Here is a 56,396-nt window from a genome sequence, read left to right as displayed (position 1 = left end):
CCTCGGTGAACGACTCGCCGTAGGCGAAGTCCATGTTGACGTCGCGGATCTCCATCGAGGTGCCGGGCACCTTCGAGCCGAACCGGACCGTGATGCCCTCGTCCGGCTGCACCCGCATCACCAGGGCGTTCTGCCCGAGCTCCTCGGTGTCGGTGTGCGAGAACGGCAGGTGCGGCGCCTGCTGGAACACCATCGCCACCTCCGTCACCCGGCGGCTCAGCCGCTTGCCGGTGCGCAGGTAGAACGGGACGCCCGCCCAGCGGCGGTTGTCGATCTCCAGCTTGACCGCCGCGTAGGTCTCGGTGCGCGAGTCGGCGGGGATGCCCTCCTCCTCCAGGTACCCCTGGACGCTCACGCCGCCCTGCCAGCCCGCCGCGTACTGCCCGCGGGCGGTCGACTGGGCCAGGTCGCCCCGCACCCGCACCGCGGAAAGGATCTTGGCCTTCTCGGCGCGGACGGCGTCGGCGCTGAACGACGTCGGCTCCTCCATCGCCGTGAGCGCCAGCAGCTGCAGCAGGTGGTTCTGGATGACGTCGCGGGCGGCGCCGATGCCGTCGTAGTATCCGGCCCGGCCGCCGATCCCGATGTCCTCGGCCATCGTGATCTGCACGTGGTCGACGAACGAGCGGTTCCAGATCGGCTCGAACATCGTGTTGGCGAACCGCAGCGCCAGGATGTTCTGCACCGTCTCCTTGCCGAGGTAGTGGTCGATCCGGAAGATCGCCTCCTCGGGGAACACGCGGTGCACGGTGTCGTTCAGCTCCACCGCGGTCTTCAGGTCGCGGCCGAAGGGCTTCTCGATGACGACCCGGCGCCACGAGCCCTCCTCGCGGTCGGCCAGGCCGCTGCGCTGCAGCTGCTCGACCACCTGCGGGAAGAACTTCGGGGGGATCGACAGGTAGAAGGCGTAGTTGCCGCCCGTGCCGCGGCTCTCGTCCAGCTCCTTGACCGCCATCGCCAGCGCGTCGAACGCGCCCGGGTCGCTGAACTCGCCGGGGACGAAGTGCATGCCCTCCATCAGGTGCGTCCACACGTCCTCGCGGAACGGGGTCCGCGCGTGGGCCTTCACCGACTCGTACGCGATCTGGCGGAAGTCCTCGTTCTCCCAGTCGCGCCGCGCGAATCCCACCAGGGAGAAGCCCGGCGGCAGCAGCCCTCGGTTCGCCAGGTCGTAGATCGCCGGGAGGAGCTTCTTGCGCGACAGGTCCCCGGTGACCCCGAACAGCACGAGCACGCACGGCCCGGCCACCCGCGGCAGGCGCTTGTCCCGCGGGTCGCGGAGCGGATTGGCTGTGTTGGTCACGTGGCCCCCTCTGATCGCACTGCGCCTTCTTCGACTACTGCTGCAAGCATCCTGCCCCAACTCGTATCGCGGGCCCCAACTCGGAACCGCCCCCTGACCGGCCAGAGTCTCCGGTGGTCCCCGGTGTGTGAGCGCTCATATGTCCCCTCTGGCGGCGTCGAGCAGCCGGGTCAGCCCCGCCCAGCGGTTCTGCAAGTGGAGCCGGACCACCGGGCGCCCCGCCGCGCGCGCGTCGCGGGCGTCTCCGAGCGCCCGCGCGAGCTGCAGCATGCCGAGCCTGTGGTGCCGGCCGGGGACCGGGACGTCGCGGACGACGTTCCCGGTCACCAGAAGGTAAACGCATCCGTCCGGGTGATCATTTCCGCTCGCGGGCGGCCGCGCGCCCCAGTCCACCCGCACCGGCCGCCCGCAGCGGGCGGCGAGCAGCGCGGCGAGCCGCCGCACCTGCGCGCCCTGCCCGCGGGCCTCGTCCGGGTCGAGGTAGGCGACGAGCGCGAGGTGCTCGCCGGGCCCGACCCGGCCGGCCAGCGCGTCCAGCAGCGCGGCGAGCCCGGACGTTCCGGCCAGCGCCGGGACGGTCGTGTGGGCCTCGACCGCGCGCCCGGGGTCGCCGTCGGCGAACAGCGGCTCGCCGGTCCCGTCGTCCAGCGTCATCGGGGCGGGCCGCTCCGCCGCCGCCAGGGGGTCGGCCTCCAGCAGGTAGGACGCCACGGCGGCGGCGTACTCCCACACGACGAGCTGCGCGGCGAGCGGCCCGGCGATCGTGGCGTCGTCCTGGTGCGGGCGGCCGTCGAACGTCAGCAGGAACAGGTCGTCGTCGGGCTGCAGCGGCATGCCCCCGTCCTGGACGACCGGCGCCAGCCGGCCGCGGGCCGCCTCCCGCAGGAGCCGCGCCGCCCATCCGGCGACGCCCGGCAGCGCCGCCGGGTAGCCGCCGAGCACGGCCGTCCGCCGCCCGGCCCGGGCCGCGCCGCCGAGGATGGCGCCGAGCACGAGCCCCGGGTTGTTCTCCGGCCGCGTCAGCGACGGCAGGACGGCGGTGGCCTCTTCCAGCAGCGTGGCGATGTCGGCGCCCGCGAGCGCGGCGGGCACCAGCGCGTAGGGGGACAGCGCGCCGAACGCGGTGGGCGCCGGAGCCTCCACCAGCGGGAGGCCCGCCTCCGTCGCGTGCTTGGCCGCGGCCGCGCCCGGCTCGGCGACCGTGACGAACCGGCGCGCGATCCCGTCGGGGGACAGGCCCTCCTCCCGCAGCGCCTCCGCGAACACCTCGCGCAGCGCCTCGGTCGCCGGGTCGTCGCCGGTCACCACGAACGCCGTCCGGTTCAGCCGCTCCGGGTCCTCCCGGATGCGCAGGGGCGCCCCCGGGTCCGGGCCGTCCAGCACCGTCAGCGAACCGCGGCCGCCCTCCGCGGCGGCGCCGGCGCGGACGATCAGCTCGGCGGCGCGGGCGGGGGCGCCGGCGCCGAGCAGCACCACGTCGGTCAGCCCGTCCTCGCGGGCCCGCGCGCGCAGCAGTTCGGCACGGTCCAAAACCGCGCGGCCGGGACCGGGCTGCCCCGGCCAGCACAGCGGGCGGCCCTCCACCCCGGCGGTGGCGGCCGACGGCCACAGCGACGCGTCCTCCGAGGCGAGCCGGACCGGCACCTGGTCGATCCACAACCGGCCCATGACCCGCTCGGCGGCCTCCTTCAGCGGGCCGCGCGCGGTGATGGCCGTCTCCCCCGAGACGACGGCGGTGAAGCTCACGGTCTGCGCGCCCCCGCCACCGCGCGGACCGCCTCGATCAGCCGTCCCGCGCCGTCCACCGGGTTGCGCAGGTGCAGCCGGATGACCGGCAGCCGCCGGGCGCGCAGCGCCCGCAGCTCGCCGAGGGCGCGCGCGGTCTGCAGCTGCGCCAGGCTGTAGGGGCGCCCGGGGACGGGGTGCGCGGCCAGCGCGTCCCCCGGCGCGGGGTCGCCGGTGATGATCAGGAACGCGCCGTTGCCCGGACCGTCCTTGTGCACCGGGCCCGTCGCGTGCGGGTAGCCGGGCCCCGGCCCGTAGGCGACCGGGCGGCCGGACGCGCGGGCCAGCGACGGCGCGAGGTAGCGCCCGGAGAAGTCGCCCGACAGGTACGTCATGACCGCCAGGTAGCCGTCGGACGGCACCGAGGCGACCAGCCCGCCGAGGACGGTCTGCAGCTCGGCGCCGGGCGGCCACGGGAAGTCGGCGTGCACCTCGATGTCGTCCTCGACGTACACGGGCCGCTCCGCCGTGAGCGACCCGCCCGCGACCGTGCGCAGCAGCGTGGCGGCGTCGTCCTCGGCCTCCTGGACGACCGTGCTGCCCGCCTCGAAGGGGTTGACGCCGAGCAGCCACCCGGCGACCGCCGTCGCGTACTCCCACAGCAGGAACTGCGCGCCGAGCGGCGCCCACACCGAGGTGTCGGACTCGTCCTGCGCCGCCGAGCGCGGATTGATCGACACGCCGTGCACGTCGGGGAAGTCGCCCCGCCCGCCCGGCGGCTCGAAGGCCAGTACCCCGCGCCCCCGCTTGCCGGTGCCGACCGCGAGCAGCTGGGAGATCCACGCGCTCAGCGCGCCCGGCCCGCCCGGCTCGCGCAGCAGGACCTTGTCGCGGGCGAGGCCGCCCGGCCCCTGCTGGGCGCAGCCGCCGATGACGGCGCCGAGCAGCAGACCCGGGTTGTCCTCGTCCTTGGACAGCGACGGCACCAGCGACGCCGCCTCCTCCAGCAGCCGGTCGGCGTCCGCGCCCGCGAGCACGGCGGGGACCAGCCCGTAGGCGGACAGGGCGCCGTAGTGCCCGGGGAGGTAGGGGTCGGTCAGCCCGATCCGGTAGCCGCACTGGCGGGCGAAGTCGTGCAGCGGGCTGCCGTGGTCGGTGATGACGAGGAACCGGCCGGCGATCTCCCGTTCCGACAGCCCCCGCTCCCGGAACGCGGCCGCGAAGATCCGGCGGTAGGCGTCGCCCTCCAGGGACACGCCCGCCTTGCTGGCGAGCACGACCAGCGTGCGGTCGAGCCGCTCCATCGCGAACGCGAGCGCGGCGGTGTCGCCGCCGTCCAGGACGGTCAGCTCCCCGGACGGCCGCTCGGCGCCGCCGGCGCCCGCCAGCGCGGGCGCGTGCGCCTCCATGACGGCCTGCGCGGCGAGGCTCTCCGCGCCGACGCCGATCAGCACGATGTGGTCGAGGCCCGAGTACCGTGCCTCCGACACCAGGCCGCCCACCTGGTTCAGCAGGCCGCGGGAGGCGAACGGCAGGTCGAGCCAGCCCAGCCGGCTGTGGTCGACCGCCCGCCGCCCCCACAGCTGGGGGTCCTTGGCGGCCAGTGCGCCGGGGACGCCGCAGCTCACGAGGTAGTCCCGCGCCTGCAGCGCCGAGTCCAGCACGTCGCCGCGCGTGAGTACGTCGAATCCTGACACCGTTTTCCTCCCGGCCCCCATCGTTTCAGGAGAGAAAGGGCATCCGCGACCATCTCCGTTGATCTTCTTGGTCGCTTCCCGGATCCGGCCGGTCACCTCGCGCCGACGCGGCCGGACCCGGTGGGTCAGCCGAGCGCCGCGGCGAGGCCGCCGAGGCCCTCCGCGCGGTCGCGCAGGTGGATCCGGAAGGCGGGGCGGCCGAGCGAGCGCAGCACCCGCAGGTCGCCGAACGCCTGGGCGAGCTGCAGCTCGCCCAGGCTGTAGGGCTTGCCCGGCACCGCGACGTCGTCGGTGACCGCACCGGTGACCTGCAGGAACGCGCCGTTCGCCGGGCCGCCCTTGTGGTACTGCCCGGCCGTGTGCAGGCAGCGGGGTCCCCACCCGAACGTGACGGGGGCCGGATTCCTGCGGACCTTGGCGGCCCGCGCGGCCAGCAGGGGCCGCAGCTCCGCCGCCGCGGCGTCCCCGGACCGGTCCAGGTAGGCCAGGAGCGCCAGGTAGCCGCCCTCCGGGACGTCCTCCAGGAGGACGTCCAGCGCCTCGCCGAGGGTCTGCGCGCCGCGCAGCGCGTCCTCGGGGGCGTGCACCTCGACGGCGCCCTCGACCAGCTCGGGAGGCCGGTGCACCACCGTCGGCGCGGCGCCCTCCTCCGAGCGCAGCAGCGCCGCCGTGCTCTCCCGCGACTCGACGACGTCGGGCTCGGCGAACGGGTCGACCCCGGTCACCCGGCACGCCACCGCGACCGCGTACTCCCACAGCAGGAACTGCGCGCCGAGCGGCCCGGCGACGCTGACGCCCGCCTCGCGCCCGGGGCCCGGCTCGTCCGGGCGGCGGCCGAGGATGACGCGCCGCAGCTCCCCGGTCAGCTCGAAGCCGGGCGCGTCGACGCCCTCCACCACGACCGGGAGCAGGCCCTTGCCGTCCTTGCCCATCGCTCCGGCGACCAGCTGCTCCGCCCACGCGGCGAAGCCCTCCAGGCCGGAGCCGAGGTCGGCGATCACCAGCTTGTCGCGGGCGCCGAGCGCCGAGGAGCCGAGCGCCGCGCCGAGCGCCAGCGCCGGATTGTCGTAGGGCTGCCGCAGCACCGCCGCGAACCTGGCCGCCTCGTCCAGCAGGGCCTCGACGTCCGCGCCCGCGAGCGCCGCGGGGACCAGCGACCTCGCGCCGAGCGCGCCGAAGCGGCCGTCGACGTCGGGCTCGGCCAGGACGAGATGGTGCCCGACGTCGCCCGCCGCCCGCTGGAGGCCGGAGCCCTCCTCGGCCACGACGACGAACCGGCGCGCCAGCTCGGCGCCCTTCAGCCCGGCCTCGGAGAAGGCGCGCCCGAAGACGCGCCGGAGCGACTCGGCCTCGACGCTCTCGTCGGCCACGACGACGAGCGTCCGGTCCACGCCGCCGGCCAGGACCGCGGACACCTCGTGCGGATCGGTGGTGTCGAGGACCGTCAGGTCCGCGCCCGCCGTCCGGCAGATCGCGTCCGCGGCCAGCGCCGCGCCCCCGGACGCGGCCAGCACGACCCGGTCGAGCCCGGCGGAGCGGACCTCGCCCACCAGGCCCGACAGCCGGTCGCTCAGGTACCGCGAGGTCTCCGGCAGGCCCAGCCAGCCGAGCCGGCGGGCGGCGAGCGGAGCCGCGTCCGGCCCCCACAGCTTGGCGTTGCGGGACACCAGCGAGCCCGGCACGCCGTCGGAGACGAGACGGTCCAGGACCGTCTCGCTCTCGTCGACGACGGCGCCGCGGATGGTGACCGAGATCCCCCCGGCGGTCACCACCGAGGTCACGCGCCGGCCTTCTTGGACTCCAGCTCGCCGGTGATGGTGTCGAGGAGTTCCTTCCAGGACGCCTCGAACTTCTCGACGCCCTCCTCCTCCAGCACGCGCACGACGTCGTCGTAATCGACGCCGGCGTCCTTCAGCGCGGCCATGTGCGCGCGGGCGTCGTCGTAGGCGCCCCGGACGGTGTCGCCGCGGACCTGGCCGTGGTCGGCCTCCGCCACCAGCGTCGCCTCAGGCATCGTGTTGACCGTGCCCGGTGCGACCAGCTCGTCCACGTACAGCGTGTCGCTGAGGTCGGGGTCCTTCACGCCGGTCGAGGCCCACAGCGGCCGCTGGGGACGGGCCCCGGCGTCCTTGAGCGCCTTCCACCGGTCGGTGCCCGACTTCTCCTCGTAGAGGGCGTAGGCGAGCCGGGCGTTGGCGAGGCCCGCCTTCGAGCGCAGCGCCTTCGCCTCGTCCGAGCCGATCTTGTCGAGACGCTTGTCGATCTCGGTGTCCACCCGGCTGACGAAGAACGAGGCCACCGAGGCGATCTTCGACAGGTCGTGGCCGTTCTCCCGGGCCTTCTCCAGGCCGGCGAAGAACGCGTCGATGACCTTGCCGTAGCGCTCCAGCGAGAAGATCAGCGTCACGTTCACGCTGATGCCCTCGGCCAGCGCCGCGGTGATCGCCGGCAGGCCCTGCTCCGTCGCCGGGATCTTGATGAGCAGGTTGGGCCGGTCGACCATCCACCACAGGGCACGCGCCTCGGCGATCGTGCGGCGGGTGTCGCGGGCCACCCGCGGGTCGACCTCGATCGACACGCGGCCGTCCAGGCCCTCCGTCCGGTCGTAGACCGGGCGCAGCACGTCGCAGCCCCACCGGATGTCGTAGGTGGTGATCGCGCGGGACGCCTCCTCGACGTCCACGCCGCGCACCGCGAGGTCGCGGACCTGCTCGTCGTAGGCGTCGCCCTTGCTCAGCGCCTTCGCGAAGATCGTCGGGTTGGACGTGACGCCGACGACGTGCCTGTCCTTGACCAGCTCCGCCAGATTGCCCGAACGCAGCCGCTCCCGGCTGATGTCGTCCAGCCAGATCGACACGCCCTCGCCGGAGAGCTCTTTCAGATTGTCGCTCATCGTTTTCTCCTCGTCGTCTTCGTCGTCCGCCGGGGGAGGGCGGCGGCGCCCGGGGTGCCCGGGCGCCGCCCGCCTCGCGGGCTCCCGCTCAGTTGCCGGTCGTCTCGCCCTGCCCGGCGTTCCGCACGCCGGCCTTGATGAGACTGGCCTTGGCCGCCGCCACCACGCGCTCGGGCGTGATGCCGAACTGCAGGAACAGGGTCTTGTAGTCGGCCGAGGCGCCGAAGTGCTCCAGGCTCACCGACTCGCCGGCGTCGCCGACGTAGCCGCGCCAGCCGAGCGCCACGCCGGCCTCGACCGAGACCCGGGCGCGCACGCCCGGCGGCAGGACCTCCTGCCGGTAGGCGTCGGTCTGCTCCTCGAACCACTCCACGCACGGCATCGACACCACGCGGGTCGGGGTGCCCTCGGACTGCAGCGTCGCGCGCGCCTGCAGCGCCAGCTCCACCTCGCTGCCGGTCGCGATGATGATCACCTCGGGCCGCCCGCCCTCGGCGTCGGCCAGCACGTAGCCGCCCTTGGCGGCGCCCTCCGCGGACGCGATCTCGCCGCCGCGCTCCAGCGTCGCCAGCTTCTGCCGGGTCAGCGCCAGCCCCGCCGGGCGGTCGGTGTGCCGCAGGACGGTCCGCCACGCCACCGCCGTCTCGTTGGCGTCGGCAGGGCGGACGACGTCCAGCCCGGGGATCGCCCGCAGCGCCCACAGGTGCTCGACGGGCTGGTGGGTCGGCCCGTCCTCGCCGAGGCCGATCGAGTCGTGCGTCCAGACGAAGGTGACCGGCAGCTTCATCAGCGCCGCCAGCCGGACCGCCGGGCGCATGTAGTCACTGAAGATCAGGAACGTGCCGCCGTAGGGGCGGGTGCCGCCGTGCAGCGCGATGCCGTTGCAGATCGCGGCCATCGCGTGCTCGCGGACGCCGAAGTGCAGCGTGCGGCCGTAGCGGTGCCCGGGGAACTCCTTGGTCTGGAACTCCTCCGGGATGAAGGACGGCTCGCCCTTCATCGTCGTGTTGTTGCTCTCCGCGAGGTCGGCCGAGCCGCCCCACAGCTCCGGCAGCGCCGGCGCCAGCGACGCCAGCACCTCCCCGGACGCCGCGCGGGTCGCGATGGACTTGCCCGCCTCGAACCGCGGGAGCGCGTCCTCCCAGCCGGCCGGAAGCGTCCGGGACGAGATCCGCTCGAACTCCGCGGCCCGCTCGGGGTTCGCGGAGCGCCACGCCTCGAACGCCTTGGCCCACTCGGCGTGGTCGGCGCGGCCCCGGTCGGACACGGCGCGGGCGTGGGCCAGCACGTCCTCGGGGACATGGAAGCTCTCGGCCGGGTCCATGCCGAGGACCTGCTTGGTCGCGGCGACCTCGTCGGCGCCGAGCGCCGAACCGTGGATCTTGCCGGTGTTCTTCTTGTTCGGCGCCGGCCAGCCGATGATCGTGCGCAGCGCGATGAAGGACGGGCGGGACGTGTCGGCCTTGGCCGCCGCGAACGCCTTGGCCAGCGCGGCGACGTTCTCCGCGTAGTCGCCGTCCTGCGTCCAGTCGACGTGGTGGACGTCCCAGCCGTAGGCCGCGTACCGGGCGCGCACGTCCTCCGACAGCGCGATCGCCGTGTCGTCCTCGATCGAGATGTGGTTGTCGTCGTAGAGCAGGACCAGGTTGCCCAGCCGCTGGTGCGCCGCCAGGGCGCTCGCCTCGTGGCTGATGCCCTCCTCGATGTCGCCGTCGGACGCGAACGCCCAGATGGTGTGGTCGAAGGGGGACTCGCCCTCCGGCGCGTCCGGGTCGAACAGGCCGCGCTCGCGGCGGGCCGCCATCGCCATGCCCACGGCGTTGGCGACGCCCTGCCCGAGGGGCCCGGTGGTGGTCTCCACGCCCGCGGTGTGCCCGTACTCGGGGTGGCCGGGGGTGAGGCTGCCCCACTTGCGCAGCGACTTCAGGTCGTCCAGCGTCATCGGGTAGCCCGACAGGTACAGCTGGATGTAGAGGGTCAGGCTGGAGTGTCCGCAGGACAACACGAACCTGTCCCGCCCGGCCCAGTCCGGGTCCGTCGGGTCGTGCCGCAGGAACCGCTGGAAGAGAAGGTAGGCGGCCGGCGCGAGGCTCATCGCCGTCCCTGGGTGACCGGAGCCCGCCTCCTCGACCGCGTCCATGGCGAGGGCGCGGATCACGTCCACCGCGCGCCGGTCCTGGTCGGACCACTCAAACGTGCTGTTGTCCCTGCTCACGGAAACGCCAGGCTCCTCTCGAACCGGTGTCAAAATAACCACTCTGTAATGTTGTGCGCCGGAGGTGCTGTGCGCGGGCTGCCCCGCGGACGACCCCCACACAGGACAACGCCCGGCGGTGCGGCGCCTCTTCCCCCCGCCCCGCACGGCCGCACGGGCGCGGTCGCGAAGATCATGCCCGCGCCCAGCCGCGAGCCTATCGCGCGGGAGGGCCGCCGCAGGCGGGTCGGGGGACCGCTGCGCCGCGCGCCGGGCATCGGGCCGCGACGCTCATGCACCCTTGCCCGAACGCCTCGCGGACTAACCCCCCGCACGGGTGATCCGGCGGGTGATCCGGGGTCCGGGCGGGCCGGCCGGCATCGCGCCCGGCGCGTCCGGCGACCCGGTGCGCGCCCCCCGGAGGGGGCGGACTACAGTGATTGCGCGGCTGACGCCAGCGGCCGCGGCAAGACGACCAAGCCGAAGTCGCACCCAGCCGAGGCCGGCCCGATCGCGGGGCACCGCCAGGGTGGTATCGATTTCCCATCCCTAGTCAGACGTGGACCCGATTGTGACGGTGCTCAGTAACAAGCGCGGGATCGACCTGGACGAGCAGGTGCCGGAGGCGCCCGCGTCCAGGCTCGCGCCGCCCCCCGCCGAGCGGGCCGCCCGGCGCGCGCCCCTCGCGAGCGTGCGCGCCTACGTGGCGCTGACCAAGCCGCGCGTGATCGAGCTGCTCTTGATCACGACCATCCCGGTGATGTTCCTGGCGGACCGGGGCGTGCCGCCGCTGTCCACCGTGCTGCTGACGCTGGCGTTCGGCACCATGTCCGCCGGCGCCGCCAACGCGGTCAACTGCTACATCGACCGCGACATCGACGCCAAGATGCGCCGCACCCGGCGCCGCCCGCTGGCCCGCCACCAGGTCACCCCGGCCCGCGCCCTGATCTTCGGGGTGACGCTGGCGGTGCTGTCCACCGCCGGGTTCCTGCTCGCGGTCAACCCGGTCGCCGCCGCCGGGTCGCTGTTCGCGATCCTGTTCTACGTCTTCGTCTACTCGCTGCTGCTCAAGCGGCGCACCTCGCAGAACGTCGTCTGGGGCGGCATCGCAGGGTGCATGCCCGTCCTCATCGGCTGGGCCGCCGTCACCGGGAGCGTCGCCTGGACGCCGCTCGTCCTGTTCGGCGTGGTGTTCTTCTGGACGCCGCCGCACACCTGGACGCTCGCGATGCGCTACCGCGAGGACTACGCCGTCGCCAAGGTCCCGATGCTGCCGGTCGTCGCGTCCGAGCGGCGCGTCGTGGTCGAGAGCCTCGTCTACACCTACGCGACCGTCGCGTGCTCGCTGCTGCTGTGGCCCGTCGCCGGGATGGGCCCGGTCTACGGGGCCGTCGCCGTCGTGCTCGGCCTGGTCTTCCTGGCCGAGGGCCACCGGCTGCTGAAGGCCGTGCGCGCCGGGGTCACCGGCGTCCACCTGCGGCCGATGCGCTTCTTCCACCTGTCGAACGTCTACCTGGCGCTGCTGTTCACCGCCGTGGCGGTCGACCCGCTCCTGCACTGACCGGCGCGCTCCCGCCCCGGGCCGGCGCGGGAGGCGGCCGCCGGCGCTTGCGCGATCGGTGCGACCTGCCGTTACGCTTCGACGTTATGGCGAGCATGGATCCCAAGGCGGTGCTCGAAGGCCGTGTCCCCGGGCGGCCTCCGGTCGGCCTGATCCTCGGCATGACCGTGTCCGGGCTGTGCGCCGTCGTCGCGCTCGGCACCGAGGCCGCGCTCGGCGGGGCCGGCTTCTGGGTCGGGGTGCTCCTCGCCATCCTGCCGATCCCGGTGCTGATCGCCCTCGCCCTCACCCTCGACCGGCTGGAGCCCGAGCCGCCGCGCGCCCTCGCCTTCGCCTTCATGTGGGGCGCGGGCGTCGCCGTGCTGGGCGCCCTCGTGCTCAACACCGCCGGGATGCTGTACGTGACCGTGCCCATCTTCGGCGAGACGGAGGGCCACTTCGTCAGCGCCGCGATCGGCGCGCCGATCATCGAGGAGACGCTGAAGGGCGCCGTCCTGTTCGGCATGCTGTGGTTCCGCCGCAACGAGATCGACGGGTTCGCCGACGGGATCATCTACGCCGCCATGGTCGGGCTCGGCTTCGCCATGCTGGAGAACGTCACCTACTACATGCGGGCGTTCGAGGACGGCGGCGCGCAGCAGCTCCAGGCGGTGTTCGTCCTGCGCGGCCTGATCGCGCCGCTCAGCCACCCGCTGTTCACCTCGATGACGGGCCTCGGCGTCGCCTACGCCGCCACGCACCGGCGCGGCCAGATCCTCGCGCCGCTCGCCGGGCTGCTCGGCGCGATGGTGCTGCACGGGCTGTGGAACGGCGCGGCCGCGTTCGGGCTCGGCGGCCTCGGCATCGTCTACGTGCTGGACTTCTGCGTCCTGGTCGCGCTGATCGTCATCGTGTTCGTCGAGCGGCGCGGCACCGTGCGCCGGATCGAGGCCTACCTGCCGATGTACGCGGGGACGGGCCTGGTGACGCCGCAGGACGTGCGGATGCTGCGCTCCATCCCCTCCCGCCGCGCCGCCCGCCGCTGGGCCCGCTCGGTCGGCGGCGCGCCCGCCGGGCGCGCCATGGTCGACTACCAGCTCGCCGCGACGGAGCTGGCGTTGCTGCACAAGCGCGCCGACCGCGGCGTCGCGGACCAGCGCTGGTTCGTGGCCCGCCGCGACTCGCTGCTCGCACTGATGTCGATGGCCAGGCAGGCGTTCCTGCGCACCCCGCCGCGCCCGGGAGCGGGCCTTCAGGCCGGACCGCCGTGGGCGCGGCAGGGGCCGTCGGGGTTCCTGCCGCCGCGGCCGCCCGGCCCGTACGGCGCCTGACCCGACGCCGCGCGCGGAGCGGGGCGGGGGAGGGCGGGGGCCGGGTCACGGTCACGGGGACCCGGCCATACGATTGGTGCCGTGGCAGAGCGAGAGTCGTCCAACCTCCTGATCCGGACCTGGAACGCCGTGTGGCGCCCGACGCCCGGGTCCCTGCGGCTGCTCGCGCTGATCGGCGTCATCGGCAACGTGGTGATCGTCGTCAGCGGCGGCGCCGTCCGCGTCACCAAGTCCGGCCTCGGCTGCCCCGACTGGCCGCGCTGCTCCGGCGACAGCCTGGTGCCGACCCACAATCCCGAGCACCACGTGCTCAACATGTCGATCGAGTTCGGCAACCGCCTGATCACCTTCGTGGTGCTGGGCGTCGGCGTGCTGGTGTTCGTCGCCGCGCTGCGGCTGCGCCCGCGCCGCCGGAGCCTGGTGCGGTGGGCGCTGGCCCAGCCGATGAGCGTGGTCGCCCAGGCGGTGATCGGCGGCATCGTCGTGCTGACCAAGCTGCACCCGGCGGCCGTCTCGCTGCACTTCCTGGTCTCACCGGCCCTGCTGGTGTTCTGCGTCGCGCTGTGGATCCGCGCGGGGGAGGGCGACGAGCCGCCCCGGCCGCTCGCCGGGCCCTGGACGCGCCGCCTCGCCGCCGCGCTGCTGGTCTCCTGCGCGGCGGTGCTCGTCGCGGGCACCGTCGTCACCGGCACCGGCCCGCACGCGGGCGACGCCGAGTCGCGCCGGTACGGCTTCGACATCACCGACGTCGCCCGCATCCACGGCGAACTGGCGTGGCTCGCCATCGCGCTGACGGTGCTCGCCATCGTCGTCCTGCACCGCACGGGAGCGCCCGCCGCCGCGCGCCGCCGCGCCCACGAGCTGGCCGGGCTGATCGTCGCGCAGGGCGCCGTCGGCTACGTCCAGTACTTCCTCGGCGTCCCCGCCGGCCTGGTGCTGCTGCACATGCTCGGCGCGGTGCTGATGTGGATCGCGGCGTTCCGCCTGTTCTTCGCCCTGCGCGACCGGGGCCCCGTCCCCGCCGCCGCGGGACCCGCCCCGGTGGCCCCGCGGCCCGCCGAGGCCCCCCAGCCCGCCTGAGCCGCGCTCAGGCCTTGCGCAGGAACGCGCGCAGACGCTCCAGCGGCCAGGTGTTGATGACGTCGTCGGGGGTCAGCCAGCCCCGCTGGGCGGTGCCGACGCCGTAGCGGATGTTGCGGTGGTGGCCGACCGAGTGGGCGTCGGTGTCGATGGAGAACTTCACGCCGAACCGCTTCGCGCGGCGGACCAGGTCGGCGGGCAGGTCGAGGCGGTCGGGGAAGGAGTCGACCTCCATCGCGGTGCCGGTGCGGGCGGCGGCGCGGAACACCTCGTCCCAGTCGGCGTTCACCGGCGCCCGGCGGCCGATGCTGCGGGCGGTGGGGTGGCCGATCACGTGGACGTGGGGGTTCTCGCACGCGCGGACGAGCCGCCGGGTCATGCTCGCCTCGTCCTGCGTGAAGTGGGAGTGGACGGAGGCGACGCACACGTCGAAGCCGGACAGGAAGTCGGCGTCCCAGTCGACGCCGCCGTCGGGGTCGATGTTGAGCTCGGTGCCGTGCAGGAGCGTGAGGCCGGGGAACCGGTCCCGCAGTTCGGCGATCCGCGCGCGCTGGGCGAGCATCTTCTCGTCGGTCATGCGCTGCATGACCAGGTTCGGCGCGTGGTCGGTGATCGCGTAGTACTCCAGGCCGCGGTCCAGCGCGGCGGCGGCCATGTCCTCCAGGGAGGCGACGCCGTCGGTCAGGTCGGTATGGCTGTGCAGGTCGCCGCGCAGGTCCTCGACGGTCACAAGGCGGGGCAGCTCGTCCTCGAGCGCCGCCTCGATCTCCCCGGCGTCCTCGCGGAGGGTGGGGTGGATCCAGGGCAGGCCGAGGCGCTCGTAGACCTCCTCCTCGGTCTTGGACACGATCAGCTCGTCGGTCCCGGCGTGGAACAGCCCGTACTCCGACAGCCTGAGCCCCGCCTTCACGGCGATCTCGCGGGTGCGGATGTTGTGGGCCTGCGAGCCGGTGAAGTACTGGAGCGCGGCGCCCCACGACTCGGGCGGGACGACCCTCAGGTCGACCTGCAGGCCCCGGGAGGTGCGGATCGAGGTCTTCTTGTCGCCGCCCGCGATCACCTCCGCGACGAACGGGAGCGCGGTGAACGCCTCCATGACCGGGCGCGGGTCGAGCGAGGCGGCCAGCACGTCCACGTCGCCGATCGTCTCGCGCATCCGGCGCAGCGAGCCGGCGTGCGCGCAGCGCTCCACCTGGGGCAGCGCGGAGAGGACGGCGACGATCTCGTCGGCGACGCCCGCCGCGGCGTCGACCAGCACGCGCTCGCCGGAGCCGCGCATCAGCTCGATGCCGTGGAGGATGTTCTCCTCGGTCTTGGCGCCGAAGCCCTTGAGCCCGCGGAGCCGGCCCTCCTCGACGGCGGCGGCCAGCTCGTCCACCGAGGAGATGCCGAGCGCCTCGTAGACGGCGAGGGCCTTCTTCGGGCCGAGCGTGGGGATGGCGGTGAGCGTGCGGACCCCGGCGGGGATCTGCGCGCGCAGCTCCTCCACCTGCCGGATCGTGCCGGTGGTGTTGTAGTCGAGGAGCTTCTTGGCGATCGCGTCGCCCACCCCCGAGATCTCGCGCAGCCCGGCCAGGTCGAGGCCGGCGATGTCGCCCGGGTGCCCCGCGACCGCCCGCGCCGCCTTCTCGTACGCCCTGATCTTGAACGCGTCGCCGCCCGTGATGGACAGCAGATCGGCCAGTTCCTGGATGAGGGCCGCAGCCTCGTCGTTCGCCCGTGCCATGGGCCGAGTCTAGAAGCCGGGTACGACGGTTCCGGCGCTCAGCGCAGGGGCGCGACGGGGCCGCCGGGCCGCTCGGTCCGGCCGCGCACGACGTCCTCGCTGATCGCCGCCACCTGCTCGTCGGGCAGCCGCCGGTAGCCGTCGGCGGTGACGACCGCGATCGTCGGGTAGATGCGCCGGGCCGGGTCGGGGCCGCCGGTGGCGGTGTCGTCGTCGGCCGCGTCGTAGAGGGCCTGGACGCACACGGTGGCGGCGTCCTCCAGGGACAGGTCGTCGCGGTAGAGCTTCTTCAGCGCGCCGGTCGCGTACGGGGAGCCGGAGCCGTCCGCGTGGAAGCCGCGGGCCTCCTGCGGGGCGCCGGTGATGTCGTAGGTGTAGATCCGCGCGTCGCCGGAGCCGGGGTCGAGGCCGGCGAACAGCGGGACGACCGCGAGCCCCTGGAGGGCCTGCGCGAGGTTGGCCTGGATCACGGCGCCGAGGCGGCGGGCCTTGCCCGGCAGCGACAGCGGGACGGTCTCCATCTTCTCGTAGTGCTCCAGCTCCACCTGGAACAGCCGGACCATCTCCAGCGCAAGCCCGACGGTCCCCGCGAAGGCGACGGCGGAGTACTCGTCGGCGCGCTGCACCTTGTCGAGCTCGCGGTAGGCGATGCGGTGGCCCTGCGTGGCGCGCCGGTCGCCGGCCATCATGACGCCGCCCGGGAACGTCAGCGCCAGGACCGTCGTCCCGTGCGGCAGCTCGGGCGCGTCCCCCTTGGGCACCCGGTTGACGGGCAGCAGCTCAGGGGAGTGCAGGCGCAGGAAGTCGACGAACGACGCCGACCCCGCCTCGAAGAACTCGGGCGGAATCCCCTGGTCCTCGCTCCGGCCGATCACGGCGGCTCCTCTCCGGCTTGATGATCGCGACGTCCCGATCCTTCCACGCTGCCACACGGGGCCGCCACCGCTCAGGCCTCGGGCGCCTCGGGAGGCTCCTTCTGGCTCCGGGTCGCGCCCGCGCAGGCGACGATGACGCAGCAGATCGCGATCCACTGGCGGCCCGTGAGGATCTCGCCGAGCAGCGCCACGCCGACGAGCGCCGCCACGGCGGGCTCCAGGCTCATGAGGATCCCGAAGACACGGGCGGGCATCCGCCGCAGCGCCTCCAGTTCGAGCGAGTACGGGATCACCGACGACAGCAGCCCGACGCCGAGGCCGATCAGCACCAGCCGCGGGTCCAGCAGGGCGGAGCCCGCGGACGCCACCCCGAGCGGGAGGATGGCGACGGTCCCGACGACGCTGGCGAGCGCCAGGCCGGTGGAGCCGGGGAAGCGCCGGCCGGTCGCGGCGGTGAGCACGATGTAGCCCGCCCAGCACGCCCCCGCCAGCAGCGCGAACGCGATGCCGACCGGGTCGAGCGCGCCGGCGCCGCCCCGGGCCAGCAGGACGACGCCGGCCCCCGCCAGCACGACCCACAGCGCGTCGCGGGGGCGCCGGGAGGCGACGATCGAGACCAGGAGCGGCCCGAGGAACTCGATCGTGACCGCGACGCCCAGCGGGATCCGCGAGAACGACTGGTAGATCGAGAAGTTCATCAGCGCCAGCGCCAGGCCGAAGACGGCGGCGATCGCGAGGCTGGAGCGCGAGTGGTCGCGCAGGACGGTCCGCAGCGCCTTGCGGGTGAGGAACCCCAGCACGATCGCCGAGGTCAGCAGCCGCATCGTCACGACGGCGCTCGGCGGCAGCCGGTCGAACAGGTGCTTGGCGAGGCCCGCCCCGACCTGGAGGGAGATGATGCCCATCAGGATCAGCGCGGGCGGCGGCACCGACCCGAGCGACAGCTGCCGCGACGGCAGCGCCCGCGCCCGGGAAGGCCGGGAGGCGCGTGACGCGCCGCCGAACGAGCCGGGTGCGTCAGACAGGGCCATGTGCTACTCCCACCTGAAGAAGCGGGCGGCCAGGACGAGGCCCGCGACGGCCCACACGGCGAGGACCGCCAGCGGCTTGCCCGGGAACGCGGAGCCGTGCTGGAGGACCTGGCGCAGCCCGTCGGAGAGCGCCGAGATCGGCAGCAGCTCCAGGGCGGACCGCACCCCGCCGGGGAACCGGTCCAGAGGGAAGACGACGCCGCCGAGGGCGAGCAGCAGGACGTAGACGAGGTTGGCGGCGGCGAGGGTGGCCTCGGCGCGCAGCGTCCCGGCCATGAGCAGCCCGAACCCGCTGAACGCGGCGGTGCCGAGCAGCAGCAGGACGACCACCGAGGCGGGGTCGCCGTGCGGGTGCCAGCCGAGGGCCAGCGCCACCGCGCAGACCACGGCGGCCTGCACGGCCTCGACCGCGACCACGCTGAGCGTCTTGGCGGCGATGAGCCCGCCGCGCGGCAGCGGGGTCGCGCCGAGCCGCTTGAGGACGCCGTAGCGCCGCTCGAACCCGGTGCCGATGGCCTGGCCGGTGAAGGCGGTGGACATCACCGCGAGGGCGAGGATGCCGGGCGCGAGGAAGTCGACGCGGCGGCCCGCGCCGAGGTCGACCAGGGACGTGGCGCTGAACAGCGCGAGCAGCACCACCGGGATGATCAGCGTGAGCAGCAGCTGCTCGCCGTTGCGCAGCACGGCGCGGAACTCGTAGCCGGCCTGGGAGAGGATCATCCGCGGCAGCGGCGCGGCACCCGGCGCGGGGGCGAGGTCCAGCGGGGTCGTCACGAGCGCAGCTCCCGTCCGGTGAGTTCCAGGAAGACGTCCTCCAGCGTGCGCCGCTCGATCCGCAGGTCCTCGGTCATGACGCCGTGCGAGGCGCACCAGGCGGTGACCGTGGCCAGCAGCTCGGGCCGGACGTCGGCCTCGATCAGGTAGTGCCCGGCGGGCGACTCCTTGGCGGCGCTCCCGGCGGGCAGCGCCGCGAGCAGCTCCTCCAGGCCGAGGCCGGGGCGGGCGCGGAACCGCAGCTGCCGCTCGGCGCCGGTCAGCTCCTCGGGGGTGCCCTGGGCCACGACCCTGCCGCCGTCGACGATCACGACGTGGTCGGAGAGGCGCTCGGCCTCCTCCATGTTGTGCGTGGTGAGCACGACCGACACCCCCGCGGCGCGCAGCTCGCCGATCAGCTCCCAGGTGGCGTGCCTGGCCTGGGGGTCGAGCCCGGTGGTGGGCTCGTCGAGGAAGACCAGCTCGGGCCGCCCGACCACGGCGACGGCGAGGGAGAGCCGCTGCTGCTGCCCGCCCGACATCCGCCGGAACGGGGTGCGGGCGTGCCCGCTGAGGCCGAGCCGCTCCAGCAGGGCGGAGGCGTCGAGCGGCGCGGTGTGGAACGAGGCGACGAGCCGCAGGAACTCGCCGGCCCGGGCGGTGCCCGGCACGCCGCCGGACTGCGGCATGACCCCGACCCGCGGGCGCAGGGCGCGCCCGTCGGCGGCGGGGTCGAGTCCGAGGACGCGGACGGTGCCCGCGTCGGCCCGCCGGAACCCCTCGCAGATCTCGATCGTGGTGGTCTTGCCGGCTCCGTTCGGGCCGAGCAGCGCGGTGACCTCGCCCCGGGCGGCGCTGAGCGACAGGCCGTCCACGGCCGTCACCGCGCCGTAGCGCTTGGCGAGCGAGTGCAGTTCGACCGCGCCGTCTCCGGGGGGTGTCATGGTGTCGAGTTTAGGTCCGGGGCAGGACAGCTCCGCGCCCGGTCCCGGCGGTCTCCGCGCGAGGCCGCGGTCGAGCCCTCCGGTGGAAGTCGATCTAGTTTCGCCGCCGCGCCCGGGGGAATCCGCGATCTGGGGGAGCCGCGGCGCCGTGGCCGGGCTCCGGGGAGGTGGGGATGGCGTTCCGCGTCGATTCGGAGGTCGGCCGGCTCCGGGAGGTGCTGCTGCACCGGCCCGAGCTGTCGCTGAAGCGGCTCACCCCCTCCAACGCCGCCGGGCTGCTGTTCGACGACGTGCTGTGGGTCAGGCGGGCGGTGGAGGAGCACGAGGAGTTCGAGGACGTGCTGCGCGCCCAGGGCGTGCGGACGCACCTGCTGATCGACCTGCTGGGCGAGACCGTGAGCATCCCCGAGGCGCGGCGGCACATCCTCGACAGGGTGGTCGACCCGCACTGGTTCGGCCCGCTGGCCACCGACGCGATCCGCAACTGCTTCGACGCCATGGACGTGGCGGAGCTGGCCGCGTTCCTGATCGGCGGCATCACCAAGCGGGAGATGCTGGAGCGGATGCCCGAGCCGGCGTCCATCGCGTTCCACTCCATCGGGATGGACGGGTTCGTCCTGCCGCCGCTGCCCAACCACCTGTTCACCCGCGACACGTCCTGCTGGATCTACGACGGCGTGTCGATCAACACGATGCGCATGAAGGCCCGGATGCGCGAGACGGTGAACATGGAGGCGGTGTACCGCTGGCACCCGCTGTTCGCGACCGGCTACGACCGGCCCTCCGAGGGCGGGTACCACGTGTGGAACCGCGGCACCGCGATGGCGCCGGCGACGCTGGAGGGCGGCGACGTGCTGATCCTCGGGAACGGCGCCGTGCTGGTCGGGATGAGCGAGCGCACGCAGCCGCAGGCCGTGGAGATGCTGGCGCAGTCGCTGTTCGCCGCGGGCTCCTGCGACCGGATCGTCGCCCTGCGGATGCCGCGCAAGCGGGCGTTCATGCACCTGGACACGGTCATGACGATGGTCGACCACGGGGTGTTCACCAAGTACGCGGGGATGGGCATGCTGCCGTCCCACACCGTGGAGCCCGGCGACACCGAGAAGGAGCTCAAGATCACCGACCATCCGGCGGAGGACATGCACCGGGCGGTCGCCGCGGCGCTCGGGCTGGACGACATCAGGGTCCTCACCCCCACCCAGGACGTGTTCGCCGCGGAGCGCGAGCAGTGGGACGACGGCGCGAACGTGCTGGCCGTCTCGCCCGGCGTGGTCATCGCCTACGAGCGCAACGCCACGAGCAACCACCACCTGGACCGCGCCGGCGTCGAGGTGATCACGATCCGCGGCAGCGAGCTCGGCCGGGGCCGCGGCGGCCCGCGCTGCATGAGCTGCCCGCTCGTCCGGGACGCCTGATGGCGGCCGGCCTGCGCGGGCGCAGCCTCCTGAAGGAGCTCGACCTCACGCCCGGCGAGTTCGGGTACCTCCTCGACCTGGCGGCCGACCTGAAGGCCGCCAAGCGCGGCGGGACGGAGACGCAGGCGCTGACGGGCAGGAACATCGCGCTCATCTTCGAGAAGACCTCCACCCGCACCCGCTGCGCGTTCGAGGTCGCCGCGCACGATCAGGGCGCCCACGTCACCTACCTCGACCCAACCGGGACGCAGATCGGCCACAAGGAGTCGATGAAGGACACGGCGCGCGTCCTCGGGCGGATGTACGACGGCATCGAGTACCGGGGGTCCAGCCAGAGGCGCATCGAGGAACTGGCCGAGCACGCGGGCGTCCCCGTGTGGAACGGCCTGACCGACGAGTGGCACCCGACGCAGATGCTCGCCGACATGCTCACCATGCGCGAGCACGGCGGCAGGCCGCTGCGTGAGGTCACGTACGCCTACCTGGGCGACGCGCGCAACAACATGGGGCATTCCTACGTGGCGGCCGGGGCGCTGCTCGGGATGGACGTCCGCATCGTCGCCCCGCGCGGCCTCTGGCCCGACGAGGAGACGGTCCTCGGGCCGTCCCGCGCGGTCGCGGCCGGGACGGGCGCGAGCGTCACCGTCACCGAGGACGTCGCGGACGGCGTGCGCGGCGCCGACTTCGTCATCACCGACGTGTGGGTGTCGATGGGCGAGCCGGCCGAGGTGTGGGACGAGCGGATCGCGCTGCTCCGGCCCTACCAGGTCAACGCCGAGGTCATGCGGGCGACGGGCAACCCGGCCGCCAGGTTCATGCACTGCCTGCCGGCGTTCCACGACCGGGGGACGGCCGTGGGGGAGGAGATCTACCGCAGGACCGGCCTGGACGCTCTGGAGGTCACCGACGAGGTGTTCGAGTCCGAGGCGTCGATCGTCTTCGACGAGGCCGAGAACCGGATGCACACGATCAAGGCGGTCATGGTGGCGACGCTCGGCTGAGCGGGGGCCGCCGGGGAGGGGGAGAACGCATGCGCGTGGTCGTCGCGCTCGGAGGGAACGCGCTGGTCAAGCGGGGGCAGACGCCCGACGCCGAGCTCCAGCGCGCAAACGTCGACCGGGCCGTGCGGTCGCTGGCGCCGCTCGCCGAGCGGCACGAGCTGATCATCACGCACGGGAACGGCCCGCAGGTCGGGGTGCTGGCGCTGGAGAGCGTCAACGACCCGAACCTGACCCGGCCCTACCCGCTGGACACGATCGGCGCCGAGACCCAGGGCATGATCGGCTACTGGATGCTCCAGGCGCTGCAGAACGCGCTGCCCGGCCGCCAGGTGATGGCGATGATCAACCAGACGCTGGTGTCGGCGGTGGACCCGGCGTTCCAGAAGCCCACCAAGTTCGTCGGCCAGGTCTACGAGCGGGAGGAGGCGGAGAAGCTCGCCGCCGAGTACGGCTGGACCGTCCGGCCCGACGGCGACCGCTGGCGCCGCGTGGTGCCGTCCCCGCGGCCGCAGCGGGTGATCGAGACGCGGCTGATCAGGGAGCTGGTCCGGCTCGGCACGGTGGTGGTGTGCGCGGGCGGCGGAGGAGTCCCGGTCTTCCGCAACGACGTGGGGCGGCTGGAGGGCGTCGAGGCGGTGGTCGACAAGGACCTCACCGCGGCCGTCCTCGCCGAGAGCATGGACGCCGACGCGCTGCTCATCCTCACCGACGTGCCCCGCGTGATGCGCGGCTTCGGCACGCCGCGGCAGGAGGAGATCACCCACACGACGCCGTACGAGCTGCGCGGCGAGGAGTTCCCCGCCGGGTCGATGGGCCCGAAGGTCGAGGCGGCGGTGGGCTTCGTCGAGCGGACGGGCGACATGGCCGCGATCGGGATGCTCGACCAGTGCGAGCGCATCCTGGAGGGGACCGCGGGGACGATCGTCACCCCGAACGCCACCTGGCCGCTGGCGAGCACCCTGTGACCGCGGGGAGCGCGCCGGAGGGCTTCGCGCGCAGCCTGCTGCGGACCAAGCCCGTCGACCTCATCGTCGCCGAGGGCGGGCACGGCGAGGGCGGCGAGCTGAGGCGCACGATGAGCCTGCTCCAGCTCACCCTGTTCAGCGTCGGCGCGACCCTCGGCACCGGCATCTTCGTCGTCCTCGGCGAGGCGGTCCCGCTGGCGGGGCCCGCCGTGGTGCTGTCGTTCGTCCTCGCCGCCGTCACCGCCCTGTTCTCGGCGCTGTCGTACGCCGAGCTGGCCGGCACCATCCCCGTGTCGGGCTCGTCCTACTCCTACGCCTACGCGACGCTGGGCGAGCTGGTCGCGTGGGTCTGCGGCTGGTGCCTGCTGCTGGAGTACGCCGTGTCGGTGTCGGCCGTGGCGGTCGGCTGGGGCTCCTACCTCAACGCCTTCCTCGACGGCGCGGCGGGCTTCACGATCCCGGCGCAGGTCAGCAACCCGCCGGGGGAGGGCGGCCTGGTCAACGTCCCCGCGGTGATCGTGGTGCTGTTCGCCACGGTGCTGCTGCTGCGCGGCACGTCCGAGAGCGCCGCCGCGAACACGGTCATGGTGTTCCTCAAGATCGGAGTGCTGCTGTTCTTCTGCGCGATCGCCTTCACGGCGTTCCGGGCGGGGAACATGGCCCCGTTCGCGCCGATGGGGTGGGCGGGCATCAGTGCGGCGGGCTCCAAGGTGTTCTTCTCCTACATCGGCTTCGACGCCGCCTCCACCGCCGGCGAGGAGGCCCGGAACCCGCGCCGGGACCTGCCCCTGGCGATCATCTTCTCGCTGGCCATCGTGACCGCCCTCTACGTCCTGGTCGGGCTCGCCGCGGTCGGCGCCATGCACTGGACGCGGTTCTCGCTCAGCGGCTCCGAGGCCTCCCTGGCGCAGGTGCTGGACTCGGTGAGCGGGCGGGCGTGGCCGTCGGTGGTCCTGTCGCTGGGCGCCGTGATCGCCATCGCCAGCGTCGTGCTCACCGTCATGTACGGGCAGACCCGCATCCTGTTCGCGATGTCGAGGGACGGGCTCGTCCCGCACGTCTTCCAGAAGGTGAGCCCGCGGCGCCGCGTGCCGGTCGCCAACACCGTCATCGTGGCGGCGTTCATCGCGCTCCTCGCCGCGGTGATCCCGCTCGGCCGGCTGGTCGACGCCACCAGCATCGGGACGCTGTTCGCGTTCGCCCTGGTCAGCGTCGGCGTGATCATCCTGCGCCGCACCCGGCCGGAGCTTCCGCGCAGCTTCCGCGCGCCGCTGTACCCGGTGACGCCGCTGCTCGGCATCGCACTGTGCGTGTACCTGATGGTCGGTCTCGGCGGTGTCACCTGGACCGTCTTCGCGATCTGGACCGCCGTGGGCCTGGCCGCCTACTTCCTTTACGGCCGCCGCCATTCGCGCCTGGCCGCCCGCAACGCAGGGCCCATCGGAGGGAGCCCGCATGAGTGAACCGAACGGCACCGAAGCGAACGGCACCGAACCGCGCGGCGGCGAGCCGGGGGGCGGGGGACCGAACGGGCTGCGCGTGGTCGTCGGGTACTCGCCCGACGAGCGCGGCGACGACGCCCTGGCCCTGGCCGCGCTGATCCGGTCGGCGGACCGGTCGAGCCGGCTCGCGCCGCTGACGGTCGTCAACGTCCATCCGCCCGCCTGGCCCGCGCGCAGCCCCGCCTCGGTGGACGCCGAATGGGTCGCCTACCTCAGGGGGCAGGCGGAGGAGGCACTGGCCGGGGCCGCCGCGCGGCTCGGCGAGCTCCAGGTGCCGCGCTCGGAGCTGGACCTGCGGGTGCGCGCCCACCGGGGCAGCGGGCGCGGCCTCATCGAGGCCGCGCGGGAGGTGGGCGCCGACCTCGTCGTCATCGGCTCGGCGCCGGGAGGCCGCCGCGGCCGGATCGCCATCGGCAGCACCGCCGACCAGCTCCTGCACGACTCGCCCGTGCCGGTCATGCTGGCGCCGCGCGGGTACGCCGAGGAGTCGCTGCACCACCACCGGATGCTGGGGCCCGACCGGTCGGCGCGGCGGCTGGAGCGGATGACGGTGGCGTTCTGGCCGCGCCGCGACGTCGAGGGTCCGCTGCTGGCCGCCGCCGCGCTCGCGCAGACGCTGGGCCTGCCGATGCGGCTGCTGACGCTGGTGGTGCGCCCGGCGGCCCTCGCGGCCAGGCTCGGCGGGGTCGCCGGCGCGCTGGAACGCCAGGTCGCCCAGGCCGACGAGGACCTGCGGGACGCCGCGGGCCTGCTCGGGGCGCGCCTGGGGGACGGGATGCCGGTGGAGCGGCTCGCGGAGGTCGGGACCGGGGTCGCGGGGACCCTGGACGCCGTCGATATGCTGCCGGGCGAGATCGTCGCCTGCCTGCCCGGCCGTCACGGGCCGCTGCGCAAGGTGTTCCTCGGGGAGGGGTCCGGCAAGATCGTCCGGGCCGCGCCGTGTCCGGTGCTGGTGCTTCCGCGCGGGACCGGTGCGGGGCAGGGCGAGTCCCCCGCCGGCGAGGAAGCCCAGCTTAGGTAAGGCTTACCTGCGTGAGCTACGACATCGGCGAACCGGTGTTTCGCGGGAAGTAATTACGGCACACTGATGTTGTGAAAAACGTGGGCGAGGATCAGACGAGCACCGGGGGCGCCACCGTGCGCCCCGTCGGCGTGCCGTCCGGCCAGCCCGAGCGCGACACCCGCGCCCGGGTGGCCAGGCTGATCCTCGAGCACGGCCCCGTCACCGCGTCCACGCTCGGGGAGCGCGTCGGCCTCACGCCGGCCGCGATCCGGCGGCACCTGGACGCGCTGCTGGCCGAGGGCATGATCGAGGTCCGCAAGGCGCGGGTGCCGCAGTCCCGGCGCGGCCGGGGCCGTCCCGCCAAGTGGTTCGCCATCACCGACGCCGGGCGCAGCGCCTTCGTGCACGCCTACGACGATCTGGCGACCAGCGCCCTGCGGTTCCTCGCCGAGACGGCCGGCGACCACGCGGTCGCCGAGTTCGCCCGGCGGCAGATCGCCGACCTGGAGCGCCGGTACCGGCCCGTCGTGCAGGACGCACCGCCCCACCAGCGGGTCCGCACGCTCGCCGAGGCCCTGTCGGGGGACGGCTACGCGGCCGCCGCCGCCAAGGCGCCCCAGCCGGGCGGCGGCGAGCAGCTGTGCCAGCACCACTGCCCTGTCGCGCACGTCGCGGCGGAGTTCCCCCAGCTGTGCGAGGCCGAGACCGAGGCGTTCAGCCGCCTGCTGGGCACTCCCGTTCAGCGGCTCGCCACGATCGCGCACGGCGACGGCATCTGCACCACCCACGTCAGCTCCCGCTCGCTGTGCGGGGCCGGCGACACCGGCGAGGGCGGCGCCCGCGCCGCGCACGCCGCCCCTGGCGGGGACACGGCGGACGCGGGGGCGTCCGCCGGAACGCATCTGACCAGTGACGAGGAGTCCGGAGGGACCTCCCTATGACTACGGCAGCCCACCCGGAGCTCGAAGGGCTCGACAGGTACAAGTTCGGCTGGGCCGACTCGGACGCGGCCGGCGCCTCGGCGCGCCGAGGCCTGAACGAGGACGTCGTCCGCGACATCTCGGGCAAGAAGAACGAGCCCGAGTGGATGCTCGACCTGCGCCTCAAGGGGCTGCGGCTGTTCAGCAAGAAGCCGATGCCCACCTGGGGCTCGGACCTGACGGGCATCGACTTCGAGAACATCAAGTACTTCGTGCGCTCCACGGAGCAGCAGGCCACGTCCTGGGAGGAACTCCCCGAGGACATCAAGAACACCTACGACAAGCTCGGCATCCCCGAGGCGGAGAAGCAGCGCCTCATCGCCGGCGTCGCCGCCCAGTACGAGTCGGAGGTCGTCTACCACAAGATCCGCGAGGACCTTGAGGAGAAGGGCGTCATCTTCGTTGACACCGACACCGGCCTGCGCGAGCACCCGGAGATCTTCCAGGAGTACTTCGGCTCGGTGATCCCGGTCGGCGACAACAAGTTCGCCGCGCTCAACACCGCCGTGTGGTCGGGCGGCTCGTTCATCTACGTCCCGCCGGGCGTGCACGTGGAGATCCCGCTCCAGGCCTACTTCCGGATCAACACCGAGAACATGGGCCAGTTCGAGCGGACGCTGATCATCGCCGACGAGGGCTCCTACGTCCACTACGTCGAGGGCTGCACCGCCCCGATCTACAAGTCCGACTCGCTGCACTCGGCCGTCGTGGAGATCGTCGTGAAGAAGGACGCCCGCGTCCGCTACACGACGATCCAGAACTGGTCCAACAACGTCTACAACCTGGTGACCAAGCGCGCCGTCGCCTACGAGGGCGCCACCATGGAGTGGGTCGACGGCAACATCGGCTCCAAGGTCACCATGAAGTACCCGGCGATCTACCTGCTCGGCGAGCACGCCAAGGGCGAGACCCTGTCGATCGCGTTCGCGGGCGAGGACCAGCACCAGGACGCCGGCGCGAAGATGGTGCACGCCGCGCCGAACACCTCCAGCAGCATCATCTCCAAGTCGGTGGCGCGCGGCGGAGGCCGCACGTCCTACCGCGGCCTGGTGCAGATCCAGGAGGGGGCCGAGCACAGCAAGTCCACGGTCAAGTGCGACGCGCTGCTGGTCGACCAGATCAGCCGCTCCGACACCTACCCCTACGTCGACGTCCGCGAGGACGACGTGGAGATGGGCCACGAGGCCACCGTCTCCAAGGTGTCCGAGCAGCAGCTGTTCTACCTGATGAGCCGCGGCCTCACCGAGGACGAGGCGATGGCGATGATCGTGCGCGGGTTCGTCGAGCCGATCGCGCGCGAGCTGCCGATGGAGTACGCCCTGGAGCTGAACCGGCTCATCGAGCTGCAGATGGAAGGAGCCGTCGGCTGATGGGGCTGGAGCAGAAGCCTCTCTCGACGCTGCACGAGAAGGCGTCCTACGAGGTCGCCGACTTCGACGTGCCCACGGGCCGCGAGGAGGAGTGGCGGTTCACCCCGCTGCGGCGCCTGCGCGGCCTGCACAACGGCACGGCGGAGGACGGCGGCAAGGTCCTGCTGGAGGTCGAGGCGGCGCCCGAGGTGACCGTCGAGACCGTCGGCCGCGACGACGAGCGCCTCGGCAGGGCCTACGTCCCCGCCGACCGGGTCAGCGCCCAGGCGTGGACCTCCTTCACCCAGGCCACGGTCGTGACCGTCCCGAAGGAGACCGCCGCCTCGGCGCCGACGGTGCTGCGGCTGCGCGGCGAGGACGCCTCGGCCGCCGCCTACGGGCACACCACCGTCGTCCTGGAGCCCTTCGCCGAGGCCACCGTCGTGCTGGCGCACCACGGGTCGGCGACCTACGCCGACAACGTCGAGTTCGTCGTCGGCGACGGCGCCCGCCTCTCGGTGATCAGCCTGCAGGACTGGGCGGACGACGGCGTCCACGTCTCCCACCAGCACGCCCGGCTCGGCCGCGACGCCCGGTTCGTCTCGCACAACGTCTCGCTCGGCGGCGACGTCGTGCGGATCTCCCCGTCCGTCGCCTACGAGGGGCCCGGCGGCGACGCCGAGCTGTACGGGGTGTACTTCGTCGACGGCGGCCAGCACCTGGAGCACCGCCTCCTGGTCGACCACGCCGTCCCGCACTGCCGCAGCCGCGTCGACTACCGCGGCGCCCTGCAGGACCGGGACGCGCACGCCGTCTGGATCGGCGACGTGATCATCCGTGCGGAGGCCGAGGGCACCGACACCTACGAGCTGAACCGCAACCTCGTGCTCACCGACGGGACGCGGGTCGACTCGGTGCCGAACCTGGAGATCCTCACCGGCGAGGTCGCCGGCGCCGGGCACGCCTCGGCGTCCGGGCGGCTCGACGACGAGCACCTGTTCTACCTCCAGGCGCGCGGCATCACCTTCGACCAGGCGCGCCGCATGGTGGTCCGGGGCTTCCTCGGCCAGCTCATCGAGCGCATCGAGGTCGCCGAGGTGCGCGAGAAGGTGCGCGAGGCGATCGAGGCGGAACTGGACCAGGGAGCGGCCACGTGACCTACGTGAAGGTCTGCGCCCTGGACGAGGTCCCCGCCGACGGGGCGCTCGGCGTCGAGGTCGACGACACGCCCGTCGTCATCGCGCGGAGCGGCGGCGACGTGTTCGCGCTGAACGACATCTGCTCGCACGCCGAGGTCTCGCTCTCCGAGGGCGAGGTCTACAACGGCACCATCGAGTGCTGGCTGCACGGGTCCTGCTTCGACCTGCGCAGCGGCAAGCCCACCAACCCGCCGGCCACGCAGCCGGTCGCCACCTACAAGGTCAGGGTCGAGGACGGCGAGGTCTACGTCTCGCTCGCCGGCGACGACTGACCGCACGACGAAGGACTACACGCAATGGCCACGCTTGAGATCCGCGACCTCCACGTCTCCGTCGGCGACGGCTCCGACGGAGCGAAGGAGATCCTGCGCGGGGTCGACCTGACCGTGAAGGCCGGCGAGACCCACGCGATCATGGGGCCGAACGGCTCCGGCAAGTCCACCCTCGCCTACGCGGTCGCCGGCCACCCGAAGTACGCGGTGACGTCCGGCTCCGTCACGCTGGACGGCGAGGACGTCCTGGCCATGACGGTCGACGAGCGCGCCCGCGCCGGGCTGTTCCTGGCGATGCAGTACCCGGTCGAGGTGCCCGGCGTCTCGGTGTCCAACTTCCTGCGCTCGGCCGTGACCGCCGTGCGCGGCGAGGCCCCGAAGCTGCGCGAGTTCTCCAAGGAGATGAAGGCCGCGATGGACGCCCTGTCCATCGACCCGGCGTTCGCGCAGCGCAGCCTGAACGAGGGCTTCTCCGGCGGTGAGAAGAAGCGGCACGAGATCCTGCAGCTGGAGATGCTGAAGCCGAAGGTCGCCGTGCTGGACGAGACCGACTCCGGTCTCGACGTCGACGCGCTCAAGGTCGTCTCCGAGGGCGTCAACCGGTTCGCCTCCGGTGACACCGGCGTCCTGCTCATCACCCACTACACGCGCATCCTGCGCTACGTGAAGCCCGACTTCGTGCACGTGTTCGCCGGCGGCCGCGTCGTGGCCGAGGGCGGGCCCGAGCTGGCCGACGAGCTGGAGAACGAGGGCTACGAGAAGTACGTGAAGGCGGGCGCTTCCCTATGAGCGGATCAGGGAGCCTTCTGCCCGAGGAGCTGAAGAAGGACTTCCCGCTGCTGCGGCGCACGGTCCGCGGCGGGCGCCCGCTGGTGTACCTCGACTCGGGGGCGACCTCGCAGAAGCCCGTCCGGGTGCTGGACGCCGAGCGGGAGTTCTACGAGCGGCACAACGCGGCGCCGCACCGCGGGGCGCACCTGCTCGCCGAGGAGGCGACGGAGGCCTACGAGAACGCCCGCGCCTCCATCGCCCGGTTCGTCGGCGCGACGCCCGGCGAGATCGTGTTCACGAAGAACGCCACCGAGGGCATCAACCTGGTCGCCTACGCGATGAGCAACGCGGCCACCGCCGGCCCCGAGGCCGAGCGGTTCGCCGTCGGGCCCGGCGACGAGATCGTGGTGTCGGAGATGGAGCACCACGCCAACCTCGTCCCGTGGCAGCAGCTCTGCCGGCGGACGGGCGCCACCCTGCGCTGGTTCGGCATCACCGACGAGGGCCGCCTCGACCTGGACGACCTCGACGGCATCGTCAACGAGCGCACGAAGATCGTCGCGCTGACGCACCAGTCGAACGTGCTCGGCACCGTCCCGCCCGTCGAACGGATCGTGGAGCGTGCCCACGCCGTCGGAGCGCTCGTCCTGCTGGACGCCGCGCAGTCGGTGCCGCACCAGCCCGTGGACGTGGCCCGGCTCGGCGCCGACTTCCTGGTGTTCTCCGGCCACAAGATGCTCGGCCCGACCGGCATCGGCGTGCTGTGGGGGCGCGGTGAACTGCTGGAGGCCATGCCGCCGTTCATCACCGGCGGCTCCATGATCGAGGTCGTCCGCATGGAGGAGACCACGTTCATGCCGCCGCCGCAGCGGTTCGAGGCGGGCGTCCCGATGACCGCGCAGGCGGTCGGGCTGGGCGTGGCCTGCGACTACCTCGCCGAGATCGGCATGGACCGCGTGCAGGCCCACGAGGAGGCCCTGGTCGGCTACTCGCTGGAGCGGCTCGGCGAGATCCCCGGCGTCCGCGTCATCGGCCCCGGCACCACCGAGGCCCGCGGCGGCGCCGTGTCGTTCACCGTCGACGGCATCCACCCGCACGACGTCGGGCAGGTCCTGGACGAGCTGGGCGTCGAGGTCCGCGTAGGCCACCACTGCGCGTGGCCGATCTGCCGCCGCTTCGGCATCCCGGCGACCACCCGCGCGACGTTCTACCTCTACAACACCCTCGGCGACGTGGACGCGCTCGCCGACGGGGTGAGGCAGGCGCAGAAGTTCTTCGGCACCGCCTGAGGAACACGACGTGCCGCGCCCAGGTTGTAGCGAGAAAGGTTTGGAAGGGACGCCATGCAGCTGGAGGCGATGTACCAGGAGGTCATCCTGGACCACTACCGCAACCCCCTGCACAAGGGGCTGCGGGAGCCGTACGAGGGGGAGGCGCACCACGTCAACCCCACGTGCGGCGACGAGGTGACGCTGCGCGTCCACCTGGAGGGCGAGGGCCAGGACGCCACGGTCGCCGACGTGTCCTATGACGCCATGGGCTGCTCGATCAGCCAGGCCAGCGCCTCGGTGATGTCCGACCTGCTGATCGGCAAGTCCGTCAAGGAGGGGATGGCGGTCGGCGAGGAGTTCCTGGCGCTGATGCAGTCCCGCGGCCAGGACGTCGCGCCCGACGAGGACGTCCTGGAGGACGCCGTCGCCTTCGCCGGGGTCTCGAAGTACCCCGCCCGGATCAAATGCGCCCTGCTCGCCTGGATGGCGTGGAAGGACGCGACCGCCCGCGCACTCGGAGAGGCACCATGACCGACACGCCCGCGACCGAAACGCCCGCCCAGGAGACGCCCGACGCCGAGGCGCCCGCGACCGCCGCCCCCTCCGAGGAGGAGGCGGAGATCCTGGAGGCCCTCAAGGACGTCGTCGACCCCGAGCTCGGCATCAACGTCGTCGATCTCGGCCTGGTGTACGGCGTCGACCTGACGGACGAGGTCGCCACCCTGGACATGACGCTCACCAGCGCGGCCTGCCCGCTCACCGACGTGATCGAGGACCAGGCGCACAGCGCGCTGGAGGGCCTCGCCAAGGACGTCAAGATCAACTGGGTCTGGCTGCCGCCGTGGGGTCCCGACAAGATCACCGACGAGGGCCGCGACCAGCTCCGCGCCCTCGGCTTCAACGTCTGACCCGCACCACGCCGTGAGGCTGACCCGCACCATGCCGTGAGGCCGCGCCCCGCCCGGGCGCGGCCTCACGCGTGCGTGGCCGGCGCGGCCACCGGTCAGGACCGGTTGTGCAGGTCGCGGCCCGCCTGGTAGATCCGGCCGTTCCCGGACGCGGTCGCGTTCTGGGTGATCGTCCGGGCCCGGTCGCGCTCGTCCTCGGGCAGCAGGGGGCCGAGCTCCTCGTCCACGAGCCGCCGCAGTTCGGCGCCGATCCGCGGGTCGGCGGCCAGCAGCCTGCGCAGCCGGCGCTCCCAGTCGGCCACCAGGCCGTCCTCGGCCGCCCGGTCGCCGGACTCACGCGCCGCGAGGACCTCCTCGCGCACGGCCTCCAGCTCGCCCTCGACGGCCGGCGCGTCGGCGGGCCTGGCCCGGCGCCACAGCGCGACCACCGCGGCCCGGCCCTGCTGCCACCCGTCCGTCGCCATCGCCCCGACCACGGCGGTCGCCGCGGCCAGCACCAGTGGGTCCATCCCGGCCCCTTTCCGCTCGATCACCGCCATGGGACACCGCGCCCGTGCGCTCGGGCAAGCGAGGCCGCGAACGTGGCCGCCGTCGGCCGCTTCCAGGACGGGCGGTCGTCACTCCGGCCGGGCCCGCCCGGCGGAGTCGTGGGCGGCGCCGTCCCGCGGTTTGGGCGGCCAGAGGGTGGTCGTGACCGGCCACAGGAACCAGATCGCCAGGACGAATCCGAGGCGCCCCAGCCAGGCGTCGAGGGCCCGCGTGCGGTCGGCGTCGCCGACCAGGGCGATCATCGCCAGGAGCAGGGCGCAGGCGATGGCCGTGGCGAGGGCGGCCTTGCCGAACTCGCGCCACTCGTGGCGGACGCGCGCCGCTCCGTACTTCGGAGCGCGGGTGGGCGGCGGGCCGCCGGCGAAGCGGTGGGCGAAGCGTTCGTCCGCCCAGCGCGTCATGCTGTGGCCGAAGGCGACCGAGTAGCCGAGGTAGGCCGCCGCCAGCCCGTGGGCCGTGCCGGCGGTCGCGCCGCCGCGCAGGTCGACCGCCGTCGCGGCCAGCAGGACCAGGTCGACCAGCGGGACGCACAGCAGGAGCGCCGCGCCGGTGCGGCGCAGGCGCAGCGGGTAGCGGGCGAGGAGGCCCGCGGCCAGCAGGACCCAGAAGCCGATCTCGCATCCGGCGATCACCGCAAGCAGCACGTGGCATCCCCTCTCGACGGCCGGGATCCCATCGTCGGCCCCGGAACGGGGCGGATCGTCGTCTGCGGTGAGGTTCCGCGGGTCGTCCGAAGGATGTACGCGGGCTCCTCACCGGGGCGGACGAGGCATCGCGGGCGGGATGCTGAGATGGACCCGTGCACAGGCTCCGACGTCTCACCACGCGCCAGGACGCGCTGATCGCCGTCGCCGCGCTCGCCGGCGGTCTGGCGGTGCTCGCGGCGCGCGGGCACACCGTCTGGTCCGACGGCTGGAACCCGCCGTTCCCGGTGCGCCTCGTCCCGCTGCTCGGGCTGTGCGCGGCGATGCCGCTGAGGCGGACGGCGCCACTCACCGGGCTGCTGCTGGCGACGCCGTTCAACGTGGCCGACGTCGCGTTCGGGCCGAGCCTCGCCACCGCGATGATCTACGGGGACGCGCTGTACGCGGCGAGCCTGTACGGGCGGCGCCGGACGGCGGAGTGGCTGCTCGGGGCGACGCTCGCGGGGAGCGCGGCGGTGGCGGTCGCGGCGGCGGTGGCGCTGCGCGGCGTCGCCGCCGGCGTGCTCGGCGCGTCGGTCGCCGGGGTGGTGTGGGTGACGCCGGTGCTGACCGCGATGGCCGTCCGGGAGCACCGGTCCCGCGCCGAGGCGGAGCGGGAGCGCGCCGAGCAGGTCGCGCGGCTGGCCGAGATGGACCGGCGGGCCGCGGTGACCGCCGAGCGCGCCCGGATGGCCCGCGAGCTGCACGACGTGATCGCCAACCACCTGAGCGCGGTCGCGCTGCACTCCTCCGCCGTCCTGAAGGTGCGGGGCCTGGACCGGGAGGGGGTGGACCGGGCGATGGAGGTCATCCGGGAGAACAGCGTCCAGGGGCTCGCCGAGATGCGGCGGATGATCGGGCTGCTGCGGGAGGGCGACGGCGCGGACCCGGCGGCCCGGCCGCGGCTGGCGGAGCTGGACCGGCTCGTCCGGCGCACGGGGCGCCCCGACCTGTCGGCGCGGCTGGAGGTCGCCGGGGAGCGGCCCGAGCTGCCGGCGGCGGTCGAGCTGGCCGCCTACCGGATCGTCCAGGAGGCGCTGACGAACGCGCTGAAGCACGCCGGGTCCGGGTGCGCCGACGTGCGGGTGGAGTACGCGGGCGGGCACGTGGTGATCGACGTGCTGAGCCCGCTCGGCCGGGACGGCTCCCGGCTGCCCGGCACCGGCAGCGGCCTGGTCGGGATGCGCGAGCGCGCCGCGATGCTCGCCGGGACGTTCGACGCCGGGCCGGACGCCGGCCGGTGGCGGGTGCACGCCGAGCTGCCGGTCGGCTCGCTGGGCGGCGCGGCGTGAGCGCCGGACCGGGTGGCGTGATCGACGTGCTGGTCGCCGACGACCAGGCGGCGGTGCGGGCGGGGCTGGTGCTGATCCTCGGCGCCGCGCCGGACGTCCGGGTGGTCGGGGAGGCCGCCGACGGGGCCCGGGCGGTGGAGCTGGCCGGCGAGCTGCGGCCCGACGTGGTGCTCATGGACGTCCGCATGCCCGGCCTGGACGGCATCGCCGCCACCCGGCGGATCGCCGGGTTCACCGACGTCCTGGTGCTGACGACGTTCGACATGGACGAGTACGTGTTCGGGGCGCTGCGGGCGGGCGCCGCCGGGTTCCTGCTCAAGGACGTCGACGCCGACGAGCTGGTGCGGGCCGTGCGGACGGTCGCGGCGGGCGAGGGAGTCATCGCCCCCAGGGTCACCCGGCGGCTGATCGGCGCCTTCGCGGCCCGGCCGGCCGCCCCTGCGGAGGTGCCGGGGCTGGCGGAGCTGACCCCGCGCGAGCGCGAGGTGTTCGCCTGCCTGGGGGAGGGGCTGTCCAACGGGCAGATAGCGGCCCGCCTCGCGATGGCCGAGACGACCACCAAGACGCACGTGAGCCGCATCCTCGGCAAGCTCGGGCTCGGCAGCCGCGTCCAGGCGGCCATCCTCGCGCAGGAGGCGGCCGTCACGGGCTTCCCCGGCCTTGATCCACAATAGGGATCATCCGGGACGGGCCAGGCCCGCAGCGGCGATCTCAGCGCGACATGGCCCGGATGAGGTCGGCCACCCGGACGATGCCGAGGCAGCGGCCGACCTCGTCCACCACCACCAGGTCGTCGTAGACGCGCTCGTCCTCGGCGCCCGCGGCCCGCAGCGCGGCGATCGCCGGGACGGTGCGCGGGACCGGCCTCGGCGGGTCGGCGAGCCGCGCGGCGGGCCGTCGCGCGTGCAGGGCGTGCCCGTACGCGCCCGACAGCTGGAGCAGGAAGCGCGTCCGGTCCACGGTGAAGCTCGGGCGCTGCCGCTCGTCCACCAGGACGACGCTGGTGGCGCCGGTCTCGGCGTTGAGCACGGTGAGCACCTCGCCGGCCGTCGCCGTCCGCGGCAGCGTCACCGCGGGGAGGGTGAACTCCGACACCCGCGGCCCGAGCCCGGCGCCGGGACGGGCGGGCGGTTCGCGCTCGCCCGTGACCGGGATGTGCACCGGCATGCCGGGCCGCCAGTCCGGCGGCGCGAGGGCCGGGCCCTGGACGAGCCGGACGCCGGCCTCGCGCAGGTGCAGCACCTGGTCGCGCGTCGTCATGCCCGGAGCGAGGACGTGCGTCTCCAGCCGGTGCGCCAGCTCGACGAGGCTCGCGACGAGCGCCGCGCGGCGCGGGTCGGCGGCCGCCGACCGGGCGAGCCCGGGATCGAGTTTGAGCAGGTAGGAGGCGCCGTCGACCAGCAGGTCGAGCGGGGTGTGCGCGGAGCCGAGGCCGGAGAGCCCGACGAGGTACCCGGCGCGCCGCAGCGCCGACAGCGCGGCGGCGAGGGCCGGGCGCCGCGCGGGCGGGAAGCCCCCGCCGACGCACAGGATGATCTCTTGGGGGCGCCGTCCGGTCTCGCCGAGGCCGCGGTGCAGGCCGTCCAGCAGGTGCCCGCCGCTCGCGAGGGTCTCGGCGCGCAGCCCGATCTGAAGCGGCAGCGGCGTGCGCAGCTCGGCGGCCGCGCGCGCCGCCTCGACCGCGCGCCGCACGTCCCCGGACGCCGGGTCGGGCCGCGCCGGGCCGCCGGACGGGCCGGGCCCCTCGGCCGAACCGGCCGGGGCGGCGTGCGCCTCGACGGCGACGACGGCGCCCGTGCCGAGGTCGACCACGGGGTGGAACACGGCCCGGGCCGGGACGAGCGCGTCGAGGGTGTCGGTGGCGGACACAGGCGCATCATGCCGCGCGCGAGCCCGCGAAACCGCATTTGTCAGGAGAAGTTAACCGACTATTCCCGCAGCTCACACGGCCGGTCGGTGCCCGGTCACAGCCCGCGGCCCCCGGCGACCGCCGACAGCAGGTACGTCACGCCGGCGACGGCCGCCAGCCACACGTAGGCGGTGATGTCGGCGCCGCGCAGCGCCTGCACCACGAGGCCGCCGACGACCGCGACGGTCAGCACGTCGCCCGTCATGGCGGCGGCCCGCAGGTGCGCGCGGGCCCGGGTGCCCGACCCGAACCCCTCACTGAGCGGCAGCGCGGGCTCGTTGCGGCGGTAGGCGAGGTAGGCCGCGTATCCGGCCAGCGCGGCCAGCGTGATGAGGGCCGTCCCGGACCGCCCGTCGGCGGCCAGCACGGCCCCGACCACCACACCGGCGCCCAGGACGAGCCCTGGGACGGCCCACCGGCTGAGACTGCGGCGTTCGGGAGCGATCCACATGTGCTCATCCTTGCCGATCGGCGCACCGGGCGGACCGGCAACGCGCCGGGCTGTATCTTCTCGCTTCGTGGCGCAATTTCGAATGAACGGCTCGAAGATGCTCGCCGTCGACCTGGGCGGCGAGACGATCCGGGCGCTGAACGGCTCGATGGTGGCCTACGAGGGCCAGATGGCGTTCAAGCGGCAGGGCATGACGGGCGGCGAGGGCCTGCGCGGCGCCCTCAAGCGCAGGATCGCCGGCGAGGGCATGACCCTCATGGAGATCACGGGGCAGGGGACGGTCTACCTGGCGAGCGAGGCGACGGAGGTGACGCTCGTCCAGCTCACGGGCGACACCCTGTTCGTGGAGTCGGAGAGCCTCCTCGCGCTCGACGGGAACCTGCAGACGGGCGTGCAGTTCGTCGGCCTGCGGGGGATGGGCACCGGCCAGGGCCTCGCCACCACCAAGGTCGAGGGCCACGGGACGGTGGCGGTCCTGTCGCAGGGCCCGGCCATCGCCCTGGAGGTGACGCCGCAGACGCCGCTGTGCGTCGACCCGCACGCCTACGTCTGCCACCACGGGCGGCTTCAGCAGGACGTGGTCACCGACGTCAACTGGCGGACGGTGATCGGCCAGGGATCGGGGGAGAGCGTGCAGTTCCGGTACCAGGGGCACGGGCTGGTCTACGTCCAGCCGGCCGAGCGCGGCGGGATTCTGGAGATCTGATGCCCGGCTACCAGTCGATCAATTCCAAGATGCTCCAGGTGGCGATCGGGCCGGGGCAGGAGGTCTACAGCAAGCGCGGCGCGATGCTGGCCTACACCGGCCCGGTGTCGTTCGCCCCGAGCACCACGGCGGGGCAGGGCGTCGGCGGCGCCCTCGGACGGGCCGTCGCCGGCGAGCACAGCGCGATGATGCACGTCACCGGCCAGGGCAGCGTCATGTTCGGCCACGGCGGGCTGCATGTGTCCGTCGTCGAGCTGAACGGCGCCGACACCCTGTACGTCGAGGCCGACCGGCTGCTGGTGCACGACGCGACCCTGCAGGTCGGGACCATGTTCATGGGCGAGCAGGGCGGCGTGCGCGGCATCGTGCGCGGCGCGGTCACCGGGCAGGGCCTGTTCACCACGACGCTCACCGGGCACGGCGCGTGCGCGCTGCTGTCGCACGGCGGCGTGATGGAGCTGCCGATCACCCCGCAGCGCCCCGTCCACGTCGACCCGCAGGCGTACGTGGCCCACCGCGGCCAGGTGCAGAACAAGCTCACCACGGCGGTGGGGCTGCGCGACCTCATCGGGCGCGGCTCCGGCGAGGGCTTCCAGCTGGAGCTGAGCGGCTCCGGCGTCGTCTACGTCCAGGCCAGCGAGAGGAAGATCTGACCGTGAGCACGTTCGGGACGCAGACCTGGAACCCCACGACGCTGCCGTCCAACGACAACGTCAACCCCTACGCCTTCAGCGTCGACCTCAACGGGCAGTGGTTCGCGCAGAAGGGCAAGATGATCGCCTACTACGGGCAGATCAGGTTCGAGGCGCTGTCGGCCGGCCCGCTGGACTCCCTCGTCGCGCACACCTTCAACTCCCCGCTGTACGCGCAGGACTGGATCGTCGCGCAGGGGCAGGGCAAGCTCGTCCTCGCCGACCGCGGGTTCGACGTCAACTCCTTCGACCTGGAGGAGGGCAACCTCACCGTCCGGGCGGGGAACCTGCTCGCCTTCGAGCCGGGCCTGGAGCTGAAGCAGTCGATCATCCCCGGGTTCCTGACCCTGATCGGCACGGGGCGGTTCGTCGCCGCCTCCAACGGGCCCGTGCACTTCGTCGAACCGCCGATCCGCGTCGACCCGCAGGCGCTGCTCGGCTGGGCCGACTGCCCGTCGCCGTGCCACCACTACGACCACTCCTACATGCGCGGCGCGTTCGGCGCCGCCCGGATGATCTTCGGGATCGGCGGCTCGTCCGGCGAGGAGCACCAGTTCGACTTCACCGGCCAGGGCACCGTGATGATGCAGTCGTCGGAGGTCGTGATGAACGAGGACGTCCTGCTGCGCGACCTCGAGGGCCAGATCGGGCTGGTCGGCACGTCCGGCCTCCAGCGCCTCCAGCACACGATCACGCAGCGGCTCGCCGCCGAACGCCAGGGCTGACCCCCGGGGCCGGACGGAGCACGTCCGGCCCCGGGCGGCGCCGGCTCAGGACTGCGGCTCCCGCGCGGGCCTCATCACGTTGAACGGGACCCCGAAGGGATCGCGGACGGCGGCCGTCCGCCCGTACGGGGTGTTCTCCGGCTCGGAGTCGGCGGCGCCGCCGCCCGCGCGGACCTTGCGGACCGCCTCGTCGGCGTCGTCGACCGCGAAGTACGTCGCCCAGGACGAGGCGGGGTGCTCGCCTCCGCCGAGGCGGATCTCGGATCCGCCGAAGATGCCGCCGATGTAGCGGCCGTCGCCCGGCCGCTTCAGGAGGGTGTAGTCCATGTCGCCCGGCATCGGCTCCAGCTCGTAGCCGAACACCGCCTTGTAGAACTCCCCGGCCGCCGCCGAGTCGCGTGTGACGAGCTCGTTCCACACGAACGAGCCGGGCTCGTTGACGATCCGCGAGCCCGGGTGGGCGCGGCCCTCCCACAGCCCGAACTGCGCCCCCTGCGGGTCGCGGACGATCGCCATGCGCCCGCGGTCCATGACGTCCATGGCCGGGACGACGATCTCACCGCCGGCGTCGGCGGCGCGCTTCACGAACCCGTCGCAGTCGCCGGCGGCGAAGTAGACCGCCCACCAGTAGACCTCCGCCTCGCCCTCCGGATTGCGCATCATCCCGGCGACGGGCTCGCCGCGCAGGGTGCACAGGTTGTAGTGCCCCGCCTCCGGCCCCGCGTCCTCGAACTGCCAGCCCAAGAGGGTCCCGTAGAACGTCTTGGCGCGGTCGAGGTCGGGGACGCCGATGTCCAGCCAGGCGGGCGTTCCGTCCGGCGCGTTGCTCGTGACGTGCGTCATCTGCCTCACACTCCTCCGTGCCGGGGACCGTGGCCCCGGTGTCGTCCCGCCGCACGCGCCGCCACTTCCCATCCTGGCCCCGCCCTCGGCGTCTACACATCGGCACCGGGCGGGCTCCGCGATGGCCGGGACCGGCCCGGCTTCACGTACACTGGGCGAATGGTTCCGCTCCCGAACTGACAGGCCGCCCAGCGCGCCCCGGTCACAGGACCGCGCGGCGCGCTTCTTCGTGCCTGTCCTCCGAGCCGTCCGTCAGGGGAGCCCTGTCACTGTGATCATCGCGAAAGACATCGAGCTGCGCGCCGGACCCCGGCTGCTGATCGAGGCCGCCAGCTTCCGGGTCAACCCCGGCGACCGGGTCGGCTTCGTCGGCCGCAACGGCGCCGGCAAGACCACCCTCACCAAGGTCCTGGCGGGCGAGGCGCCGCCCGCGCAGGGCGCCGTGACGTCCTCCGGGACCATCGGCTACCTCCCGCAGGACCCCCGCGGCGTCGACCTGGACGAGCTGGCGCGCGACCGGATCCTGTCGGCCCGCGGGCTGGACGAGGTGATCCGCGAGCTGCGCGCCGCCGAGGAGGCGATGGCGACCGCGACGGGCGCCGGGCGCGACAAGGCCGTCCGCCGGTACGGGCGGCTGGAGGAGCGGCTGCACGTCCTCGGCGGCTACAGCGCGGAGGCCGAGGCCGCCTCGATCGCCTCCAGCCTCGGCCTGCCGGACCGTGTCCTGACCCAGCCGCTCGGCACGCTGTCGGGCGGCCAGCGCCGGCGCGTCGAGCTGGCCCGCATCCTGTTCTCCGGCGCCGACACCCTGCTGCTGGACGAGCCCACCAACCACCTGGACGCCGACTCGATCGTCTGGCTGCGCGACTTCCTCAAGGGCCACCAGGGCGGCCTCGTCGTGATCAGCCACGACGTGGAACTGCTGGACGCGGTGGTCAACCGGGTGTTCCACCTGGACGCCAACCGCAGCGTGATCGACATCTACAACGTCGGCTGGAAGAAGTACCTCGACCAGCGCGAGACCGACGAGCGGCGCCGCAAGCGCGAGTCGGCGAACGCGCAGCGGCAGGCGTCGGCGCTGCTGTCGCAGGCCGACAAGATGCGCGCCAAGGCCACCAAGGCCAAGGCGGCCCAGCAGATGGACCGGCGGGCCCGGCAGTTGCTGGCGGGCGTCGAGGGCGAGCGGCAGGCCGACAAGGTGGCCAAAATTCGCTTCCCGGACCCGGCTCCCTGTGGCAAAACTCCCCTCACCGCGGAGGGTTTGTCGAAATCGTACGGATCTTTGGAGATATTCACCGACGTCGACCTGGCCATCGACCGCGGCAGCCGGGTCGTCATTCTGGGCCTGAACGGCGCCGGGAAAACGACGCTTCTGCGGCTGCTGGCGGGGGTCGACAAGGCCGACACCGGAACGGTCGTGGCCGGGCACGGGCTGCGGCTCGGCTACTACGCCCAGGAGCACGAGTTGCTGGAGGTCGAGCGGTCCGTCCTGGAGAACATGCAGTCCGCCGCCCCCGGCATGGCGCCGGTCGAGGTCCGCAAGATCCTCGGCTCGTTCCTGTTCTCCGGCGACGACGTCGACAAGCCCGCCGGGGTGCTGTCCGGCGGCGAGAAGACCAGGCTGGCACTGGCGATGCTCGTGGTCTCCAGCGCCAACGTGCTGCTGCTGGACGAGCCCACGAACAACCTCGACCCGGCGAGCCGCGAGGAGATCCTCGCGGCGCTGCGGACGTTCGCCGGAGCGATCGTCATGGTGACCCACGACGAGGGCGCGGTGGAGGCGCTCGCACCGGAAAGAGTGATTTTGCTCCCCGATGGTGTGGAAGACATCTGGAGTGACGAGTTTGCCGATCTGGTGGCCCTCGCGTGACCTGCGGAGTGACTTCCGCAGATCTTTTCTGGCCGAGTGGGTAGCCGAACCGGCGGGAATGACTGATCATGGCGGGGGATAACGCAGCGGTCACCACATCACTACGGGAGGTACTCGTGGCCGAGACCCTGAAGAAGGGCACCCGCGTGACCGGTGCCGAGCGCGACAAGCTGGCGGCGGACCTGAAGAAGAGGTACGACTCCGGCGAGAGCATCCGCGCCCTGGCAGCCGCCACCGGCCGCTCGTACGGTTTCATCCACCGGATTCTGACCGAGTCCGGCGTCAACCTGCGCGGTCGCGGTGGCGCGACCCGGGGCAAGAAGTCCTGACCGGACACCGGCCCCCGGATGAGCGCACCGCCTGACCCGGCGCCGCGACCGACCGAGTAAGGTTCGGTCGCGGCGGCGGACAGGATTGCGGGTCCCGTCCCGTGGACGGCGGGACGGGACCCGAACGCTCATCGGAAGGAAGACCCATGGGGGACGCGACCACGGCCGGCAGGCCGGAAACGGCCACGGCGCCGGAGAGCTCGGCGCCGGTCCCGCCCGGCCTCGACGAGGCGGGCCTGCGGCTGGACGTGGACGGCGCGGTCGCGACCGTCACCCTGAACCGGCCCGAGCGGCGCAACGCCATGACGTTCGCGACCTGGCGCGGACTCGCCGCGATCGGGCGCTCCCTGCCCGCGGGCGTGCGCGTCGTCGTCCTGCGGGGCGAGGGCCCCTCGTTCTCGGCCGGCATCGACCTCGGCATGTTCTCCGGCGGCGGAGGCGGCGAGGGGTTCACCGACGGCTCCGACGCCGAGGGCACCGACCGCTTCATCGCCGTGCTGCAGGAGGGCTACACCTGGCTGCGGCGCCCCGACATCGTCTCGGTCGCGGCGGTGCACGGGCACGCCATCGGCGCCGGCTTCCAGCTCGCGCTGGCCTGCGACATCCGCGTGATCGCCGAGGACGCCAAGTTCTGCATGAAGGAGCCCGCGCTCGGGCTCGTCCCGGACCTGACCGGCACCAAGCCGCTGGTCGAGCTCGTGGGGGCCGGGCGCGCCCTGGAGCTGTGCCTGACCGCCCGGACGGTGCTCGCCGACGAGGCGGCCCGGATCGGGCTTGCCGAGACCGTCGTCCCGCGCGACGGCCTGGACGGCGCCGTCCGCGACCTGACGGAGGCGCTGCTGGCGGTCAACCCGGGCGCGGCCGCCGCCACCAAGCGGCTGCTGTGGCAGGCCGCGGAGAACACCCTCGACGAGCAGTGCGCCGCCGAGCGCCGCGAGCAGATCGGCCGCCTCCGCGAGGTGTTCGGCTCGTGAGCGGGCGGGCCCGGGGAGGGGCGCCCCTCGCCCCCGGCCCGCCGCGCCGCGTTATCCGAGCGACTCCCGGCCGCCCCGCGCCAGCGGCAGCAGCACCCTGCTGACGCCCGGCCGCACGGCGACCTTCGTCCCCGCCGGGTAGCGGAGCGTGTAGTCGTGGTCGGTGGACAGCAGGATCACGCCGAGCCGGTGGCCGGCCTTCACCGTGTAGTCGGTGGGTTCGAGGTCCCACCGGAAGGTGTAGGCCCGGCCCGCCTCGATCGGCTCGGTCCGGGCGATGTCGTGCCGGTTCCGCGCGTCCAGCCACCCCCGCGTGATGATCTTGTAGGGGGCGGTCTCGGTGTGCAGCGCCTGCCGGATCGTGCAGCCGGAGTCGCCCGGCACGCTCTGGCCGTAGCAGAACTCCTCACCCGTGGTGATCCGCGCGCCCGTCGGACGGGTGTCGGTGCCGTAGTCGACCAGCAGCGCCGTCAGGTACGGCGACCGGCCGTCGAGGGAGGCCCGCAGCGACACCGACGGGATGCCGTCCACCCGGACGGGCCCGGCCAGCGGCCCGGTCAGGTAGGCGAGCCGGTTCGGGTCGGCCTGGTCCTCGTCCGCGAGGAGCTGCTCGGCCGTACGGGTCTTGCCCGCGTCCGTGAACGACTGCTCCCCGCCGGGCCGGGGCCGGAGGCCGAGGACGCCCGGCTGCCCGGACGCGCCGGCGTTGAGGCTGACCGGGACGGTGCGGGTGCCGGGGACGGGCCAGTCCTTCGCCGTCTCCCACGTCCCGTCCGCGTGCTGGACGTCCACTCGCGGCTCGCGCTCGATCCCGTTGCGGATGCCGTACAGGTAGCGGTCGAACCAGTGCAGCGTCTGGCGCAGCCACTCCTCGGCCCGCCAGCGGAACGGGGTGGAGTGGTTGCCCTGGTGGAGCCACAGCTTGCGCGGCACGCCCGCCTCCTTCAGCGCGTTCCACCACTGCACGGAGTTCTTGATCTTGACGTTCCAGTCGTTGAGCCCGTGCACCACCATGACGGCGGCGCGCACCTTCCGCGCCTGCCCGACGTAGTCGCGCGCGGCCCACACCTCGGAGTAGTCGCCGGTCTCGCGGTCCTGCGCCGCCTCGATGCCGTCGATGACCTTCGCGCAGACCTCGGGATGCTCGCGGGTCAGCACGGCCTTGGCCAGCACGTCCAGGTCCTCGCCCTGGTACCCGCCGGGCGCGACCACGCCGCCGCCCGCGCGGTAGTAGTCGTACCAGCTGGAGATCCCCGCGATCGGGACGATGGCCTTCAGGCCCTCGACGCCGGTGGCGGCGGCCATGTTCGGCAGCGTCCCGTCGTAGGACTGGCCGATCATGCCGACGTTCCCGGTGGACCAGGTCGCCTTCACCGGCGCGCCGTCCGGCGTCCAGCCCCGGGCCCGCCCGTTCAGCCAGTCCACGGCGGCCTTCGCGCCCGCCTGCTCGCTGCGGTCGCCGGAGGTCGGGCAGCCGGTCGAGCCGCCCGTCCCGATGCTGTCCAGGTCGGCGACCGCGTAGCCGCGGGGCAGGAAGTAGTTGTCGTAGTAGCCGGGGAAGATCTCGGCGAGGTCGCGGCGCGTGCCGGTGAGCGCGCGGGCCCCGGCGTCGCCGATGTCGACCGGGTGGTTCGGGACGTCCTTGATCCCGGCCCAGTACGGGCTCGGCTCCAGGATCGTCGGAACCCTGAGCCCGGCGGTGTCGGTCTCCCGGGGGCGCATGATCCGCAGCTGCACGCGGTCCCGCACGCCGTCGCGGTCGCTGTCGGCCGTGGTCTCGATGTTCACGGTCTGGGTGACGGCGTCGGCGCGGGAGAACACCGGCTGCGTCTCCCCGTTCCGCACCGTGATCTGGTGGCCGCCCGGCGGCCGGGGCGCGGACCTCGTGGGTCCGGCCGCCGCCGCGGGCGGCACGAGGGCGACGGCGAGCGCGGCGGTGAGGGTGATCACGCCGGCGCCGCCGGTAAGGCGTCGTCTCATGGGGGCTCCTGGGGGGTGTGAGCCTGGAAGTGGTGATCACGGTTACACCCCGGGAGCGGCTTGTCCAGAGGCGTGTTACGCCGTGAGCGGAGCCGGGAAGAGGGGCGGGCGCGGGCGCGTTGTCCACGCCGGATACTGAGATGCTTACTTGATTACGTACTTGATGACGTCGAGGCTCTACCGGAGGCGCTCGTGGGAATGCCTGGAATGCCGGGCAGTGGCTGGCAGGTGATGGCGTCCTTCCGCAAGGACAGCTCCGTCACCCGGCAGAAGCTGGCGCCCGGCACCGTGGGGCGGATCGCGGGCTACGCCCGGCCCTACGTCCGCGAGCTGACGATCTTCCTGACGCTGAACTCGCTGGCCGCGCTGATCGTCGTCGCCAACCCGCTGCTGCTCAAGGGGATCATCGACCGCGGCATCGTGCCGGGCCGGGCGAGCGTCGTGCTCTGGCTCGCCGGCGCGGTCGCCGGGCTCGCCCTGGTCGAGGCCGTGCTCGGCCTCGCGCAGCGCTGGTACTCGGCGCGCATCGGCGAGGGGCTCATCTACGACCTGCGCAGCCAGGTGTTCGCGCACGTCCAGCGGCAGCCCGTCGCGTTCTTCATGCGGGCGCAGACCGGCTCGCTCGTCAGCCGCCTCAACAACGACGTGATCGGCGCGCAGCGCGCCCTCACCACCACCCTGTCGTCGGTGGTGTCCAACGTGATCAGCCTGGTCCTGGTGCTGGTGACGATGCTCATCCTGTCCTGGCAGGTCACGGTGATCGCGCTGCTGCTGCTCCCGATCTTCATCCTGCCGGCCAAGTGGGTCGGCAAGCGGCTGCAGCGGGTCAGCCGGGAGCAGATGGTCCTGGACGCCGAGATGGGCTCGCTGATGACCGAGCGGTTCAACGTCGCCGGGGCCATGCTCGCCAAGCTCTACGGGCGTCCCGCCGAGGAGGAGGGCAACTTCTCCGGCCGCGCCGCCCGCGTCCGCGACGTCGGCGTCGTCGCCGCCATGTACGGGCGGGTCTTCTTCACCGCGCTGACCCTGGTCGCCGCGCTGGCCACCGCCATGGTCTACGGCGTCGGCGGCTACCTGGTGGTGGACGGCACCTTCGAGCTCGGCACGCTCGTCGCGCTCGCCACCCTGCTGACCCGGATGTACGGGCCGCTGACCGCGCTGTCCAACGTGCACGTGGACGTGATGACCGCGCTCGTCAGCTTCGACCGGGTGTTCGAGGTGCTCGACCTGAAGCCGCTGATCCGCGACCGCGAGGACGCCCGGGAGCTGGCCGAGGCCCGCGCCCCGGACGGCGCGGGTCCGGCGCTCTCGAAGGCGCCGTCGGTCGAGTTCGACCACGTCCGGTTCGCCTACCCGTCGGCGGACGAGGTGTCGCTCGCCTCGCTGGAGTCGATCGCGCGCACCGACACCGCGCCCGGCCGGGAGGTGCTGCACGACGTCGACTTCACCGCCGCGCCGGGGCAGCTCGTCGCGCTGGTCGGGCCGTCCGGTGCGGGCAAGTCGACGATCACGCACCTGGTGTCGCGGCTGTACGACGTGTCGTCCGGCGCGATCCGGATCGGCGGCGTCGACGTCCGCGACGTCACGCTCGAATCGCTGCGTGCCGAGATCGGCGTCGTCAGCCAGGACGCGCACCTGTTCCACGACTCGATCCGCGAGAACATGCGCTACGCCCGCCCGGACGCCTCCGACGAGGAGATCCTCGCCGCGCTGGAGGCGGCGCACATCGGCGGCCTCGTCGAGGAGATGGCCGAGGGCCTGGACACCGTCGTCGGCGACCGCGGCTACCGGCTGTCGGGCGGGGAGAAGCAGCGGCTCGCGATCGCGCGGCTGCTGCTCAAGGCCCCGTCGGTGGTCGTGCTGGACGAGGCGACCGCGCACCTGGACTCCGAGTCCGAGGCGGCCGTCCAGCGGGCCCTGCGCACCGCCCTCGCGGGCCGGACGTCGCTGGTGATCGCGCACCGGCTGTCCACGATCCGGGAGGCCGACCAGATCCTGGTGATCGACGGCGGCCGGGTCGCCGAGCGCGGCCGGCACGAGGAGCTGCTGCTGGAGGGCGGCCTGTACGCCGAGCTCTACCGCACGCAGTTCTCGCACCAGCGCGACCAGGACCCCGAGCGGCGCCGGGCCGAGCCGCTGGACGCCGAGCCGCTGGGCGCCGAGTAGCGGCCGCTCAGTCCTCGGAGCCGAGCGGGTAGCCGAGGCGCCGCAGCTCGGTGCCCGCGACCTTCTCGACCTGGGCGGCCTGCCGCGGGGTGAGGCGCTCGCGCCACACCCCGACGCCCGGTTCGGCGGCGTCCCGCGTCCCGGCCCGCACCAGTCCCGACAGCGCCGACTTCGACAGCGGCGCGTCCAGGTACTCCGACAGCTCGGCGCCGACGCGGCGCGGCCGGTCCACCAGCTCCTCGAACCGGACGGTGGCCAGCTGCTCCTCGGGGACCTGGAGGCGCAGCTTCGCGCTCAGCCGCACCGACCCCCGCCACCGCAGGGCGCACTTGACGGCGGCGGCCGCGCGCGGCCACCGGCTCCGGTCGGTGTGGTCCTCGACGCCGAAGAACGGGTTGGGGAACACCGTGTCGAGGTTGGCCAGGCCCGGCTTGAACCAGGCCAGGCAGCGCTCGTCGGCCAGCATGTCGGCGACCACGTCCCGCCCGTCCCGGATCACCTGGACGAGCTGGGCGTCGGGGAAGGCGTCCAGCAGCACGTCGGCGCTGTAGATCAGGTCGGGGGAGGCGTCGGCGTACCGGGCGAGCCCCTGCGCCCGCACGCACGGGCCGGGCAGCTCGGCGGCGGAGGCGGGCCCCTCCGGCCGGCCGGGCGGGCGCGGCGGCAGCCCGCCCATCTCGCGGCACTCGTCCGGACACTCCCCGCAGGCCCGCGCCGACACCTGCCACGCCTGCGCGTAGGCGTCCCGGAGCACGCGGGCGGCGCCCTCCCCGCGCTCGGCGATCGAGGGCTGCCGGGCGAAGGCGTAGGTGACGCGCAGCACGTCGGGCCGCCCGGCGGTCAGGTGGAAGCCGGGGGAGCGCTTGACCGCGCGCGCCAGCAGCTCCGCACCCGAGTGCGGCGCGCCCAGGAAGAACACCGGGCGGCGGACCTTGGTACCGTTGATCACCAGGATGTGCGGCGTCGACCTCATAACCGGGCCAAGTTTGTCACCTTTTGAGGGCCGGTCGGTCCGTGACCCTCCGTAAGGGCCCGCCCGATACCCATCCGTTAACTCGGCGCGGACCGTCCCGTCACCGGGACGCGCCGCGCGGCGCTGGACCTACCATGGTGCGGTGGACGCTCCCATCACGCTGGCCCGCCTCCTGCCGGAGGCCGAGGCGATCACGGTGCTCACCGGCGCCGGCATCTCCACCGACAGCGGGATCCCCGACTTCCGCGGCCCGAACGGCGTCTGGACGCGCGACCCGTCCGCGGAGGCGATGTCCACGATCGGCGCCTACCTCGCCGACCCCGAGGTGCGGCGCCGCGCCTGGCGGGCCCGGCGCGACGCCCCCGTCTGGGAGGCCGAGCCCAACCCCGCGCACGCCGCGCTGGTCGAGCTGGAGCGGGCGGGGCGGCTGCGCGCCCTGATCACCCAGAACATCGACGGCCTGCACCAGCGCGCCGGATCCTCCGACGGCGTCGTCATCGAGATCCACGGGACCGCGCGCGAGGCCGCGTGCCTGTCCTGCGGGCTGCGCACCCCGATGCCGGAGATCATCGCCCGGGTGGAGGCGGGGGAGGCGGACCCGCTGTGCGCCGAGTGCGGCGGCATCCAGAAGTCCGCGACGATCTCCTTCGGCCAGGCCCTCGACCAGGACGTCCTGGACGCGGCGATCGCCGCCGCGCGGTCCTGCGACCTGTTCCTGGCCGTCGGCACCTCGCTCACCGTGCAGCCCGCCGCCGGGCTGTGCCTGGAGGCGGTCGACCACGGCGCCCGCCTAGTGATCATCAACGCGGAGGAGACACCGTACGATGGGCTGGCCGACGCGGTGCTGCGCCGGCCGATCGGCGAGACGCTGCCGCGCCTCGCCGGCCTCGCGCTCGGCACGGGGCGATGATCTGTTGGCGGGTCGTGACCGGTCGCCCCTTCCACTGGGGTCCGGATCCTGACAAGCTCTATCCGTCGCGGTGCGAGGAGGGATCGGGTTGAACAGCGGGGGCGCCCGCGCGGTGGCGGCCGACGGGTCGCCGGACGCGCCCTCCGCCGGCACGCCCGGCGGTGCGGAGCGCGCGCGGAAGGCCCGCAGGTACGCGCGGCTACGGCCCGGCGACCGCGTCGCGGTGGTCGCGCCCAGCGGCCCCGCCGAGCCCTCCCGGCTGGAGGCGGGCTGCGCCGTCCTGCGCGACCTCGGCCTTGACGTCGTGGTCGGCAAGCACGCCCTCGACCGTGTCAACCTGGGCCCCGCGGGGCCGGTGCGCGGCGACTGGCACCGGCTGGCCGGAACCGACGCCGACCGCGCCGCCGACCTCCAGGCCGCCTGGTGCGACCCGCGGGTCCGCGCGGTGGTCTGCGCGCGGGGCGGCTACGGCGCCACCCGCGTCCTGGACCACCTCGACTGGGACGCCCTGCGCGCCGCGACCGAGGCGTCCCTCGCCTCCGGCGGCGGGCCGAAGATCCTGCACGGCTCCAGCGACATCACCGCGCTGCACGGCGCTTTTGGAACGCGCCTGCGGATCACGACGTCCTTCGGTCCCATGCCCGCGGGAGTGGTCGCCGACCTCGACCCGGCGGCGCCGGACGCCTCCCTCGACGCCCTGCGCGCCGCCCTTCTCGGCGGCGCCGCCGCGCCCGCCGTGCTGCCCGGCACGCGCACGCTGCGGCCCGGGCGCGCGGAGGGCCCGCTGACCGGCGGCACCCTCTCGCTCCTGACGGCCGTGCTCGGCACCCCGTACGCCCCGCCGCCCGCCGCGGGCCGCATCGTCTTCCTGGAGGACGTGACCGAGGCGCCCTACCGGATCGACCGGATGCTCGTCCAGCTGCTCCAGGCCGGCTGGTTCGACGGCGCCGCCGGGTTCGCGCTCGGCTCCTGGAAGGACTGCGGCGACCCCGCCGAGCTCGACGCGGTGTTCACCGCGCGGCTCGGCCCGCTCGGCGTCCCGGTCCTCGCCGGCCTCCCCGCCGGGCACGGGTCGCGCCAGCACACCCTGGAACTCGGCGCCCCCGCCGCGCTGCACGCCCCGGCCCCGCCGGGCCACGACCCCGCACATCCGCACCCCGCCGTGCCGGACACCGGCGCGCTCACCCTCGAAGCGCCCCCGGGAGGTGCGCGATGAGCGGCCGCCACGCCCGTCCCGATCCATGGGACGACGGGACCCTCGACTCCCTGCTCGTCCTCGTGGCCGAGAGCCTCGGCTACCGGTGCAGCCGGGTGCCCGGCGAGGTCATGCTGCTGGAGGGCGCCAACAGGCTGCACGTCAGCCTGCGCGACCTGCGGCAGCTCGCGCGGCTCGTGCCGCGCGACGACTGGCCCGCGCTGGTCTCCGACCACGTCACCACGATCGTCACGGCGATCGAGGAGCCGCTGGACCTCAGCGACTTCGACCTAGCCCAGCACCTGCTGCGCACCCGCATCTACCCGGCGGAGGCCGACAACGGGGTGCTCGCGGCCCGGCCGTTCGCGCCCGGCCTGATCGAGGTGGTGGTGGTCGACACGCCCACCACCGTCCGGACGGTCACCACCGAGGAGATGGGCGGCTGGCCGGTGTCGGGCGACGCGCTGTTCATGCTCGGCCGCGCCAACGTCCGCGCCGACGGCCCGCTCCAGATGGACGAGCAGGACCTCGGCGGCGTCCGGGTCTCCGTCCTGCACGGGTGGACGTTCTACGCCGTCACGCACCTGGCGTGGCTGGAGGAGTACCTGCCGATCGGCCCGTACGGCGCGCTGGTCATCGCGCCCAACCGCAGCCTCATCGTCGCCCACCCGCTCCGGATCGCCGACCGCCACCCGAGGGCGCGCTACCGCGAGGCCGTGGCGGCGGCGACCGAGCTGCAGGCGCAGGCGCACCGCGCCTACGAGGAGGGCCCCGGCTCGCTCAGCCCGCACCTGTACTGGTGGCGCGCCGGCGAGCTGACCTGCCTGGAGACGCGCTACGAGGGCGACACGCTGGTCCTGCCGGAGGAGTTCGCCTCCGTGCTCGCGACGCTGGCGGCGGAGCGCTGATGAGGGTCATCGTCGCACCCGACTCGTTCAAGGGGAGCCTGTCCGCCGCGCAGGTGTGCGCCGCCGTCGCGGAGGGCGTCCGGCGTGCCGCGCCCGGCGCCCACGTGGCGACCGTGCCGATGGCCGACGGCGGCGAGGGCACCCTCGACTGCTTCCTCAGCGCCCGCGGCGGCGACGCGGTCGAGGTGGCCGCGACCGACCCGGTGGGACGCCCGGTCAAAGCGCGCTACGCGCTGTCCGGCGACGGGCGCTCGGCGGTGGTGGAGCTGGCCGCGGCGTCTGGGCTGCCGCTCGTCGAGGACGTCCCGCCCGACCCGATGAACGCCGCCACCACCGGCACCGGCGAGCTGATCGCCGACGCGGTGCGGCGCGGCGCCCGCGACGTGCTGGTCTGCATCGGCGGCAGCGCCAGCACCGACGGCGGCGCCGGGCTGCTGCGCGCCCTCGGCGTGCGCTTCCTGGACGCCGCCGGTGTGGAGCTGCCGCCGGGCGGCGCCGCGCTCGCCCGCCTGGCGTCGATCGACGACTCCGGGGTACCGGAGGGGGTCCGCGCGGCCCGGTTCCGGGTGGCCTGCGACGTGACCAACCCGCTCGTCGGGCCGGACGGCGCCGCCGCCGTGTTCGGCCCGCAGAAGGGCGCGTCCCCCGGCCAGGTGGCCGAGCTGGACGCCGCCCTCGCCGTCTTCGCCGACGCGGTCGCCGCGCGCGGCGGCCCCCGCGTGCACGACCTGCCCGGGGCGGGTGCGGCGGGCGGCACCTGCGGCGGGCTCGTCGGCCTGCTCGGCGCCGAGCCGTCCGGCGGAGCACTCCTGGTCGCCGAGGCCGTCGGCCTGCCCGCCGCGCTCGACGGCGCCGACCTCGTCGTCACGGGGGAGGGCCGCGTCGACGGGCAGAGCGCCGGCGGCAAGGTGGTGTCCGCGGTCGCGGCGCTCGCCCGTGACCGCGGCGTCCCGTGCGTCGCCCTGGCGGGCGGCGTCGCCGGTCCGCTGGAGGAGCTGCACGCGCTCGGCCTGACCGCCGCGTTCAGCCTCGCCGACGGCCCCCGCACCCTGGCGGAGCTGAAGGCCGGCGCCGCGCCCCTGCTCACGGCCGTCGCCGAGCAGGCGGTCCGCTTGTTCCGCCGCTAGCGGGCGCCGGCGGGCTCGGGTTCCGGAGCGGGCGCGGGCGTGGGGGCCCGGACGGTCAGCCGGGGCAGCAGGACGTGGGTCAGCGGCCCGATCGCCACGGCGTACAGGACCGTTCCAATCCCGACGGTGCCGCCGAGCAGCCATCCGACGGCCAGCACCGACAGCTCGATCGCCGTCCGGACCACGCGGATCGAGTGCCCGCGCGCCGCGAGCCCGGTCATCAGCCCGTCGCGGGGACCCGGGCCGAGGCCGGCGCCGATGTAGCAGCCGGTGGCGAAGCCGCCCACCAGGACGGCGGCTATCAGGAACGCCCAGCGTCCGGCGAGCGCGTCCGGGGCCGGCAGCAGCCACAGGAACAGGTCGGCGAAGACGCCGACGAGGACGACGTTGCTGACGGTCCCGATGCCGGGCCGCTGCCGCATCGGGATCCAGGCGAGCATCACGACCGCGCCCGTGATGATGATCCAGGCGCCCATCGACAGGCCGAAGCGCCGCGAGAGCCCCTGGTGGAAGACGTCCCAGGGGTCGTTGCCGAGGCCGGACGACACCTGGAGGGCGATGCCGAGCCCGTACAAGGCCAATCCAACGTAGAGCTGCACCAGGCGGCGCACCATCAAGGCCATTTCGAGCTTTCCTTCCACTGCCGGCCAGTATCTCGAACCACTCTGTCGTTAGTGGACTGGTACTGATAGGGCCAATGTGCGAAAGTGGCTCGTATGAGCACGCGCTATGTGAGCGGTCCGAACCTGGCCCGGCTTCTCGGGGACGTGTCGGGGGAGCGCCCGGTCTACGCGGCGGTGGCCCGGTCGCTGCGCGCCCTCGTCCTGGACGGCCGGCTCGCGCTGCGCACGCGGCTGCCCGCCGAACGCGACCTTGCCGCCGCCCTCGGCGTCAGCCGCACCACTGTGACGACGGCCTACGACCGGCTCCGCGACGAGGGCTACGTCCAGAGCAGGCAGGGCGCGGGGAGCTGGACGGCGCTGCCCCCGGTCCGCATGTCGTCGGCCGAGCCGCCCGGCGCGCTCCACGGCCCGCGGGGCGACGCCGTCCCCGCCGGCCACCGGTACGGCATGGCCCACCCCGCGCCGGACGACCCGACGTTCGTCGACCTCGGCTGCGCCGCCCCCGGCGCCCCCGCGATCTTCGAGGAGGCCGTCGCCGCGGCCGTCGACGAGCTGCCCCGCCACAGCTCGGGCCCCGGCTACGAGCCCGCGGGGCTGGCGAGCCTGCGGCAGGTCATCGCGGACGGCTACACCGCGCGCGGCGTCGCGACCCGCGCCGACCAGATCGTCGTCACCACCGGCGCGCAGCACGCGTTCACGCTGCTGACCCAGCTGCTGGTGGAGCCGGGCGACGCCGTGATGGTCGAGCGCCCCACCTACCCGCACGCGCTCGGCGCGCTGCGCCGCCGCGGCGCCCGGCTCGTCCCCGTCGGCGTCAACGAGGGCTGGGACGTCGAGCTCGCCGCGGGCGCCATGCGGCAGGCCGCCGTCCGGACCGCCTACCTGATCCCCGACTTCCAGAACCCGACCGGGTACCTCATGGACGCGGGCGACCGGGCCGGGATCGTCGACGCCGGACGGCGCGCGGACGCGTTCCTCGTCGCCGACGAGACCTTCGCCGAGCTCGCCCACGACCCCGAGGCTCCGCGCGAGCCGCCGCTGGCCTCCTTCGACACCGGCGGCCGGGTCGTCACGATCGGGTCGGCCTCCAAGCTGCTGTGGGGCGGGCTGCGGATCGGGTGGATCCGCGCCACCGCCCCCTTGGCCCGCCGCCTCGTGCTGGCCCGCGAGCCGTTCGACATGGCGAGCCCGGTGCTGGACCAGCTGATCGTCCGGGAGCTGCTGCTGCGGGTCGAGGAGGTCCGCGCCGAACGCGCCGCGAGCCTGCTGCGCGGCCGCGACGCGCTCGCCGCGGCGCTGCGCGAGGAGGTGCCGGGCTGGGAGTTCCGGCTCCCGGACGGGGGGATGTCGCTGTGGGCGAGGATCGGCGCGCCGATCGCCTCCCGGCTGGCCGAGGCGTCCGAGCGGCTCGGCGTCCGCGTGGTCGCCGGCCCGGTGTTCGGGGCGGACGGCGTCCTGGAGGACTACGTGCGGCTCCCGTACGTGCTGCCGCCGGACACGCTGCGCCTGGCCGTGCGGCGGCTGGCCGTCGCCCAGCGTGAGGCCGAGGCGGCGCCTGCCGCCCGGCCTCTGCCCGCCTACGTCTGACGTGGACCTCTGACGGTCCGCCTCACTCGCGGGCGCCGGGTCCGGCGGGCGTCAGGGCGCGCGCTGGATGTAGTCGACCAGGTGCTCGCGCTCGCTCTCCAGCTCGTCGATGGCGCTCTTGACCACGTCGCCGATGCTGACGATCCCGGCGAGCCGGTCGTCCTCGACGACGGGCACGTGCCGGAACCGGTGCTCGGTCATGGCGCGGCGGAGGTCTTCGACCTGGTCGCCCGGCCCGCAGGTGCGGACCTCGGCGGTCATGATCTCCGAGACGGGGCGGTCGAGCAGTGCCGCGCCGTGCTCGTGCAGCCGCCGCACCACGTCCCGCTCGGACACGATGCCGGCGATCGAGGCGCCGTCGGGCGAGACCACCGTCGCCCCGATGTTGTGCTCCGCCAGGACGGAGAGGAGCTGCCGGACGGTGGCGTCGGGCCGCACCGTGGCCACCGCGTCTCCCTTCCTCCGCAGGATGTCGCGTATCCGCATGCCTCACGCTCCGGTGCCGGATTCGGACCCGGGGGACGGCGGCCGTCCGGGGGCGGGGGCCGCTGGCCGGGCTCTTGTTCCTGCCAAAATCGCATGTTCCGGCCTCCAGCGAAACCCCCGGTCCGTGAACCCTCCCGGTCAGGCGACGACATAAAGGCGGCATAAATGCCGTAGATCGGGAACCAAGGGACGCATGGCGATGACGGCGGAGCGCACCATCGAAACGGATGTCCCGGCACGGCTCGACCGGTTGCCGTGGTCACGCTGGCACTGGACGGTCCTGATCGGCCTCGGCGCGGTCTGGATCCTGGACGGCCTGGAGGTGACCGTCGTCGGCGTCATCGGCCCGCGGCTCACCGACGCCTCCGGGGGGCTCGGGCTGACCGACGGGCAGGTCGGGCTGGCGGCGTCCATCTACGTGGTCGGCGCCTGCCTGGGCGCCCTGTTCTTCGGGCATCTGACCGACCGGTTCGGGCGCAAGAAGCTCTTCATCGCCACGCTCGCGCTGTACCTGGCGGCGACCGTGGCGACCGCGTTCTCGTTCAACCCCCTGTGGTTCTACGCCTGCCGGTTCCTCACCGGGGCCGGCATCGGCGGCGAGTACGCCGCGATCAACTCGGCGATCGACGAGCTGATCCCGGCGCGGGTGCGGGGCCGGGTCGACGTGGTGGTGAACGGCTCGTTCTGGATCGGCACGTCCATCGCGGCGGCGCTGTCGATCCCGGTGCTGAACGGCGACCTCGTTCCCGAGGACCTCGGCTGGCGGGCCCTGTTCGCGCTCGGCGCCCTCCTCGGCCTCGGCGTGCTGTTCGTCCGCCGGATGGTGCCCGAGAGCCCGCGCTGGCTGTTCATCCACGGGCGCGAGGACCAGGCCGAGCGCGTGGTGGGCGGCATCGAGCGGCAGATCATCGAGGAGACCGGCGAGCCCCTGGAGGAGCCCCGCGAGAGCATCCGGGTACGGCAGCGCCGCGTCGTGTCGTTCGGGGAGATCGCTTCGACGGCCGTGCGCCGCTACCCGCGCCGGACGGTCCTCGGCCTCTCGCTGTTCATCGGGCAGGCGTTCCTCTACAACGCCGTCTACTTCACCTACGCGCTCGTGCTCAGCACGTTCTTCGACGTCCCCGACGCCAAGGTCGGCTACTACCTGATCCCGATCGGCATCGGGAACTTCCTCGGCGCGCTCTTCCTCGGCAAACTGTTCGACACGGTCGGCCGGAGGACGATGGTCACGGCGTCCTACGTGGTCTCCGGTGTGCTGCTGATCGGGACCGGGCTGCTGTTCCGCGCGGACCTGCTCGACGCCTGGACGCTGACGGCCTGCTGGTGCGCGGTGTTCTTCTTCGCCTCCGCCGGCGCGTCGTCGGCCTACCTCACGGTCAGCGAGATCTTCCCGATGGAGACCCGGGCGATGGCGATCGCCGCGTTCTACGCGGTCGGGACGGGCCTCGGCGGCGTGATCGGGCCCGCGCTGTTCGGCCGCCTGGTGGAGACCGAGAAGGTGGCGAACGTCGTGAACGGCTACTACCTGGGCGCCGGGCTGATGATCGCCGCCGGGCTGGTGGAGCTGGCCATCGGCGTCGAGGCCGCGCAGCGGTCCCTGGAGGACGTGGCGAAGCCGCTGTCGGCGGAGCAGGCCACGGCGGCCTGACCCGTCTCCCGCCCCGTCGCGCTTCCCGCCCCGGTCAGGGGG

Annotated in this window: 51 protein-coding genes (1 of these 51 running past the window's edge); 31 read left to right on the top strand and 20 right to left on the bottom strand. The window is 73.8% G+C overall.

The window, feature by feature from the left end; genetic code table 11:
• The 6 genes from zwf to tkt all read right to left on the bottom strand — a co-directional run.
• Positions 1 to 1,303, bottom strand: the 5' portion of a protein-coding gene (gene zwf, locus AB0C84_RS36510) for a glucose-6-phosphate dehydrogenase (protein ID WP_179841824.1). It extends 224 nt beyond the left edge of the window; 1,303 of the gene's 1,527 nt are visible here — the first part of the coding sequence; the start codon lies at positions 1,301 to 1,303; its stop codon lies off the left edge, out of view.
• Between the two features lie 135 nt (positions 1,304 to 1,438).
• Positions 1,439 to 3,049, bottom strand: a complete 1,611-nt coding sequence (locus AB0C84_RS36505; protein WP_361075160.1) for a hypothetical protein — start codon at positions 3,047 to 3,049, stop codon at positions 1,439 to 1,441.
• A complete protein-coding gene (locus AB0C84_RS36500; RefSeq protein WP_361075158.1) occupies positions 3,046 to 4,725 on the bottom strand; it encodes a phosphoheptose isomerase in 1,680 nt (559 codons plus the stop codon). The genes AB0C84_RS36505 and AB0C84_RS36500 overlap by 4 nt, the downstream gene beginning before the upstream one ends.
• 125 nt (positions 4,726 to 4,850) lie before the next feature.
• Positions 4,851 to 6,506 carry a glucose-6-phosphate isomerase gene (locus tag AB0C84_RS36495; RefSeq protein WP_361075156.1) on the bottom strand — a complete coding sequence of 552 codons (1,656 nt, stop codon included), beginning with the start codon at positions 6,504 to 6,506 and terminating at the stop codon, positions 4,851 to 4,853.
• Positions 6,503 to 7,618 (bottom strand): transaldolase, encoded by a 1,116-nt coding sequence (tal, locus tag AB0C84_RS36490; protein WP_361075154.1) that lies wholly within the window; start codon positions 7,616 to 7,618, stop codon positions 6,503 to 6,505. The genes AB0C84_RS36495 and tal overlap by 4 nt, the downstream gene beginning before the upstream one ends.
• Positions 7,619 to 7,706: 88 nt before the next feature.
• Positions 7,707 to 9,833, bottom strand: coding sequence for a transketolase (gene tkt / locus AB0C84_RS36485; RefSeq protein ID WP_361075152.1), 2,127 nt, complete (start codon positions 9,831 to 9,833; stop codon positions 7,707 to 7,709).
• Between the two features lie 595 nt (positions 9,834 to 10,428).
• Between tkt and AB0C84_RS36480 the strand changes: the two genes are divergently transcribed.
• The 3 genes from AB0C84_RS36480 (at position 10,429) to AB0C84_RS36470 (ending at position 13,763) form a co-directional block, all read left to right on the top strand.
• Complete coding sequence (locus AB0C84_RS36480) at positions 10,429 to 11,373, top strand: heme o synthase (RefSeq protein WP_312879770.1); 945 nt, start codon at positions 10,429 to 10,431, stop codon at positions 11,371 to 11,373.
• Positions 11,374 to 11,459: 86 nt separating this feature from the next.
• A complete protein-coding gene (locus tag AB0C84_RS36475; protein WP_361075150.1) occupies positions 11,460 to 12,683 on the top strand; it encodes a PrsW family intramembrane metalloprotease in 1,224 nt (407 codons plus the stop codon).
• A gap of 81 nt (positions 12,684 to 12,764) precedes the next feature.
• Positions 12,765 to 13,763 carry a COX15/CtaA family protein gene (locus AB0C84_RS36470; protein WP_179841816.1) on the top strand — a complete coding sequence of 333 codons (999 nt, stop codon included), beginning with the start codon at positions 12,765 to 12,767 and terminating at the stop codon, positions 13,761 to 13,763.
• Positions 13,764 to 13,770: 7 nt separating this feature from the next.
• Here AB0C84_RS36470 and polX read toward each other — a convergent pair whose 3' ends face one another.
• From polX to AB0C84_RS36445, 5 genes are all read right to left on the bottom strand, one after another.
• A complete protein-coding gene (gene polX, locus AB0C84_RS36465; protein ID WP_361075148.1) occupies positions 13,771 to 15,489 on the bottom strand; it encodes a DNA polymerase/3'-5' exonuclease PolX in 1,719 nt (572 codons plus the stop codon).
• 38 nt (positions 15,490 to 15,527) lie between these two features.
• Entirely contained in the window at positions 15,528 to 16,364 is an 837-nt protein-coding gene (gene prcB / locus AB0C84_RS36460) for a proteasome subunit beta (protein WP_361075146.1), read from the bottom strand.
• Between the two features lie 71 nt (positions 16,365 to 16,435).
• The gene (locus AB0C84_RS36455) at positions 16,436 to 17,395 is read right to left on the bottom strand and encodes a DMT family transporter (RefSeq protein WP_361075144.1); all 960 of its coding nucleotides are present in this window, start codon (positions 17,393 to 17,395) and stop codon (positions 16,436 to 16,438) included.
• A 3-nt stretch (positions 17,396 to 17,398) separates the two neighbouring features.
• Positions 17,399 to 18,115 (bottom strand): ABC transporter permease, encoded by a 717-nt coding sequence (locus tag AB0C84_RS36450; RefSeq protein ID WP_179849096.1) that lies wholly within the window; start codon positions 18,113 to 18,115, stop codon positions 17,399 to 17,401.
• 50 nt (positions 18,116 to 18,165) lie between these two features.
• Positions 18,166 to 19,092 (bottom strand): ABC transporter ATP-binding protein, encoded by a 927-nt coding sequence (locus tag AB0C84_RS36445; RefSeq protein WP_361075142.1) that lies wholly within the window; start codon positions 19,090 to 19,092, stop codon positions 18,166 to 18,168.
• Positions 19,093 to 19,265: 173 nt separating this feature from the next.
• Between AB0C84_RS36445 and AB0C84_RS36440 the strand changes: the two genes are divergently transcribed.
• From AB0C84_RS36440 to AB0C84_RS36380, 13 genes are all read left to right on the top strand, one after another.
• A complete protein-coding gene (locus AB0C84_RS36440) occupies positions 19,266 to 20,507 on the top strand; it encodes an arginine deiminase (protein ID WP_361075140.1) in 1,242 nt (413 codons plus the stop codon).
• Entirely contained in the window at positions 20,507 to 21,508 is a 1,002-nt protein-coding gene (gene argF, locus AB0C84_RS36435) for an ornithine carbamoyltransferase (RefSeq protein ID WP_361075138.1), read from the top strand. The genes AB0C84_RS36440 and argF overlap by 1 nt, the downstream gene beginning before the upstream one ends.
• A 29-nt stretch (positions 21,509 to 21,537) precedes the next feature.
• Complete coding sequence (gene arcC / locus AB0C84_RS36430) at positions 21,538 to 22,473, top strand: carbamate kinase (protein ID WP_361075136.1); 936 nt, start codon at positions 21,538 to 21,540, stop codon at positions 22,471 to 22,473.
• Positions 22,470 to 23,936, top strand: a complete 1,467-nt coding sequence (locus AB0C84_RS36425; RefSeq protein ID WP_361075134.1) for an amino acid permease — start codon at positions 22,470 to 22,472, stop codon at positions 23,934 to 23,936. Before arcC ends, AB0C84_RS36425 begins: the two co-directional genes overlap by 4 nt.
• Positions 23,929 to 24,996: a universal stress protein gene (locus tag AB0C84_RS36420; protein WP_361075132.1), complete on the top strand. Its 1,068-nt coding sequence runs from the start codon at positions 23,929 to 23,931 to the stop codon at positions 24,994 to 24,996. Before AB0C84_RS36425 ends, AB0C84_RS36420 begins: the two co-directional genes overlap by 8 nt.
• 116 nt (positions 24,997 to 25,112) lie before the next feature.
• Positions 25,113 to 25,919, top strand: a complete 807-nt coding sequence (locus AB0C84_RS36415) for a metalloregulator ArsR/SmtB family transcription factor (RefSeq protein WP_361075168.1) — start codon at positions 25,113 to 25,115, stop codon at positions 25,917 to 25,919.
• Positions 25,916 to 27,328 (top strand): Fe-S cluster assembly protein SufB, encoded by a 1,413-nt coding sequence (gene sufB / locus AB0C84_RS36410; protein ID WP_179841806.1) that lies wholly within the window; start codon positions 25,916 to 25,918, stop codon positions 27,326 to 27,328. Before AB0C84_RS36415 ends, sufB begins: the two co-directional genes overlap by 4 nt.
• On the top strand, positions 27,328 to 28,464 hold the full coding sequence (gene sufD / locus AB0C84_RS36405) for a Fe-S cluster assembly protein SufD (protein WP_361075130.1): 1,137 nt from the start codon (positions 27,328 to 27,330) through the stop codon (positions 28,462 to 28,464). Before sufB ends, sufD begins: the two co-directional genes overlap by 1 nt.
• A complete protein-coding gene (locus AB0C84_RS36400) occupies positions 28,461 to 28,778 on the top strand; it encodes a non-heme iron oxygenase ferredoxin subunit (protein WP_179841804.1) in 318 nt (105 codons plus the stop codon). The genes sufD and AB0C84_RS36400 overlap by 4 nt, the downstream gene beginning before the upstream one ends.
• A 24-nt stretch (positions 28,779 to 28,802) precedes the next feature.
• Positions 28,803 to 29,567: a Fe-S cluster assembly ATPase SufC gene (gene sufC / locus AB0C84_RS36395; protein ID WP_361075128.1), complete on the top strand. Its 765-nt coding sequence runs from the start codon at positions 28,803 to 28,805 to the stop codon at positions 29,565 to 29,567.
• Positions 29,564 to 30,838, top strand: coding sequence for a cysteine desulfurase (locus tag AB0C84_RS36390; RefSeq protein ID WP_179841802.1), 1,275 nt, complete (start codon positions 29,564 to 29,566; stop codon positions 30,836 to 30,838). The genes sufC and AB0C84_RS36390 overlap by 4 nt, the downstream gene beginning before the upstream one ends.
• 54 nt (positions 30,839 to 30,892) lie before the next feature.
• Positions 30,893 to 31,351: a Fe-S cluster assembly sulfur transfer protein SufU gene (gene sufU, locus AB0C84_RS36385; protein WP_179841801.1), complete on the top strand. Its 459-nt coding sequence runs from the start codon at positions 30,893 to 30,895 to the stop codon at positions 31,349 to 31,351.
• Positions 31,348 to 31,728, top strand: coding sequence for a metal-sulfur cluster assembly factor (locus AB0C84_RS36380; RefSeq protein ID WP_361075126.1), 381 nt, complete (start codon positions 31,348 to 31,350; stop codon positions 31,726 to 31,728). The genes sufU and AB0C84_RS36380 overlap by 4 nt, the downstream gene beginning before the upstream one ends.
• A gap of 95 nt (positions 31,729 to 31,823) precedes the next feature.
• Here AB0C84_RS36380 and AB0C84_RS36375 read toward each other — a convergent pair whose 3' ends face one another.
• Complete coding sequence (locus AB0C84_RS36375; RefSeq protein WP_338743471.1) at positions 31,824 to 32,237, bottom strand: hypothetical protein; 414 nt, start codon at positions 32,235 to 32,237, stop codon at positions 31,824 to 31,826.
• Positions 32,238 to 32,345: 108 nt separating this feature from the next.
• A complete protein-coding gene (locus AB0C84_RS36370; protein ID WP_361075124.1) occupies positions 32,346 to 32,921 on the bottom strand; it encodes a hypothetical protein in 576 nt (191 codons plus the stop codon).
• Positions 32,922 to 33,076: 155 nt separating this feature from the next.
• On the opposite strand from AB0C84_RS36370, the gene AB0C84_RS36365 reads away from it, so the two are divergent.
• Positions 33,077 to 34,252, top strand: coding sequence for a histidine kinase (locus AB0C84_RS36365; protein ID WP_361075122.1), 1,176 nt, complete (start codon positions 33,077 to 33,079; stop codon positions 34,250 to 34,252).
• Between the two features lie 17 nt (positions 34,253 to 34,269).
• The gene (locus AB0C84_RS36360; RefSeq protein WP_361075166.1) at positions 34,270 to 34,926 is read left to right on the top strand and encodes a response regulator transcription factor; all 657 of its coding nucleotides are present in this window, start codon (positions 34,270 to 34,272) and stop codon (positions 34,924 to 34,926) included.
• Between the two features lie 37 nt (positions 34,927 to 34,963).
• On the opposite strand, the gene AB0C84_RS36355 is transcribed toward AB0C84_RS36360, so the two are convergent.
• Positions 34,964 to 36,121 carry an EAL domain-containing protein gene (locus AB0C84_RS36355; protein WP_361075120.1) on the bottom strand — a complete coding sequence of 386 codons (1,158 nt, stop codon included), beginning with the start codon at positions 36,119 to 36,121 and terminating at the stop codon, positions 34,964 to 34,966.
• A gap of 95 nt (positions 36,122 to 36,216) precedes the next feature.
• Positions 36,217 to 36,612, bottom strand: coding sequence for an ABC transporter permease (locus tag AB0C84_RS36350; RefSeq protein ID WP_179841796.1), 396 nt, complete (start codon positions 36,610 to 36,612; stop codon positions 36,217 to 36,219).
• A gap of 67 nt (positions 36,613 to 36,679) precedes the next feature.
• Between AB0C84_RS36350 and AB0C84_RS36345 the strand changes: the two genes are divergently transcribed.
• From AB0C84_RS36345 to AB0C84_RS36335, 3 genes are read left to right on the top strand one after another with little or no spacing between them, the layout of a single operon-like run.
• Positions 36,680 to 37,318, top strand: coding sequence for an AIM24 family protein (locus AB0C84_RS36345; protein ID WP_312878891.1), 639 nt, complete (start codon positions 36,680 to 36,682; stop codon positions 37,316 to 37,318).
• Positions 37,318 to 37,971 carry an AIM24 family protein gene (locus tag AB0C84_RS36340; protein WP_258939949.1) on the top strand — a complete coding sequence of 218 codons (654 nt, stop codon included), beginning with the start codon at positions 37,318 to 37,320 and terminating at the stop codon, positions 37,969 to 37,971. The genes AB0C84_RS36345 and AB0C84_RS36340 overlap by 1 nt, the downstream gene beginning before the upstream one ends.
• Before the next feature lie 2 nt (positions 37,972 to 37,973).
• Entirely contained in the window at positions 37,974 to 38,735 is a 762-nt protein-coding gene (locus AB0C84_RS36335; protein WP_149258191.1) for an AIM24 family protein, read from the top strand.
• Between the two features lie 45 nt (positions 38,736 to 38,780).
• Here AB0C84_RS36335 and AB0C84_RS36330 read toward each other — a convergent pair whose 3' ends face one another.
• Positions 38,781 to 39,578, bottom strand: a complete 798-nt coding sequence (locus AB0C84_RS36330; RefSeq protein ID WP_361075117.1) for a VOC family protein — start codon at positions 39,576 to 39,578, stop codon at positions 38,781 to 38,783.
• Between the two features lie 271 nt (positions 39,579 to 39,849).
• Here AB0C84_RS36330 and AB0C84_RS36325 point away from each other — a divergent pair, with 271 nt between their 5' ends.
• The 3 genes from AB0C84_RS36325 to AB0C84_RS36315 all read left to right on the top strand — a co-directional run bounded on the left by AB0C84_RS36325 (position 39,850) and on the right by AB0C84_RS36315 (position 42,751).
• Positions 39,850 to 41,448: an ABC-F family ATP-binding cassette domain-containing protein gene (locus AB0C84_RS36325; protein ID WP_179841792.1), complete on the top strand. Its 1,599-nt coding sequence runs from the start codon at positions 39,850 to 39,852 to the stop codon at positions 41,446 to 41,448.
• Positions 41,449 to 41,564: 116 nt separating this feature from the next.
• Positions 41,565 to 41,777, top strand: a complete 213-nt coding sequence (locus AB0C84_RS36320) for a helix-turn-helix domain-containing protein (RefSeq protein ID WP_021596738.1) — start codon at positions 41,565 to 41,567, stop codon at positions 41,775 to 41,777.
• 146 nt (positions 41,778 to 41,923) lie between these two features.
• Positions 41,924 to 42,751, top strand: a complete 828-nt coding sequence (locus AB0C84_RS36315) for an enoyl-CoA hydratase/isomerase family protein (protein WP_361075115.1) — start codon at positions 41,924 to 41,926, stop codon at positions 42,749 to 42,751.
• A 51-nt stretch (positions 42,752 to 42,802) separates the two neighbouring features.
• On the opposite strand, the gene AB0C84_RS36310 is transcribed toward AB0C84_RS36315, so the two are convergent.
• Entirely contained in the window at positions 42,803 to 44,731 is a 1,929-nt protein-coding gene (locus AB0C84_RS36310) for a Xaa-Pro dipeptidyl-peptidase (RefSeq protein ID WP_361075113.1), read from the bottom strand.
• A gap of 207 nt (positions 44,732 to 44,938) precedes the next feature.
• On the opposite strand from AB0C84_RS36310, the gene AB0C84_RS36305 reads away from it, so the two are divergent.
• Entirely contained in the window at positions 44,939 to 46,897 is a 1,959-nt protein-coding gene (locus tag AB0C84_RS36305; RefSeq protein WP_361075164.1) for an ABC transporter ATP-binding protein, read from the top strand.
• 7 nt (positions 46,898 to 46,904) lie between these two features.
• Here AB0C84_RS36305 and AB0C84_RS36300 read toward each other — a convergent pair whose 3' ends face one another.
• Entirely contained in the window at positions 46,905 to 47,870 is a 966-nt protein-coding gene (locus tag AB0C84_RS36300) for a sulfotransferase (protein WP_361075111.1), read from the bottom strand.
• Positions 47,871 to 48,012: 142 nt separating this feature from the next.
• On the opposite strand from AB0C84_RS36300, the gene AB0C84_RS36295 reads away from it, so the two are divergent.
• From AB0C84_RS36295 to AB0C84_RS36280, 4 genes are all read left to right on the top strand, one after another.
• The gene (locus tag AB0C84_RS36295; RefSeq protein WP_179841788.1) at positions 48,013 to 48,780 is read left to right on the top strand and encodes a Sir2 family NAD-dependent protein deacetylase; all 768 of its coding nucleotides are present in this window, start codon (positions 48,013 to 48,015) and stop codon (positions 48,778 to 48,780) included.
• Positions 48,781 to 48,868: 88 nt separating this feature from the next.
• Entirely contained in the window at positions 48,869 to 49,996 is a 1,128-nt protein-coding gene (locus AB0C84_RS36290) for an LD-carboxypeptidase (RefSeq protein WP_361075110.1), read from the top strand.
• Entirely contained in the window at positions 49,993 to 50,883 is an 891-nt protein-coding gene (locus AB0C84_RS36285; protein ID WP_179841787.1) for a hypothetical protein, read from the top strand. The genes AB0C84_RS36290 and AB0C84_RS36285 overlap by 4 nt, the downstream gene beginning before the upstream one ends.
• Positions 50,883 to 52,010: a glycerate kinase gene (locus AB0C84_RS36280; RefSeq protein WP_361075108.1), complete on the top strand. Its 1,128-nt coding sequence runs from the start codon at positions 50,883 to 50,885 to the stop codon at positions 52,008 to 52,010. The genes AB0C84_RS36285 and AB0C84_RS36280 overlap by 1 nt, the downstream gene beginning before the upstream one ends.
• Here AB0C84_RS36280 and AB0C84_RS36275 read toward each other — a convergent pair.
• The gene (locus AB0C84_RS36275) at positions 52,007 to 52,633 is read right to left on the bottom strand and encodes a hypothetical protein (RefSeq protein ID WP_361075106.1); all 627 of its coding nucleotides are present in this window, start codon (positions 52,631 to 52,633) and stop codon (positions 52,007 to 52,009) included. The genes AB0C84_RS36280 and AB0C84_RS36275 overlap by 4 nt on opposite strands.
• Before the next feature lie 93 nt (positions 52,634 to 52,726).
• On the opposite strand from AB0C84_RS36275, the gene AB0C84_RS36270 reads away from it, so the two are divergent.
• Entirely contained in the window at positions 52,727 to 54,220 is a 1,494-nt protein-coding gene (locus tag AB0C84_RS36270; protein ID WP_361075104.1) for a PLP-dependent aminotransferase family protein, read from the top strand.
• A gap of 51 nt (positions 54,221 to 54,271) precedes the next feature.
• On the opposite strand, the gene AB0C84_RS36265 is transcribed toward AB0C84_RS36270, so the two are convergent.
• Positions 54,272 to 54,706: a CBS domain-containing protein gene (locus AB0C84_RS36265; RefSeq protein ID WP_258939939.1), complete on the bottom strand. Its 435-nt coding sequence runs from the start codon at positions 54,704 to 54,706 to the stop codon at positions 54,272 to 54,274.
• A gap of 193 nt (positions 54,707 to 54,899) precedes the next feature.
• Between AB0C84_RS36265 and AB0C84_RS36260 the strand changes: the two genes are divergently transcribed.
• A complete protein-coding gene (locus AB0C84_RS36260; RefSeq protein ID WP_361075102.1) occupies positions 54,900 to 56,354 on the top strand; it encodes an MFS transporter in 1,455 nt (484 codons plus the stop codon).
• Positions 56,355 to 56,396 lie beyond the last annotated feature (42 nt).

Origin of the sequence: Actinomadura sp. NPDC048955, from assembly GCF_040649435.1 — a bacterium.
Taxonomy (GTDB): domain Bacteria; phylum Actinomycetota; class Actinomycetes; order Streptosporangiales; family Streptosporangiaceae; genus Spirillospora; species Spirillospora luteofluorescens.
Note: the sequence above shows the minus strand (reverse complement) of the source record. Positions and strands in the feature narration are given on the sequence as shown.

What these genes read in the sequence shown, in the direction of transcription:
- tal (WP_361075154.1), bottom strand. Translation starts at nt 7,618, where the DNA reads ATGAGCGACAATCTGAAAGAGCTCTCCGGCGAGGGCGTGTCGATCTGG.
- AB0C84_RS36475 (WP_361075150.1), top strand. Translation starts at nt 11,460, where the DNA reads ATGGCGAGCATGGATCCCAAGGCGGTGCTCGAAGGCCGTGTCCCCGGG.
- polX (WP_361075148.1), bottom strand. Translation starts at nt 15,489, where the DNA reads ATGGCACGGGCGAACGACGAGGCTGCGGCCCTCATCCAGGAACTGGCC.
- AB0C84_RS36455 (WP_361075144.1), bottom strand. Translation starts at nt 17,395, where the DNA reads ATGGCCCTGTCTGACGCACCCGGCTCGTTCGGCGGCGCGTCACGCGCC.
- AB0C84_RS36450 (WP_179849096.1), bottom strand. Translation starts at nt 18,115, where the DNA reads ATGATCCTCTCCCAGGCCGGCTACGAGTTCCGCGCCGTGCTGCGCAAC.
- AB0C84_RS36445 (WP_361075142.1), bottom strand. Translation starts at nt 19,092, where the DNA reads ATGACACCCCCCGGAGACGGCGCGGTCGAACTGCACTCGCTCGCCAAG.
- AB0C84_RS36440 (WP_361075140.1), top strand. Translation starts at nt 19,266, where the DNA reads ATGGCGTTCCGCGTCGATTCGGAGGTCGGCCGGCTCCGGGAGGTGCTG.
- argF (WP_361075138.1), top strand. Translation starts at nt 20,507, where the DNA reads ATGGCGGCCGGCCTGCGCGGGCGCAGCCTCCTGAAGGAGCTCGACCTC.
- arcC (WP_361075136.1), top strand. Translation starts at nt 21,538, where the DNA reads ATGCGCGTGGTCGTCGCGCTCGGAGGGAACGCGCTGGTCAAGCGGGGG.
- AB0C84_RS36420 (WP_361075132.1), top strand. Translation starts at nt 23,929, where the DNA reads ATGAGTGAACCGAACGGCACCGAAGCGAACGGCACCGAACCGCGCGGC.
- sufB (WP_179841806.1), top strand. Translation starts at nt 25,916, where the DNA reads ATGACTACGGCAGCCCACCCGGAGCTCGAAGGGCTCGACAGGTACAAG.
- sufD (WP_361075130.1), top strand. Translation starts at nt 27,328, where the DNA reads ATGGGGCTGGAGCAGAAGCCTCTCTCGACGCTGCACGAGAAGGCGTCC.
- sufC (WP_361075128.1), top strand. Translation starts at nt 28,803, where the DNA reads ATGGCCACGCTTGAGATCCGCGACCTCCACGTCTCCGTCGGCGACGGC.
- AB0C84_RS36390 (WP_179841802.1), top strand. Translation starts at nt 29,564, where the DNA reads ATGAGCGGATCAGGGAGCCTTCTGCCCGAGGAGCTGAAGAAGGACTTC.
- sufU (WP_179841801.1), top strand. Translation starts at nt 30,893, where the DNA reads ATGCAGCTGGAGGCGATGTACCAGGAGGTCATCCTGGACCACTACCGC.
- AB0C84_RS36380 (WP_361075126.1), top strand. Translation starts at nt 31,348, where the DNA reads ATGACCGACACGCCCGCGACCGAAACGCCCGCCCAGGAGACGCCCGAC.
- AB0C84_RS36375 (WP_338743471.1), bottom strand. Translation starts at nt 32,237, where the DNA reads ATGGACCCACTGGTGCTGGCCGCGGCGACCGCCGTGGTCGGGGCGATG.
- AB0C84_RS36350 (WP_179841796.1), bottom strand. Translation starts at nt 36,612, where the DNA reads ATGTGGATCGCTCCCGAACGCCGCAGTCTCAGCCGGTGGGCCGTCCCA.
- AB0C84_RS36340 (WP_258939949.1), top strand. Translation starts at nt 37,318, where the DNA reads ATGCCCGGCTACCAGTCGATCAATTCCAAGATGCTCCAGGTGGCGATC.
- AB0C84_RS36330 (WP_361075117.1), bottom strand. Translation starts at nt 39,578, where the DNA reads ATGACGCACGTCACGAGCAACGCGCCGGACGGAACGCCCGCCTGGCTG.
- AB0C84_RS36315 (WP_361075115.1), top strand. Translation starts at nt 41,924, where the DNA reads ATGGGGGACGCGACCACGGCCGGCAGGCCGGAAACGGCCACGGCGCCG.
- AB0C84_RS36310 (WP_361075113.1), bottom strand. Translation starts at nt 44,731, where the DNA reads ATGAGACGACGCCTTACCGGCGGCGCCGGCGTGATCACCCTCACCGCC.
- AB0C84_RS36305 (WP_361075164.1), top strand. Translation starts at nt 44,939, where the DNA reads ATGCCGGGCAGTGGCTGGCAGGTGATGGCGTCCTTCCGCAAGGACAGC.
- AB0C84_RS36300 (WP_361075111.1), bottom strand. Translation starts at nt 47,870, where the DNA reads ATGAGGTCGACGCCGCACATCCTGGTGATCAACGGTACCAAGGTCCGC.
- AB0C84_RS36285 (WP_179841787.1), top strand. Translation starts at nt 49,993, where the DNA reads ATGAGCGGCCGCCACGCCCGTCCCGATCCATGGGACGACGGGACCCTC.
- AB0C84_RS36280 (WP_361075108.1), top strand. Translation starts at nt 50,883, where the DNA reads ATGAGGGTCATCGTCGCACCCGACTCGTTCAAGGGGAGCCTGTCCGCC.
- AB0C84_RS36275 (WP_361075106.1), bottom strand. Translation starts at nt 52,633, where the DNA reads ATGGCCTTGATGGTGCGCCGCCTGGTGCAGCTCTACGTTGGATTGGCC.
- AB0C84_RS36270 (WP_361075104.1), top strand. Translation starts at nt 52,727, where the DNA reads ATGAGCACGCGCTATGTGAGCGGTCCGAACCTGGCCCGGCTTCTCGGG.
- AB0C84_RS36265 (WP_258939939.1), bottom strand. Translation starts at nt 54,706, where the DNA reads ATGCGGATACGCGACATCCTGCGGAGGAAGGGAGACGCGGTGGCCACG.
- AB0C84_RS36260 (WP_361075102.1), top strand. Translation starts at nt 54,900, where the DNA reads ATGGCGATGACGGCGGAGCGCACCATCGAAACGGATGTCCCGGCACGG.